This is a genomic window from Enterovibrio coralii (genome assembly GCF_001559595.1).
Taxonomy (GTDB): Bacteria; Pseudomonadota; Gammaproteobacteria; order Enterobacterales; family Vibrionaceae; genus Enterovibrio; species Enterovibrio coralii.
In genome coordinates this window covers 57,672-115,342 of the sequence record NZ_LNTY01000004.1, presented here as the reverse complement: position 1 = coordinate 115,342, position 57,671 = coordinate 57,672, and the positions used below count along the sequence as shown (strand labels likewise).

Sequence of the window (57,671 nt, the reverse complement as noted above, 5' to 3'; positions counted from 1 at the left end):
TCATGACTTTCAGGTAAATATCCATCGCGCTTTCACCCTGATAATCCACCACTTGTTGATAATTATCCGCAAAGTACGCGCCATCTACATAATCGTGTAATTCCGTGAAGTCTGGGATCCCTTGCATCATATTTCCCTCCTCGATGAGTCTTTGATTCGTCGTCTTCAAACACCCTAGCTAACCTCGCCACCCCAAACAATGACGATTCGTCATATTTAACATTTTGCGAACAGATTCATTCGAAAACGTTGCCAATATCTCAAACATCGCTCGCGAAAACTCTGACAAATTGGACAGCATATTGGGTGTTATTTAGACATGGGGAATTAATTTCAAAAGAGGTCAAATTAATGTTTGACTGGGTTTCACAATCCCTTTAATATCCGCGCCCAGCAAAAACGGTCACCCACACAGGCCGTGTTTTCAAAGGGTTAACACCCTTATGCCAGCTGATCCCGGTCAGTTGCTTTTCCTTTTTTTAATAAATAGGGAAACAACAAAAATTCTGGAATCGGCATGACCACGCAAACACACGCATCAAATTCTACGACCTGGCAAACCAAGGCAATTCTTAGCGTCGCATTTCTAATGGCGACCACGTCTGTAGGCCCTGGCTTCCTAACGCAAACCGCAGTATTTACCAATATCTACAAAGTCGACATGGCGTTTCCTGTATTCGCTTCCATGTTCATTACGTTCGGTATCGTAATGAACCTTTGGCGCATCGTCGGCGTGTCAGGCCTTCGCATTCAGGACATCGCAAACAAAATTGCACCGGGCGCGGGTTACTTCATTGGTGTTCTGTTGGCACTCGGTGCGGTTGCATTCAACTTCGGTAACGTAAGTGGCGCGGCACTGGGTATCAACGTACTGACGGGCGTAGACACTACCTGGGGCGCATTGTTCACGGGTGTGGTGGGCTGTTTGCTGTTTGTGGTACACAACGCGTCTAAGCGTATGGACCAAATGGCGCGCTACCTTGGCCTGTTCATGATTGTGCTTATTGCCTATGTTGCTATGACCAGCCTACCTCCAATGGGCGAAACGCTCGCCGCTGCTGTCATGCCAAGCGACATGGGCAGCCTACTTCTACCAACACTAACTATCGTTGGTGGTGCGGTTGGCGGTTACTACACTGGCGCACAGCGTCTGGTTGATATCGGTCTGCAAGGCAAAGAAAACGTTGGTTCCATTAAAACTGCTGCATGGGCAGGTATCTCAATCGCCGTTGTTATCCGTATTCTTCTGTTCTTGGCTGTATTCGGTGTAATCGCATCTGGCGCAGTACTGGATACGTCAAACCCAGCAGCAGATGCCTTCCGCCAAGGCGCAGGTGATGTTGGTTACTTCATCTTCGGTCTGGTGCTATTCGTTGCCTCAATCACGTCAGTGGTCGGTAACTCATACATGGCTATTTCTCTGATTAAAACCCTGTTCCCAGTTGTTGCACGCAATGAGAAAGCGTGGTGCTGCGGCTTCATCATCGTGACCAGCGTGGGTACCGTGATGATGAACATGCCTATTCTGCTTCTGATGCTAGCAGGTCTGGTAAACAGCATCATTCTTCCGGTTGTTCTGGCCTTCGTACTGGCAGCAACGCGTCGCAAAGACATCGTGGGTGATTACAAACACCCTGTGTACTTATCAGTAATTGGTGCACTGATTGTTGTGGTGATGGCGGCAGCAAGCCTGAGCAACGTTAACGGCTTCATTGCGAAATTTATTGGCTAATCTCTTTGGCTAAGCTTAATTGCTAATTCCTCAACGCCACAGCGTCACGCGCTGTGGCTTTTTTACATTTACCCTTTCCCACCTCTTCCCTTTCTAACTTGGCAAGCAATATGCAACCTCATTCCCTAGCTGCTGATTGAACGCTCAACAGCCGAAAATCAGGGAAAAGTCTCCATTTTGACTCTCAATTTGGGGGCGAAATGCAGAATGAGAAAACAGGACGTATTTCGGGAGTGGGTTATATGATGCGTTTACCGTTGTGGTTTAAGTACACATTTTCCGTGTTGGCGATAACCGTTGCACTCAGTTATCTCGCAGGAGAGCTGGTGCGAAGCTACGAAACAAAATACCTACAAGAGCGCATGGACTCACAAATTCGCGCCAATTTCTCCGCATTGACTGAAGCCCTTTCCGACGACGTACTTACCCAGCAAAGTGGTGCGCTCAATGCAAAGCTCGACCGGATGGCGAAGCACTACCCTGACCTTTGCTATATCTCTATCGTTTCCCAGAACGACACCGAAATTGGTCAATGGGGCGACCGCCCGCATGATGACAACCCCATGGCGTTAAACTTCAGCAACCTCGTTGAATACCAAGGCAGTGCCATCGGCACGATGCGTATATCGATGAGCAAAAAACAAATGATGGCGGACATAGCAACGCACGTAGAAGAAGTGCGCTTTTATACTGCTTGTTTGCTGTTAACGCTCGCCACATTAACCATGTTGGTTTCGCACTACCTTGTGCTCATGCCGATATCTCGCATCAACAAACGTTTGATGAATATGTCCTATACCGACGAGGTTTTGGACACCAAAAGTGACGAGCTTGTTAGGCTGAACAACGGCGTCAACATTTTAGAGAAGTACCTCAACCAACACCTCAAGCGCGAAGCCGAGCTTTTGGAAGCAAAGAAAAATGCAGAATCTGCAAACATTGCGAAGTCTCAGTTTATCGCGACGATGAGCCATGAAATTCGTACACCGATGAACGCTATCATGGGTGCACTCGACATATTGCAAGAGTCCGAAATCCCTGAGCATTGCCAACCTCTGGTCAACATGCTGATGATGCCGCTAACCTTTTACTCAGCCAGCTCAACGATGTGTTGGATTACTCCAAAATAGACATAGGCGCGTTAGATCTTCACGAAACAGAATTCGATGTCAGTGAGATGAGTAAAAACGTGCTGGCGTTGTTTGAAAGTTCAGCCAAGGAAAAAGGCATTACCTTGCTGTTTGATGACGAACTTAACCATCGATTCTACGCCACTTGCGACAAAGGCAAGCTTTCCCAGATCCTCACCAATCTGGTGTCCAACGCCATGAAATTCACTGAAGAAGGTGAAGTCGAAATTGTGTTGAGCCATGGATTCCCGAAAGGACTGAAGATTCAGGTCAGAGACTCGGGAGTCGGGATTGCGCCCGAGCACCGCAAAGTTATCTTTGAGCCCTTCACTCAAAAAGACAGCACCTTCTCTCGCATACACGGCGGCACCGGTATGGGGCTTGCCATTTCCCAGCGGCTGGTCGAACTGATGGGCGGTGAGTTAACTCTCAGCAGCCAAGTGGGCGATGGTAGCGAATTCACCGTCCTTCTGCCCTGTTGTATGCGTTTTCCCGAAGAGGTGGAATCCAAACCTGAGACCAAAAAGGCATATCGAACTGAATCCCCTATTGAGATCCTTATCGTGGAAGACAATCCTGCCAACCAACTTGTCGCTCGTACCATCCTGGAGTTATCTGGCTTCAAAGTCACCACTGCAAGTAACGGCAAAGAAGCCCTAGATTTGGTCCAGCAAAAACAATTTGCCTTGGTACTGATGGATCTTCAAATGCCGGAGATGGACGGATTTGAAGCCTGCAAAGAAATTCGAGAATTGAACGATCAGAGTAACGCGCTACCGATCCTCGCGATGACTGCAAACGTGAGCCAGCAGGACAGAGATCGTTGTAAACGCGTAGGCATGGACGACTTTATCGCTAAGCCTGTAAACCGCAGAACCATGCTCGACATGATTGATAATTGGATGGGAAAAAAACACGAAGTTTTTGACGCGTAATCGCAACTTGATTTGTGCGGCGACTATCTCGAGGTGCCGCACAAATCCTTTTTCCACTCTATAAGCAAGCACTTATACACCCTTTCATCACCTCTCGCTTTTCACGCTTTTATCCTTCGAAAAGTTGACCGTTCGGCCAGATATTACTAGGTTGAGTCTATACAGTATGCACGCCGCTCATCGACAAATTGCTGTTTTCTCGCCCCACTATTTGTCATGAAAAACGCATGTGATTGACATGCTTTCTACCTAACGTAGTTGTTAATTTTCGAGGGAGGTTGCCATGGAAGTATTCGTTCGTCGATTACCCAAAGTTGAACTACATCTGCACATTGAAGGCTCGCTAGAGCCAGAACTAATGTTTGAGATGGCTGCGCGCAACAACATCACCTTGCCCTACCAAACGGTGCAAGAAGCCAGAGACGCCTATCAGTTTGATGACCTTCAATCGTTTCTAGATATCTACTATCAAGGAGCAAACGTCCTTATCACCGAGCGTGATTTCTTCGATCTCACTTGGGCGTACTTGCTGCGCTGTAAAGCGGATAACGTTATTCACACTGAGATTTTCTTTGACCCACAAACGCACACAGCACGCGGCATCGCGTTCGATACCGTCATCAATGGCATTTATCACGCATTGCGTCAGGGCGAGAAAGAACTCGGCATTACCAGCAAGCTCATCATGTGTTTCTTAAGACATTTATCTGAAGAAGAAGCGTTCGAAACGCTGGCGCAAGCAGAACCTCATCTCAATCGGATTGTTGGCGTGGGCTTGGACTCGTCGGAAGTCGGGCATCCACCAGAGAAATTTCAGCGCGTATTCACCAAAGCACTGTCCATGGGACTCAAAACCGTGGCGCATGCTGGGGAAGAAGGTCCCGCGGAAAACATTTGGAATTCCATCTCTTTGTTGAACGTCAGCCGTATCGACCATGGTGTGCAATGTACACAAGATCCAGCATTGGTCGCTGAGTTAGCAAAAAACCGCATGCCACTGACCGTCTGTCCGCTTTCCAACATCAAATTGCGCGTATTCGACAGCATGGAAAATCACAATATTCTTAAGCTGTTAGATCAAGGGCTCTGTGTCACCGTAAACTCTGATGATCCTGCCTTTTTTGGTGGATACATGACCGATAATTTCCTTGCGCTGACCAGAGCACTTAATCCATCTAAAAAACAGTTGGTTATGCTCACGCGGAATGCGATAGAAGCCTCTTTCATCAGCGATGAAGAAGCACTTAACCTAAACAGTCAGCTTGACGAGTTTTGGCTACATCATGGTGACGACAGCTAGGACTACGTCGATCACCAAAACCTATTAGAAATGGCGCGCACGGCCTCAAATCGAGACTAAGCTTACAAAAGGGGAAAGTAGTCGAGCCTTTTGTACGTCAAAAGACGTTCCCGTAGTCAGGGGGCCGCTGTGCGTGTAGTAGATCTTCAACGAAAACTCGAAATACAGAGCTTCGCTTTTGATTGGCTAAAAAGCGCTGTATCCATGTTTGTGTGTCTTATATCCATCATCTGTATTTACCGACTTTTCCAGAATTACGACTGGGGACATCCCCTCACCAAGTTTTTGTGTTTCTCCGGTTTATTCGCATTGGTTTTGCTCCTCTACAAACACAGAGATCAAGAAGATCATGTTGGCCTTATAACGTTGAAGCTCGAGACTATTTTTGCGTTAGCTCTGCTGAGCCTCTTTTTATTCAAAATGCTCTCGACCTATCTTCCTTTCGCCACCTCCGCGCCGACCGTCGACATTGGTTACACCACCCAACACGCGGTGGAGTTATTGTTTCAACAAGGGCAAAACCCATATTTGGATCAAACCATAAATGTCAGACATGAACTGGCACCAGAACATCGCGGTTTTCACTACGGCCCCGGAATGCTTCTTGGTTATGCGCTGTCAGCTGCCATGCCTGATGGCGGATACAAGCTAACCAGCATTTTCTTCCTATCCGTCACGGCGGTTTCACTTTGCATGTTGTTAGCCCATAGCCTGAGAGACAAAGGAGAGTGGGAGTTCTACAGTGCATGTGCCATCGCAATGCTTTTGTTCTTCATGCCAGAAAGGCTGTGGCTTGAAGTCCTCAAAGTGGGTGCGAACGATATTTACCCTGTGGCACTTTTGCTTGCGGGGCTTGTTCTTGTTCAGCGAGAGCAATGGTTTTTGGCTGGAATCTTGATGGGTTTGTCCTTTGCGACAAAGTTTTCACCCGCAGCGTTTTTACTGGCGATGTTTTTGAGAAAAGATATCCGTCTGCACTTTCTCATTGGCTGCGCGCTTGGCACTGTGCCGCTGCTTGCGATGCTGGTCTGGGACTATCAAGGGCTGATTGAAAACGTGTTTATCTTAAGGTTTACCCTTAATTATGACGCCACGAGTTTGTATTCCATTACGCCGGACGTTTTGCATGTTCTCTTCCCTCTCGCCCAGCTCTCAGCATTGGGTTATTTGCTTGTCCGCAATTGGGATAAAAACTTGCCTGTTGAAGACGTTATCGTCTGCTTTACGCTGTTACTCATCATCATTGAAGTAACATTTAAAGAGATCCACGCCAATCACCTCATTTGGTTCTATCCCCTGATTGCATACATCGTCGCAGTGTATCGTCACAAGCTGTTCCCGAAAATATCACAATGACAGAGCGACCACCCGACGGACAAGGTTCTCTCGGGTGGCATTCGCACTTTTAACACCGAATCTTCCGCCTTTTCATCTAGTATCTTTATATGCGTTTAGTCCCCAACAAAGCGCGTAACATCCCTGTTGCAAATGAATATTTTTGCAGTGAGACTTGTGCTCTGGGTCAACATTATGAGATAACGTCGCCTCAATTTTTCGCGCTAAAGGAATTTTGTTTGGCAATGAATGCCGGCAAAGGCGCAAATTTCGCTCTTGGAAGAATATTAAAAATAAGGATCTCGCACATTAAGGAGGATGTGGAGATAGAAGAGGGTTTATGAATCAACTAATTTCTGTCGGCGCACTAGAATCCTTCCTCATCGCCATTTTTGTACTTTTTCTCGGCCATTTCATTAATGCCAGAGTTTCGATTCTAAAGAAATTTAACATCCCAGAACCTATCGTCGGTGGTTTGGTTGTTGCCAGTGGTATCACTGTTCTTCACTTAAACGGCATCGAACTGGAATTCCACTTACCGCTGCAACACACCTTTATGTTGATGTTTTTTGCAACGGTAGGCTTGGCTGCTAACTACACCCAGCTCATCAAAGGCGGGGCGAAGGTTTTCGTCTTTTTGGCGATTGCATCTGTCTACATCGTGCTGCAAAACGGTGTGGGTATTACGTTAGCCACGGCACTTGGCTTGGATCCATTGATGGGCTTGATTGCTGGCTCGATCACCTTGTCTGGCGGTCACGGTACAGGTGCGGCTTGGGCGCAAACGTTCCAAGATGTATACGGCATGCAGAATGTGCTGGAAATCGCCATGGCGTCTGCGACCTTCGGTTTAATCATGGGCGGCATCATTGGTAGCCCAGTTGCTCAACGTCTGGTTCAGCGATTCAACCTGAAATCGCAGTACGGGAATACCAATAACACGCACGAACAGTTCCCTGAGCTGGTTACCTACAACGAGAACGAGCAAGACAAAGTCACAGCAAAAAAAGTCATCGAAACGCTGTTTGTTCTGCTGATCTGTGTGACTGGTGCAAAGTACTTAGAACTGTGGGTTCGTAGCTTTGAAATCTCATGGCTCATGATCCCAGATTTCGTTTATGCACTGTTCATTGGTGTGGTGATCACCAACGCTTTAGAAGTGTCGAAAGTGAAGAAAATGGATGTCGAGACAGTCGATATCTTGGGTACGGTTTCGTTGGCCTTGTTCCTTGCAATGGCTTTGATGAGCCTGAAGCTTTGGAATATTCTGGATTTGGCGGTACCTTTCCTGATCATTCTAATGGTGCAATCGGTCATGCTGGCATTGTTCACCTACTTCGTGACATTCCGTGTCATGGGTAAAAACTACGATGCCGCGGTTATCGCAAGTGGTCACTGTGGATTCGGCTTAGGTGCAACACCTACTGCCGTGATGAACATGGGGTCGGTAGTGAACCGATTTGGCCCTTCTCCACAGGCCTTTATGGTCGTACCTATCGTTGGCGCGTTTTTCATTGATATCGTCAACTTGATTATCCTGCAAACCACGCTCACCATTATCGGCTAATCTAGCCGAATGACTCTGCGAGCAGACGCGAACGCGTCTGCTCTGCACTTCTCTTTGGTAGTTCCTGTCGCAATCTTTGGCATGTTTTTATTAAGGTTAAGAATATGCTTAAGGCAGAACGTAACACTCGACTGTGAATTAACATGCGCTCTTACGATATTTTTGCTCTAAAACACACTCGCTTGCTGTACATGCTGCGAGTTTCATTTGTTCTTGGCGTTATCCTTTTGGTAACGCGAATGTTCACCATTCCTTATGGTTATTGGGCTCTAATCACCGCCGTGACAATTCTGGGGGCCATACCCTTTGTTGGCGGTGTGCTCTCCAAGGCCAAGCAACGTGTCACAGGCACTGTTGTTGGAGCGGTGTTGGGCCTAGCCCTTTTCCTGATCCCGCCTGAATACCACTGGACGCACCATTTCGCCTTCTTCGGCATACTTATTGCTGCCATGTATTACACGCAAGAGAAATACGCGTACGCATCACTGATGGCAGCGATAACCATCGTTATCGTGGCAGGTGGCGGCCCAGCAGATTTCGCCGCGGCAGGATGGCGTATCTTCAACGTGCTGTGGGCGGCGATCCTGACCATCTTAGCGAGTATTTTCATCTTCCCGGCAAAAGCCACGGAGCGATTTATTTACCTGCTTGAGCAGTACCTCGTTGAATGCAGTCACTACTACGCCAAACACATTCAACACGCGCAGCAAGGCAAGTTTCCGCCCTCTCATGCAGAACGCCTCAACACCATTATTGAAACGCAGCAATCTCTCATTCCGCACATGATGGTGGAATCAGGCGTCAACAAAGCGGTACTTAAAGATATCCTTCTGATTGAAAAGCGGCTGTTTGCAGAACTGGAAGCCCTGCTGAGCACGCAATGGGAAACACAACAAGGTCAGGATGAAATCATGAGTATGGAAGGTCTGACGAAAGCGCAGAGCCAGCTTTCTGACAATTTTCAGGTGCTCGCACAGCAAGTATCTGAAAAGCGCGTGACGGAAGTCGACAGTATTGATGTAAAGCTTTTAAATTTAACCAAAGCACAATTGGCGCAGACCTCCAACGACATCAGTGATATCAGTTATTACGGTTACCTTTGGCTAAACCGCGAAATGGCGAGGCAGTTCATCGAACTGAGTAAAGTCAGTGCCGCGATGTTCAAACCCAGCTGAAACGCCGTAATCTCTTGCCCTGGCTCTAATTTCAATGCATTTGTGTTACCCAGGGCAAGCTACGATACGTAAGATGACAGAGCTTCTATTAGCTTTATCAGCAAAGGATCGTATTGTGGACAGCATTTATATCTCTTTTTCCCACTTAGAGTTTAAGCCAGTAGTAGAAAGGCTTATCACTGCACTAAATCAATCAACGCTTCTTCAACGCTGCCAGATCCGACCCTTTCATATCGCTGAGTTTGAGGCGTTTCGAAAAGCACCCATTGAGAACAGCCTTCATAGCGTGTCTCAGTCGAGCTATCTCCTAAATCTCCTAGGCAAAGATTTGGGTGAAACCGCATCAAACGGAAAAACACATCTCGAAAACGAGCTGCATACCGCGCTTGAACACGATCTTGAAACACTAACCTTTCTGATTGGTGATCATTTCGACTCGCCGCTCAGTGAAAGTATGTCGGGCTTTCTCGATAAGCTCCCAAAACAAGCTTTTATCCAGCGTATTCACGAATCCGAACCTGCTGACGCAGTCACTGCCATGGCGAAAGCGGTCGAGAAACACATCTTAGCTATGTTGTGTGATGATGATGTTTTGCCTACCTCTGCTGACGCATTATTTGAAGTTGCAGGTTACTCGCCATCAAGCCGCACAGAAGCAGATTCTGAGCAAACAGAACAACTCGCGAAAGTGTTCGACAAACCGAACCCATCCAACACGCAGAGCCCCATTGCCGCCTCTTTTGAACAACGTAAACGTTGGGCATTTGAAAGCTTGGCATTGAACCATGTTGAGGAAGCGACAAAGAACTTGGTGTTAGCAACAGAAGAGTTTGGTTCGGACTTCTTCAGTTGTTTCTGGCTTGGACGCATCTATGCGTTTCAATCAGACAATGCTGCATTGTGGGAAAATGCGACGACCCTTTCTAAACGTGCCTTGTCGACCTTAAAAGACGATGAGCATTTACTTAAAGCGTCATGTTTGACCCATATCGCCATTGCCCAATCCAAACAAGGTCTGTTCAATGAAGCCGCTAAACACTTCGACCAAGCCTACGGATACTGTGAATTCACTGAAATATTAGAACGTAAAGCCGAAATGCTGATAAACCAGCACGCAAAGGACAACCGCGAAGACACCAAACGTATCGCGCTAGAAGGCATTGCCGCGTTGCTTTCCACCAATATCAGTTACTACCAACAATTGGCTCGCCAATACGGAAACACAAACGCATCCGTGTTTAAAGATATCGAAAGCACGCTTCGTACTGAGCTTGATGATGTCATCCATTCTCTCACTCAAAATTACGATGACATTCAAGATTGGTCGGAAAACGTGCTCAACGTGAGCATTGATGAAAAGACGGCGGTTAATGATCAGCAAGACATCTTGCGTTCTCTCTACTTGGCGAATCAGCATGTTTGGCACAACTTCTTAGCACTTCGCCATGCTGGTTTTACCCTGCTTCAGTTCTACGATAGCCACACAAAACAGCGCGAAGATCTCGAAAAACACAGAGACAATCTAGAAAATGACTTGAAACTTGCCGGTGAGCTTACCGATGCACTTTCGTCTGCCATTGAGGAACGAAAAGCGGCCAATTCAAAAGAAAGCGGGCTGCAAACACGCGTCAACAAAGAGAAACGCAAAGTCATTTTCTTCGATATCTGTTTGCTTATCGCTCTCGTGGCGACGGCGTGGTGCTTTTATGCAAAACCTGAGTTTATTTGGTTCGCGGGTGGTGCAGCGATTGCTTTGCTCGTGCTTCGACTCTACGTTAAATCGCGCCACTCCTCAGCAAATGTTCGTCTGAAGGATTGCAAAGCAAGACGCCGAAACCTCAATGAAACCGTTGTCGAACTGGTTGAGCAAGCCTCTCACAAAATGGTTCTACCGCACATGCAGTCCATTATTGAGCGCTTGAAGTCAGCACCCAATTACGTCAACCAAGACGACCTCACTGCGACTAAGTCCGCATTGAAAGACTTCGTTGAAAACCAGAACAAAGCTGTCGATAGCAACTTGTCCGTTTGGCATATCAAATCCAAATCTCTCGCAACACTGATTAAAGATTGGGTGTTCAAGATCCGTGCTTTTGAGCGAATCGCTGCGGAATCAAAAACACTCGACCTCAATCGAAAGATCCACCAGCGATGGAGTACCCAATTTGACGAGCTGGCGGAAACAGAAGAGAGAGACCCAATGCGAGCCATCGCGCCTGTCGCACAGGATGCGCATACCTACCACGTGGAAGGGTCAGAGTTGAAAGCGTGGTTTGATGAAGAAGCACAAGGCAAAGAAATGTTAGGCTTCTGCGCGGAAGTCACGACTAAAAAACGTGAACTTACTGAGTCGGCACCAGTATAGGTTTGGCTCTAAAAAAGCCCGATTAATAACGGGCTTTTTCTTAAATGTACCGACACTCAATCCATGGTTGGCATCGTAAAGTGGCTGCTGTGGGTTTCCAGTCGCACACTTGCTGGCCATCGGCTAGTCACGGTTTTCATTCGAGTGTAGAAACGTACGCCATCGTTGCCGTGAACATTCAACGGCCCGAAGATCGAACGTTTCCAACCACCAAAACTATGAAATGCCATTGGCACCGGGATAGGCACATTTACCCCCACCATGCCTGCCAACACGTCTTCACTAAATTGTCGGGCGGTTTCACCATCACGGGTGAAAATGGCCGAACCATTGCCGTATTGGTGGTCGTTAATCAGCGTTAACGCACTCTCGTAATCAGGTACTCGCACGACAGACAAAACTGGGCCAAAGATTTCTTCCTGATAGATCGTCATGTCTGGCGTCACGTCATCAAACAATGTTGGCCCAACGAAGTAGCCGTTTTCATGGCCCGCTACCTGATAATCCCGACCATCCACGGCCAGTTTCGCGCCCTGTTCAACACCGGCGTTGATATACCCCAGAATTTTGTCTCTGTGCGCGGCAGTAATAACCGGTCCCATGTCGTTTTCTTTACCATCAACAATACCCGGCCCAACTCGCATTTCATGGATGCTTTTTGACAATGATGCCACCAGCTTGTCGGCAATTTCATCGCCAACTGCAACAACCACAGAAAGTGCCATACAGCGCTCACCCGCTGCACCAAATCCCGCACCTACGATGGCATCACTTGCCATATCTAAGTCCGCATCTGGCATCAAAATACAATGGTTTTTCGCACCGCCCAGTGCTTGGCAACGCTTACCATGCGCTGAGGCCGTGGTGTAAATGTACTCTGCAATAGGCGTTGAACCGACAAAACTCACCGCCTGAACTCTCGGGTCAGTAAGCAGGACATCGACTGCTTCTTTGTCGCCATTTACCACATTGAACACGCCATCTGGCAGCCCTGCTTCTTTTAGTAATTCAGCCATCATCAGCGCAAGCGACGGATCTTTTTCCGAGGGTTTCAGCACAAACGTATTGCCCGTTGCCAGTGCGATAGGGAACATCCACATCGGCACCATAGCTGGGAAGTTAAACGGCGTGATGCCTACACACACGCCCAAGGGCTGCATAATCGAATGACTGTCGACACCGGACCCTACATTAGCTGAACTCTCCCCTTTTTGAAGATGAGGAATACCACACGCGAATTCAACCACTTCCAAGCCTCGGGTCAATTCGCCGACCGCATCAGAATAAACTTTGCCGTGTTCATTACTGATCATTTTGGCCAGTTTGTCTTGGTTCTCCTCTAACAAGCTTTTGAATTTGAACATCACGCGGGCGCGTCTTAGTGGCGGCGTTTTCGCCCACGCTCGAAAAGCATTTTGCGCAGCTGAAATCGCGTGTTTTGCATCTTCGGGACTGCTCATTACAACTTGGCGCGTTTGCTCACCGGTTGCAGGGTTGTAGACGGGCGAGAAGCGTTCGCTGTTGCTTGACGTCACTTGCCCGTTGATAAAGTTTTGAATCGTTTCCATGGCTAGTTTTCCCTGTTCAGAACCCTTAGTTAGATCGCCAAAGCGTAATCAGCGAGAGAAAGTTCTCTTTCACCGCATTCACAAATTGGTCGTTATCCATTTGTCCTTGCATCCACTGTCTGCTTGGGTCACCAAAGATGGTTCTGCCCACGGCAAACCCTTTCACACGCTCGCTATCTTTCGCAGACGCAAATCCAGTTTGAAGCTCGCTGACAGGCGCATCCAATCCCAAGAGAACAACGCCTCGACAATGAGGGTCTTGAGCGTCAATAAGAGCATCCACCTGCTTCCACTCAAATTTGCTAAGTGGCGGCAACTTCCACCAATCAGGTTTGATGCCGATATCGTAAAGTCGCGCAATGCTCTGGATGTAATAGCTCTTTTCATCGTCTGTCGATGTCTGCGGCATCTCTTTCGGCAAAATCACTTCCACCAGCAGTTCGTTACCCGTTGCGCAGCATGCGTCATAAACTTCTCGCAGCAATGCTTCCTGACGCGCTCTCAGTTCGGTTTCGTCATCTGGGTGATAGAACATTAAACATTTGACGACTTGCTCTCTCGGCCAACTGGCGAGTTGAGTGCCAATGTTGCCATGCTCTAATTGCAGAGGACGTGAACCCGGTAGCTCAATTGGTCGACCTACCCAATAACGATTAGTGACAGTGTCACCAAATCCTGTGGCATCGTTTAGAATATCCATACCGAATGTCGAGTCACAGAGAATGCCAGCTTTCCCGGAAATCTCATTCTCTTGCACGACGTCTTGAACCGCTTGCCAGATGAGTTTCTTGAGATAAGGAATATGAGCGACATCGATACCCGCGTCGTTCGCCATTTCAACAAACTGAGCACGGTGGTCAAACGCTAAGACACACAGTTCAGGCCATTCCCTTTCTCGGGTCGTGACTCGATGAAGGTGGTTAAGCATGGTGTTCTGATCAGGTCGAGGGATTTCACTTTCATGCGCGAGATAATAGTCCAGCTCTTCTTTCGTGGGCATTGCAGGTGAGCAACCATGACGAGACACAACCAATGCCCCGCAAGCATTGGCATAGCGACAGCTTTTCTCCCAAGCTCGTCATTGATGTATCCGCGAAGCAGACCTGACATGAATGCATCACCCGCCCCTAGAACGTTCAACACTTCTACGCGAACACCGTGAACCGTAATGCCATCGTCGAGCGAGTCGCCAATTTCATGCTCAAACACGCTACAACCCAACGGCCCGCGCTTGCACACCAACGTCGCTTGGGTAAATTCACGCACTTTTCTGAGTGCCGAAACGGAGTCTTCTGAGCCACCCGCGATGTGAAATTCTTCTTCAGTGCCAACAATCAAATCAAACAAGCCAAGCACGTCCTGCAGGCTTTGCGTTACCGCAGCGGATTCGATATAACGCGTTTCTCCGTCACCAAGTGACGTAAGCCCCCACAGCACGGGACGATAGTCCACATCCAGTGCCGTTCTTACACCGTGCTTACGGGCGTATCTTAATGCTGTCAGCACCGCTTCTCGTGAGTTGGGGTTGGAAAGGTGTGTGCCTGTAATCGCAAGACACTTGGCAGAGGCGATATAAGATTCATCGATGTCTTCTGGAACAATGGCCTGATCGGCGCAGTTATCACGGTAGAAGATAAGCGGAAAGGTTTCTGAGTCTTTAATCCCTAACACAACCAGTGCGGTAAGACGATCTTTGTCAGTGATGATATTGCTGGTATCAACACCTACCCGTTCCAGTTCTTCGCGAACGAAACGCCCCATGTGCTCATCACCTACGCGTGCCAGCATGCCTGACTTCAATCCTTGACGCGCAGTTCCATGCGCGACATTGCCTGAGGAACCACCGAGATATTTGGCAAAAGTACGCATGTCTTCCAGGCGTGAGCCCACTTGCTCGCCATAAAAATCCACCGCGACACGCCCAAGGCAAATCACATCCAATGTCTTTTCCACGTTTCGCTCCCTGCTAGTGCTAACCGATGAAATGACCAAGTAGATGATTTAGTCATTCCAAACCTCGAACATAATGAAATATACGTTTCATTTAAGCCTAATCAAACCCTGCTCATTTCGCAACCAGTGAAATAAACATTTCATCACGGACGTAAGTTTGTGAAGAGTACTGACGCCCATCCAAAATAAAAAATGCAGCCCATTGGCTGCATCTTTCATTCGTCGTATTTCTCACTATTTCAGCTCGACGGTTTTGTGTTGCTGGAGTGATTCCAACGCCGCATCTGCCAACTCCAAGGCAAGCTCTCCATCAATCCCAGAGCATTGCGGTTCCGCTTTACCTTCAAGCACATCAACGAAATGCTGCCATTCATCGATGTAGGCCTCTTTGTAGCGTTCCAGAAAGAAGTTCTGAGGCTTGGCGCTGGAACAATGCTCATCTCCCCAATGCTCCACCAAGTGCTCGCGTACATTGCCTGCTTTGAGCATGCCTTTGCTGCCATGAAGCTCAATACGCTGATCATAACCATAACCAGAGCGACGACTGTTGATGATGTTCGCCATTGCGCCTGACGGGAAACGAAGAATCACGACAGCACTGTCGATGTCTCCCGCCTCGCCTATCGCCGGATCCACCAAACACGAACCATGTGCAGACACCGAAATTGGGTCTTCACCGAGGATGAAACGAGCCATGTCCAAATCGTGAATGGACATGTCTCTGAATATGCCGCCTGAAACACGGACATACTCTGCTGGCGGTGGTGACGGGTCACGCGAAGTAATAACAAGCGTCTCTGCCTTACCCACTGCACCGCTGTCAAAAAGCTCTCGTAGCGTGCGAAATTGAGGATCGTAGCGGCGATTAAAGCCAACCAGTAGTTTCACACCGGCGTTGTCGACCACCTCTAAACAGGCTGCAACGCGCGACAAGCTGAGGTCGATAGGCTTTTCACAAAATATGGCTTTACCCGCTAATGCCGCTTGCTCAATAAGGTCAGCATGAGTATCCGTGGCAGAGCAAATACAAACCGCGTGGATATCCTTATCGGCCATTGCCTCATCCACACTCATCACCGTTGCGCCGTACTGATTGGCCAACTGCACAGCACCTTCGTGATAAGGGTCGATGACCGCTTTAATCTGGGTATTTGGATGAGCGGCAATATTCACGGCGTGGACTTTTCCTATGCGTCCACAACCGAACAACGCGATATTAAACATGGCTTCTCCTTTGCTGATTTTTAGAATGCTTTTAAGAACAAACGTTATCCATTGTGTTTGTCTGCGTAGATTGAGCTGTTGACCCATTCATGGCCGCTTTCCCACGTAAATAGCCATTTACGAATTGGCCCAGCCATGACATTGAGGTAATAGCTGTCGTAACCCGCGATCGTTGCGACGGGGTGATAGCCTTCTGGCACCATCACAACGTCCCCATCGTAAACGGCCATACATTCATCGAGCTCTCGGTTATCGGTATAAACCCGTTGAATACAAAAGCCCTGAGACGGATTCAATCGGTGATAATAGGTTTCTTCTAAATGTGTTTCTGTCGGCGGCGCGTTTGTATCGTGCTTGTGGCTGGGATAGGAGCTGGTACACCCCTCATCGGTATAGACTTCAACAACCAAAAGGCTGTCAGCGTCTGCGGTATCAGGCAAAATGTTGTGAACGTAACGTTTGTTATTTCCTACTCCCCTCGCTTCGGCACCAACGTCCTCGGGTGAGATAACGCGGGATGGAAATGTTCCTTTGCCCGGTGCGCGACAAACGGCCAACTCTAATGGAGACGTTGTGGTCAGTGATGCAATGTCGCCTGCAGTTATATAAAGAGAGTACGGTTTCTTTTTCTCAAAAGGCTCAGCTCTATCTCCCAGTTTTCCAAGAGATTTTCCATTTAGTGTCACCTCGGCATGCCCACCGACGAGCACCAGACAGATCTCTTCTTCTGCACCCGCGATAAACGACAAAGACTGTCCTTCATCCAACGAGTAGGCTTCAAACCCAACATATTCCCACCCAGCAGATTCAGGTGTTATGCATTGAAATCGTCCTTGCGCATCCAAGGCAGTGCGCTTACTCAATAGCGTTGACATCTCACCTCCCTGTCATCCAATGACAAACTCATCAACATCAATCAGGCAATAATAGAACATTTTTTTCAGTTCTCACTATTTTGAAATTAATATTTCATTTTGGTGTTAGAGTGAAATAAGGGATCTGAAAAACAGGCAGGATGGAGAGGGCTGATGAGAAAGTCACTGGAACCAAAGGCGTTTTACCAAACAACCGATTGCGACCTCGATGCGTTTAGCCTTTACTGTTCTCGAACCACATCATCAAATGATTATCCACTGGCATTTGATGTAATAAAAAATGTGCCTGTTTATCAAGGACAAGACATCATTCAAGCTTGCATGCCACCAGAGCGTATCAAGAAGAAATGGCAAGTGTGCTTCTTACTGGGCCCGGCGTTGTCGCCATCAAACAATTTTACAAAGATACGTCTGTCATCGACCGCATGAGCGAAGTATTTGAGAAGATTCTTGAGGCTGAAAGCGGCTATGGTGCGGGTGACCATTTCGGCGCAGAAGGCGCACAAGCGAATGGTCGGATTTGGAATGTGTTTCAGAAAAGCGCAGACGTGGACCCTGAAATTTTTATTCAGTATTACAAAAATCCGCTTTTGGCTGTTGTCAGTGAAGCTTGGTTAGGCCCCCACTTTCAGGTGACTGCACAGGTCAATATTGTGCGCCCGGGAGGAAAGGCCCAAGTCTCTCATCGCGACTATCACTTGGGGTTCCAACAACCGGATGAAACGGTTCGATACCCTCTCCATACACAGCAAATGTCCGCCATGTTGACCTTACAAGGTGCTGTCGCACACACAGATATGCCTTTGGAAAGCGGCCCCACAAAGCTTCTCCCTTATTCTCACCTCTACCCTCAAGGTTACGTGGCTTACCATCAGAAAGCATTTCAGGATTACTTTGAACAGCATTGCGTTCAGCTCCCTCTTGAAAAGGGAGATGCGGTTTTCTTCAATCCGGCGTTGTTCCATGCAGCTGGCGAAAACCTAACGACAGACTTTCACCGGTGCGCCAATCTTCTTCAGGTTTCTTCCGCGTTTGGCAAACCGATGGAAACCGTTGATAGCGCGCATATCTGCAGAAAGATATACCCCTCACTTTCCACACAATGGCACTGTGCCGCGCTCACTGATGACGAAAAAGCGACTATCGCGTGTGTCGCCGCGGACGGGTATGCCTTTCCAACCAATTTGGACACCGACCCACCCATTGGCGGCTTAGCCCCGGAAAGTATGGAAGCCCTGCTGGTGCGGGCACTCAATGAGAAAATGGACAGCGAGACCTTTGAAATAGCCCTTGCGCAGCTTCGCGAGAAACAGCGGGCATAAGTCTGGGCAAAAACGGTTATCCCGCGGTCTTTGCATCCTCTTTGCGGCTCAAACGAAACGCAAGAGAGACGACCAAGCTTTGCGCTAAGCACAGACTTGCCGTTTGAGAGCGGAAAGACTCGACCTCGGCTTCATTAATCAGGAAGCAAACATCGCTGTTCATTGCCAAAGGACTAAGTTGGCTGTCAGTGAATACGATTTGCTTGGCGTTCGAGTGACTTGCTCGTTCGCAAAGCTTCACGGTTTCTGGTGAATACGGGGAAAAGCTTGCCGACACCAAAAGGTCTTTGTCACTGATACGGGAAAGCTGCTCAGCCCCCATACAACCAATGCTGTCGACAAGGATGACTCGTCGCTCAAGGTGCTCAGCGCATACGCCAAATAAGAGGCAATGCTGAACGCTCGACGCATTGCAACGATGTAAATCGTATCGGCATTTTCAAGTAGATCGACGGCATCATTGAGCTGACTTTCGGGTATTGAAGACGCTAGCTCTTGCAACGCCATAGAATTGGCATGAACAAACTGATTGAGAACATCGGACGGCGTTTCGCCCCAATTACTCCCCTCTTGGTCACGTTGGATGAGTTGAGCGCGCTTGGTGTAGCTAGAAGTTTCTTCAACCAGCTTCTTGCGAAACAATTGTTTCATTTCATTGAAGCCGCTGAAATCAAATGCATTTGCAAAACGGATCAGGGTCGATGGCGGCACATCCGCATGACTGGCAATCACAGCGACGGTATCAAACGCGATGCTGTTGGGGTTATCCAGCACATATTGGGCAACTTGTTGTAATCGCTTACTTAAGGTTGGATAACGTTGACGAATTTGTAGCTGTAATTCAGCGAGATGATTAGCGGTTGCCATGAGATTCCCTGCAAAAAGCATTCAAGGGAAGTGTAAACCGTCGTTATGGCTTTTGAAATAAACATTTTGCTTTTGAACAGACGGTTATCACACAGCAATTAAGAGCTAGATGGATATTTCTGCGTGGAGCCGCGCACAACAGGCTCACAAGGAAGCGTAATCGAACGAGCTGGAATATCTGAATCGGCAATGTGCTCAAACAAGGCATCAATGGTGCTTTGGATCATCTGTTCATTGGGCTGTCGAATCGTAGAGAGATTGTACGAACGGCTTTTTGCCAACCGAATGTCATCCACGCCCACCACTCCGATTTGTTCAGGAACACTGAAACCGAGTTCGTAGCGAAGCGCATCCATTCCGCCACAAGCCATAATGTCATCGGCGTAGAAAAGCGCGTCGGGTTTTTCCGTGTGCTGGAAAATGCGCAATGTCGCATCATACCCTGCGTCATAACTGAACTCGCCGCCTTCCACGACTTGCCACTGATGACACCCCCTTTCCATCAACCTTGCGATAAATCCGCGTTGACGGTCAATGGTGGCAGAAGTGCCAATCGGCCCCGCCACAAACGCCGGCTTGGTATACCCCGCATCCAATAACATGTCAGCAGCCATATTCCCTGCCAACACGTTGTCACAACTCACCACAGTGACACTGTTTTCGCTTGAATCACGGCCAAAAATCACCACGGGTGTATTTTGCGAATGACATGCCTCTACGAGTTCTTGCGGCAAGGTCGCGGACGTGATGATTAACCCATCGACGTTGTATTCCATCACCAGCTCTACCGCTTCTTGAATGTCCATGTCGCCATCGACATGGATCAGCAAGCTATGGCAATTCCGCTTCTGAATTTCAGTGGTGAACCGCGAAAGAATGGGTAAGTAAAAGGGGTTATTAAAGTCGGTCATCAGAATCCCAACCAAGCTTGAACGGGACTTTATTCCCCTCGCCAAGCGGTTAGGCTTGTAGTTTAGTGATGCCGCGGCTTTGAAGACTTTTTCGCGAAGTGGGCGGGAAATGCTTGCTTCAGGGTTAAATGCGCGCGATACCGCAGACACTGACACGCCAGCCGCCTCAGCGACTTCCACAACCGTCACTTTTCGCTTTTTCTGAATAGGTGGCGTGGCAGCTACCTGAGCTTCTTTTGTCATAACGCATTCCCGCTTAAAAAGTTTTCCTTTGCCAACATGGCACTGCATTATCTTAATGAAATTGTTTGCAGCTGCACACCGCCCAATTACGGTGTATTAGGCAAATGTGATATTTCGTGAGGTACAAAAGAAATAACACTGCAGCCATAAGAGGGATAAATATGACCGCAGTGTTAGCTTTACTGATTAACGGTATTCACCCGCCAATTTCTCTACCAACTCAACGTTGTCTTTGGTCACGAAGCCAGGACCAGAGTTAATGTTGTTCGAAGGAGAGATACCGTAACGGTTGTAAAGAGTCAGCACCATCACAGGCACATAGCCTTGTAGGAACGGTTGCTGATCGATACCCCATTGGATGTTGCCATCTTTGATGCCCTGAGCGATCTCGCCACTAAGGTCAAAGGTACCGAAGTAGATTTTGCCAAGTTGACGGCTCTTATCCAGTGCGCGAATAGTTGGGTGCGCAGACGTTGGACCCAGTGTAAGAACCGCGTCTGTATCTGGGTTTGCACGCAGGTACGCCGACACTTTCTTCTCGATGCCTGTTGGATCCTGACCCACATCGATCATTTGGCTACCCAACTCAACACCCAGTGCGTCTGCAAAGCCCTGACAACGCTCAACTGATGCAGGGTTTGTGATGTAGTGGTTTACACACACAAAGCTTTTTACACCATCTTTCTTCGCGCGCTTACCTGCACCAAAGCCTGCATCATATTCTGGTTGTCCTACGTGGAGGATTGCGCCCACGTCCTCACTTTGCTGATGCGTACCAGAGTTGATGGTCACTACTGGGATGCCTTTCTTGTTCGCTTTTTCCAGTGGGCCTTTCAGCACTTCGTAGTCCGCAATGGTGGTAATGATACCGTCAGGGTTTGATGCAACGGCCTGCTCGATAATACGTGCCATATCGGCCAAGTCGCCCGTAGTAGGGTTACGGTATTCCACTTCCACATTGAGTTGTTCACCCGCTGTACCAATCGCATTCTTGATGGTGTTCCACCAAGAATCTGAATCCGGTGCGTGGCTAATCAAAACAAATCGTTCGCCATCAGCAAGTGCTGTGCCCGGCAGCATTGCGGCCAAACTGGCAGCCATTGCTAACACAAGGACGGACGCTCTCTTTGCTACAGATTTAAGTAGGGTATTCATCCGGTGTTCTCCAAATTACTTATTGTTGGATCCTTTACAGACTTCATTCCTGTTCAGTTAAGGTCTGCTCGGTTACGGCGATACTTTTATGGGTTGCCAATTGCCCATTTACTCTTCTCTCTTTAAAAGCCTAACTCGCAGAGGCAGCATCTGCCCGCTGGAATTCAGCCAATTCTGCTTCGAGTGACTCAAGCTCTTGTCCACCCGCCATCATCTCGAGGATTTCTTCACGACTAACGTCTTTCTTCAGCCATGTTCCCAAGCTCTTACCACGATTAAGTAGCGTAAATCTATCTGCTATCGGATACGCATGGTGAACGTTGTGGGTGATCAGTATCACCGCAAGGCCTTTACCTCGCGCTCTTGCGACCACTTTCAGCACATTGGCAGACTGCTTCACACCCAACGCTGCGGTGGGTTCATCAAGGATCAGCACTTTTGCGCCGAAATGGATTGCACGTGCAATCGCCAAACACTGGCGTTCACCGCCCGACATGGTGCCGATTGGGTGCTCAGGATCTCGTACATCTATCCCCATGTCTTTCATGCCCGCTTTGGCAATTTCGTTAGCATTTTTAGTATCAAACACTTCAAAGGGACCGATTTTTTTGGTGAGTTCGCGTCCCATAAAGAAGTTGCGAGTCACACTCATCAAAGGCACCAATGCGAGGTCTTGATAAACCGTTGCGATACCAGCATCTAGCGCATCACGTGGAGAGGCAAACACTGTCGGTTTACCGTTCATGAGGAACTCACCTTCCGAAGGTTTGTGCACTCCTGCAAGCGTTTTGATCAAGGTGGATTTACCTGCCCCGTTATCGCCAAGCAGACAGTGGACTTCGCCCATCTTTACTTGCATATCAATGTCTTTGAGCGCGATAACTGAGCCGAAATACCGACTGACCTTCTTCAGTTCTAAAATGTAATCTGCCATGGCTTTTCTCCCTTATTCCTATCAATACGCTATCGCGCGCTCGTCACTTTCTTGCGGATGAAATTGTTAAACAGCACCGCAATCAACAACATGACGCCAAGGAACACGCGGAACCAATCTGAGTCCACGCCCGTAAAGAAGATACCCATTTGAACCACACCGAAAATCAGTGCGCCAAAGAATGCGCCGATGACCGAACCATAACCGCCCGTCAGCAAAGCACCGCCGATTACCGCTGCGATAATGGCTTCAAACTCTTTGAGCAAACCGCGGTCTGCCGCCGCTGACCCAAATTCCAACACCTGACAAGCTGCAAATACTGTTGCGCAGAATGCGGTAAACATGAACAGCATGATTTTCACGCGATCCGTTGGTACACCCACGTTTTTCGCGGCATTTGCATCACCGCCTGAGGCGAAAATCCAGTTACCAAAACGGGTACGAAGCAGCACAAATGAACACACAGCTGTCAGCAAGAACCACCAAACAACAACCATCGGCAGACCTGTTACTACTGGTGTACCGTCGGAATAGGTTTCAATCCAACCCATGTTGCCGAGCCAGGTGAAGAATCCTGTTCCAATCTGACCGCCGAACATCGCCGCAAGCCAATCGCCTTCCGCAATGTTACCTACGCCTGAAATGATGGTTTTGTTAGTGAGTGCAATAGAAAGGGCAATGGTGAGACCACGAAGGATGAACAGGAAAGCAAGAGAAACAATAAAAGAAGGAAGTCCTGTTCGAACCACGATGTACCCGTTTAAAAAGCCCACGGCCATCGCGCCAACAAAAGCAAAGATAATGGCCGCCCACACTGGCCAACCCCAATAAACGGCGGGTATGGCTATCATCATCCCGGCAAAACCAATCATGGAGCCAATGGAAAGATCAAACTCCCCCGCAATCATCAGAAGACATGCGCCAACAGCGATTATCCCAAGTTGTGCTGAAACTACCGTCCAGTTCACAATGCCGTCTGCATTGAACATGCCTGAGTCCCAAGCAACCAATGCAAAGAACGCAAACACCAGAATTGCCCCAGACACTGACCCAAGTTCAGGTCTCGATAACAATCGGTTTAATGTCGAAACTTTCCTAACCCGCTCATCACCCGGCGCGAGTGGTTTTGAATCTGTCCCCGATTCGGCTTCTTTAACCGCCATACTGCCTCCGCTGTCCTTCTCTGATTTGAGCCTAAGCTTGGGCTCAACGTCCTGCCACTTTCTTGCGGCAAATCCTTTATGCAATCACTGTTTTTTCAATAAATACCCTGCTCTTTTCTGCATCCGTCTTTGCGTCACTTTTCGCGGCAGGATCGGTGTCCTGCTCCACGGTGACCCAACCATTGAAATCAATATCGATAAGCGTTTGTCTGACTTCTTCGAAGTTCACACACCCTTGTCCAAGCGGACAAAAAATGTTGTCACCAATTGCCGCATAGAAATCTTTCCCTGCCGCCACCGACGCCGCCAAAACCTCTGCATTGATGTCTTTGAAGTGAAGGTATTTCACTCTGTCTTTGTAGGTCCGAATCACCTCGCTAGGGTCCATACCTGCGTAGACGCAATGGCCTGTATCGACGCACAGCGACATCAACTCTGGTGGTAGATCGCGCATCGCTTTGTCTAATTCATCGCGGTACTCAATAAACGTTCCCGCATGCGCATGTAGCGTGGGTGTGACGCCGTATTGCGCGCATATTTCACCGACGCCACGTAACGTTGTCATCATCTCCGACCACTGCTCATCGGTAAGGCGCGTTGCCGTTTCGATCTGCCCTGCTTCATCCGTTCGAGGCGAGGACACATGTCGATAACGACGAGATAATCCGCACCCTGCTCCTTCAATATTTGGCACGTGGTGTGTGTTTTCTCGAATATCGCTTCACGCTCTTCTGGCCTGTGTAGGTAAACAAAAAGTGTTCCAGCGATAAGCCCCAAAGAGCGCGAGCTTAACGCATCATTCAACGCATCTTTATCTGTGGGGAGATAACCGAGAGGGCCCAATTCAGTCGCCCCGTATCCCGCACCAGAAATTTCGTTTAACACTGTCTGCCAAGTCGGGTTAGCGGGATTGTCCGCAAACTCAATACCCCAAGAGCAAGGCGCATTCGCAATTTTCAGTTCCAAAGAAAACCTCCTGACCACCTTCAAGAACCATCTTGATTTAATATCTCGTTAACACTTTTTAAACATTTATGGTAATGATTTCATTTTGTCAAACGACCAACCGTCTCAAAAATGCACAATTTGGCCATGAGCAGCCATGTAAAATGAAAAACGAGGGCTAAATCTAGTTTTTCAACCTTCACGATTTGAAAACATTTTCATTACATGGCTACTATTATTGCAAACAAGGAAAACTAGCGGAGATTCCAGGATGGGTACGGTAAGACTGACAACAGCACAAGCGTTGGTGCGGTATTTAGCCGCTCAACAGATTGAAATAGATGGAGAAATCACATCGCTGTTTGGGTGTGCATTTGCCATTTTCGGTCACGGGAATGTGACCTGTTTGGGACAGCAGTTGTATGAGAACCAGTCCGTTTTCCCGACATGGCGTGGCCAAAATGAGCAATCGATGGCACACGCAGCCATTGCTTATGCGAGAGCAAACAAACGCCAACGCATTGGTATTGCAACCTCTTCTGTCGGTCCGGGGGCAGCAAATATGGTGACAGCGGCGGGCGTTGCACATACCAATCGCTTACCGCTTCTGCTGCTATGCGGTGATACCTTTCAGTCGCGCTTGCCCGATCCTGTGCTGCAGCAAACCGAGCACTTTGCTAATCCTTCTCTCACAGTGAATGATGCTTTTAAATCCGTCACCCGCTTTTGGGATCGCATCAATGCGCCCTCCCAGTTGACCGTTGCGTTGCCACAAGCCATTGCAACCATGTTAGACCCTGCGGATTGCGGGCCAGCTTTGATTGCGTTGCCACAAGATGTTCAAGGCGAGGCATGGGATTTTCCTGAAAGTTTCTTTGCGCCAAAAGTGCACCGCATTCGTCGCCCGCAGCCAGAATCGGTCGATATCGCATTAGCAGCAGAAGCGCTCAAAACCGCAAAGCGTCCGCTTATCGTCGCTGGCGGCGGTGTGTTTTACTCCGGTGCGCGCGAGTCTCTCATTGCATTTGCAGAACAGCATCAAATACCCGTGGTGGAAACCATCGCAGGGAGAACACTGCTGCCTGATGACCATCCTTTAAATTGCGGTCCGATCGGAACCACAGGTTCAAACAGTGCAAACCACATGTGCCACGACACCGACCTTGTTCTGGCGATTGGCACTCGATTACAAGATTTCACCACGGGTTCGTGGACAGTATTCCGCGACCCCGATATGAAGCTGATTAGCATCAACGCCGGACGTTTTGATGCCACCAAACATATGGCGCAATCCATTATTTCTGACGCAAAAGCCGCGATTGAACAACTCACTGTCGCTCTCGGTGACTTCAGCACTGATTCAACATGGACGCAAAAAGGACGCGCTGAAAAAGCGGCTTGGACAGAGATTGTCGAGAATCGCACTGTGGCAAGCAACACCGCACTTCCCTCCTACGCGCAAATCGTGGGTAAGGTGAACCAATCACTTGGAGAAGGTGATCGCGTCATCACCGCAGCAGGCGGCTTGCCCGCTGAAATCAATATGAACTGGCAAGCGACCTACCCGTATTCACTTGATGTGGAGTTTGGTTTCTCTTGCATGGGTTATGAGCTTGCCGCCGGATGGGGTAACAAAATCGCACGACCGGACAAGGAATCTATCGTCATGGTGGGTGATGGTTCTTACCTGATGATGAATTCAGATATCTACAGCTCTGTGTTGACGGGACACAAGATGATTGTGGTGGTATGTGACAACGGTGGCTTTGCCGTTATTCGCAAGCTTCAAACCAATACAGGAAATACAGCCTTTAATAACCAACTTGAAGATTGCACCACAGAGCGCGACTACGATTTGCCACGTGTGGATTTTGTCAGCCATGCGCGTGGACTCGGGGCACATGCAGAGAAAGTCACCCACTTAAACGATTTCGACGCTGCGTTCGAACGTGCGAAAGCCGCCGACCGGACTTATGTGTTGGTTGTCGATATCGACGATACCGTGTGGTCATCTTGTGATGCATGGTGGGAAGTGGGTCTATCAGAAGTTTCTGACAATCCAAGTGTAAATGAAGCCCGCGATAACTGGGAAGCGGGTCGCCAACACCAACGCCGCGGCGTTTAGATTCAGCGAAAGGAGTGCGTGAAAATGTTTAATGAAGAAACACAACTCACCCCCATCCGCTGGGGCATGGTCGGCGGCGGCAGAGGCAGTGAAATTGGCTATTCTCACCGTGCGGCCGCACAGCGCGATCGCTTGTTCTCTTTTGTGGCTGGCGCATTAGATATCGACCCTGAGCGTGGCCGTGACTTTGGCACCAAATTGGGACTTTCACCCGAGCGGTGCTATCCCGACTACCAAACCATGTTTGCTGAAGAAGCCAAACGTGAAGACGGCATTCAAGCGGTGTCCATTGCCACACCCAACGCCACCCACCATCAAATTGCAAAAGCGGCGTTGGAAGCGGGGCTTCACGTCGTATGCGAAAAGCCCGTGACTATTCATGCCGCTGATGCCATTGAGCTTAAAGCCTTGGCTGAAAAGCAAAACAAAATGCTGGCAGTAATGTACGGCTACACGGGTTTCCCTATGGTTCAGCAAGCGAGAGAAATGGTGCGTCGTGGCGACATTGGTGACGTGCGCGTTATCCAAATGTCCTTTGCGCATGGCTTTCACAACACTGAAGTGGAAAAAGACAGCCCTGGTGCGAAATGGCGAATGAACCCTGAAGTGTCTGGCCCAAGCTTTATCATCGGCGATTGCGGTACACATCCCTTCTATATGGCAGGAATGATCACAGGCTTAAAAGTGAAGTCTTTGATGTGTTCGCGTCAGAGCTTTATCGAATCACGGGCGCCGCTTGAAGATAACGCACATATCGTTTTCCAATTTGAAAACGGTGCCGTCGGCACGCTGTGGGCGAGTGCTATCAATTCAGGTTCGATGCACCAACAAAAGGTGCGCATTGTTGGCGAGAAAGCGAGCCTCGAATGGTGGGATGAATACCCAAACCAGCTTAGGTATGAAATTCAGGGAGAGCCTGTTCGCATCCTCGAACGCGGGATGGGTTACCTCTACAACGATGATCCTGGTGTGGCTGCCAATCGCCAAGCGGCGGGCATGCGGAAGGTTTCTTCGAATCGTGGGCAAACTTATATCACCGCTATGCCTTAGCCATCGACGCTCACGAACGCAACGACACAGAATTTTTGGCAAACCATTGGTACCCGAATATCGACGGCGGTATTGATGGCGTCAAATTGGTGGATGCGTGTGTCAGATCGGCCGATAACGGGGCCGTTTGGGTGGACTATGACTGATTCTATTCACCTTTCTGATTGGGATTCCAATGCTTCGCGTCCACTCGACGTGATATGCCTTGGACGCGCGGGTGTGGATCTATACGGCAACACCGACGGGGCAAATTTCGCTGCTGAGTCCAGCTTCAAGAAATGCGTCGGCGGTTCATCCGGCAATGTGGCTGTGGGTCTTGCCACCTTAGGTGCAAAAGTGGGCTTTATCTCTTGCGTCTCTGACGATACGCAAGGCCGATATGTGAAAGACTATCTGTCGGAAAAAGGCATTAATCTGGATGGCATGACCACGCTCAAGGGCGAATACCGCACCAGTCTTGCCATTGCCGAGCTTCGACCAGAGCCAGAAGTCGTGATTTACCGCAACAACGCAGCGGATCTGGCACTGTCTACCGAGCAGATAAACGGTGACTACTTGGCATCCTCTCGATGTTTGTTTGTCACCGGCACGGCACTTTCAAAAAGCCCTTCTCGCGAAGCCACATTGCATGCCATGCAAACCGCACAACTTGCAGGGACGTTGGTCATCCTAGATCTCGATTATCGCCCCTACTCGTGGGTATCTTCCGACGATCCTCCGCACTTTTATCGTCTCGCCGCATCCTTTAGCGACGTGGTGATTGGGAATCGCGAAGAGTTTGAAGTGATGGGTATGCCCTTTGATGTGGAAGACAACCACATTAATGCGGCGTCAGAGCTGTTAAGCCATAACACTGAGTTGGTCATCGTCAAGGCGGGGTCTGAGGGCTGCGACGTTTTTGGCCTTGATATGAACCACAACTTGGTCAGCCTTTCCCAATCCGTCTTTCCGGTAGAAGCTCGCAAGCCCTATGGTGCCGGTGATGCCTTTGCTGCGGCACTTCTGTTTGGTCTGCTCAACCACGTTTGCTTAAAAGACGCGATTGCCATGGGGGCGGCTAATGCGGCCATCAATGTGATGGGAGACACCTGTGCAGATGCGATGTCTGCACTTCTCCCATTGAAAGATTTCATGCTTCAAAGAGGTTATCAATTCAGCGAACGGACAATCTCGCACTCACCTCTTTCAGGGACAGAATAAGGAGTTAATCATGGGAAAACATATCCCGCCGTTTGATAACAGAAACGAACCTGTCATTGGCATCAATGATGACACAACCCCTCTCTGTTACTTCAATCCGGTCAAGCTCGCCAAAGGCGAACAATTCGTTCATCAGATTGATGGCTACGAGTCTGCCATCGTGTTAGCTGGCGGTACCTGTGATATTTCCGTCGATGGTGAAGACTTTGACAACGTCGGCGAGCGCGCTCATGTTTGGGATGGCGACCCTTCTGGTGTTTATGTACCTCAAGGGAGCACAGCCACCATTACTTGCGTTTCAGATAATGCAGATGTCTTAATCGCAGGTGGTCGCTATGACGCAGAACCTGAGGCTGCAAAGCTCGAACCTTTCGTGATTCGCCCAGACGACACCGACAAAGTGCAATACGGCAGCGACGACACAAAAACGCACCGCAAAATTAAGCACATTCTTGGCCAGAAAAACGCAGACAAACGCGGCCGTTTGCTTGTCAGCGAGCTGTTTACGGTCGGCGCAGGCGGTTGGTCTGGGTTCCCGCCACACAAGCATGATGAAGAGCGTCCGCCTAACGAGACCCGCTATGAAGAAGTCTACCAATTCAGATTTAACCCTGACTTTGGCTTCGGCGCACAGTTCCTTTATGAACATGAAGATGATTTTGGCCCCGTCTACCATGTGCGCACAGGCAGCGTGATTGCGATTGATAAAGGTTACCACCCTTCTGTGGCTGCACCCGGCTACGAGATGTATTACTTCACCATCATCGTGGGTGAGAAAAGTAAGTCGCTGGTGCAGTACTTCGACCCTCATCATGAGTATCAAGTACATACCATTCCCGGCATTAAAGACATGGTCGCCAAATTTAAGTAAGGAGTGCGTTGTGCTGGTTACACTCAATGATCTCCTCCCAAACGAAGCGGCATCAAACGGTGCCGTGGCTTGCTGCAATGTCTTCGGCATAGAAGAAGCCAAAGCCATTATCGGTGCGGCGGAAGCACTGGATCGCCCTGTCATACTGGCCGTAAACAAAGACATGGTGGATTTAGCAGGCGTGGAAGCCATGGCGGGTTTGCTGCTACCTCTGGCAAAAGCCAGTACTGCTAAGGTCTGTGTTCATCTCGACCACTGCTATGAAGAAGCCATCGTCTTTCGCGCCATTCATTGTGGTTTTACTTCCGTGATGTTCGACGGTTCTCAGCTTCCCTTAGAAGAAAATATTCGCCGCACCAAGAACGTGGTCGAGGTTGCCCATGCAGTCGGTGTGAGCGTGGAAGGCGAATTAGGCTCTGTTCCCTATCAGGAGGGTCGAGATCATATTAAATCTGCCTTCACGGTTCCCGAAGAGGCGACCATTTACGCAAAGGAATCCGGTATTGATGCGCTGGCCGTTTCTGTCGGCAATGTGCACCGAATGACAGAAGCAGGCAGCCCAATCGACTTCCCGTTGCTCGCGAAGCTTCAAGCCGCCACAACACTGCCTTTGGTCATCCACGGTACTACGGGTATTTCAGAAACCGATCTGCTGAAACTCAAAACACAGCGCATCGCGAAATTCAACGTGGGCACCACACTCAGAATGGCTTTCGGCAATGCCATTCGCGAAGCAATGACGAACGAGCCCAAAAAGTTTGATAAGCAATATTTCGCGGCCAAAGCGATGCCGGCATTGCAACAAGAAGCCATGCGCGTGCTAGCGCTTCTGTCTTGAGCTGTTTTTCCCGACACAATTCGGCCGCACAGAATGAATAAGGAAAGGTTATGAGCAAAGCATACAAAACGTTAGGAAGACGACTTCGCTTGGGTGTGATTGGTGGTGGACCAGATTCTTTCATCGGTGCAATACACCGCTCTGGTGCAACCATGCATGAAGAGTTTGATGTCGTCGCTGGCGTGTTTTCCTCGAACCCTGAACGTTCTGTTGCCGCAGGAAAATCAATGGGTATTGCCCGCCCCTACGCTACGCCAGACGCCTTGTTTGAAGGTGAAGCGGTAAACAACGAACCCATTGATGCACTCGCCATCATGACTCCCAATAACAGCCACTATGAGCTATCCGTTAAGGCGTTAGAGGCAGGCTTCAATGTGTTTTGTGAAAAGCCTTTGACCATGACTGAAGACGAAGCGGCCTCTCTCGTGCAACTCGTGAAATCGTCGGGGAAACGCTACTGCGTCGCTTATGGCTACAGCGGCTATGCCATGGTGCGAGAAGCGCGCGAGTTGGTTGCTTCTGGTGTTATTGGCGACATCACCATGGTGCAAAGTAATTATGTACAAGGGCACTTAGCCACTCTGACGGAATCTGAGAAATCGGGCACCAACTGGCACATGAAACCTGAACTTTCCGGGCCTTCATTGATTTTGGGTGACATTGCCACGCACAGCTATCACCTCACCAGCTATGTCATCGGTATGGAAGCCAGCAGTTTGAGTGCCGATGTCACCGCACTTGTCGAAGGCCGAACCGCCGACGATTATTGCGGGATCTTGCTGAAATATCCCAACAATGCACGTGGTGTGTTTTGGGTTACCCAAGCTGCCGCAGGTGCTGTTCACGGTTTAAGCTTCACGATTTACGGCACCAAGGGCGGCTTAGAGTGGCATCAAGAACAGCCTAACGAATTGCTTGTCCGCCCTATCGATAAACCTGCCTACATCCTGACAAAAGGCGGTGTCGGACTAACACCTGCGGGCAAGCGAGTTTCACACATTGCTATCGGCCACCCCGAAGGTTATCGCGAAGCATTCGCCAACCTCTACTATGACTTTGCCTCAAACATCGTTGATGACATTGCTGGCAACACGCCAGACTCGCTTTCTCTCACCAACCCAACCGTCGAAGAGGCGCACAAGGCATGGCGTTTGTGTTTGCAGCAGTGAGATCGAGAGATAACGAGGGGAAATGGGAACCAGTGAGGGATTTGCGGTAATTCAACGGGCTTGAAAGCAAAAAGGCCGCTGATTTCTCAGCGACCTTTTCTAATTTGGCGGGAGGAAGCAGACAGATATGGGAACTGGAAATATGTAACAAAAACAGAAGGTTGACCAATGGCAAAATTAGGCTTTTTTAGACGAGCTTTTCTCGAAGAGGAGTCTCTGCATCTAGCGTTCGATTCCGCGAATAGGTGTTTAACCTTTTAAGAGTGTATTCCAACGCACGTTTAGTGGAAAAGTTACCACGAAAAAAAATATTCTTATAAAAGGGAACAACACCTCACATATAAGACACTTTGTTTTCCTTTTATCTTAAATAACTTATTGTTTTATATGGAATATATTCATATTGCTGACAGCAAAAAAAATATTGACCAAGCAAGTTAAGGTGCTGCATCATATAGAAGAGTTAAATAGACACTCGTATTCATAAGTCTTGAAATATAGCAGTTTACAGCCTTTGGTCTGATCCTTCGGGAATGGTAAGTCTTTTTTCACTTCAATTTTATGTTTCAACTTGCTCGTCAACGTTGGACACAGACCAGTCCTCAAAATCGACGATGAGGAGTTAACATGTCTTTCAAGAAATCTTGTGTATCCAAAGAGATTACAGATCTGAATATCATTACAGTAGAATCTGATAGAAAAAAACGATCTATCGATGTCCTAAATTGTATGATTTTTCAATTTAAGAAGGCTAACATCACTTTTAAGCACGAAAAATTTGTAAACGCATATAATCAGTCTCTTAAACAGATTGAGAGAGGTTCTAAATACCCATATTTATGTTTTGATCATAGTTTTGATTTAACATACAATTTTGTCGAAAGACTTCGTGCTAATCTAGCTAAATCAGGTTGGAACTATAGCTTTTCAAAGTTAGCTAACATACTCGCAAAAGCTACTGGTTTTAATGACTTCCACTCTCTATTCTTATTTCTAAAAATCTACCAAAACTTCACAAAATACCCATGGAAGCTAGATGGAAAGAATATTGTAAAGCCGGATTTATATAGAAATAACACCGAAATCCATATTCCACTTAGAGATGTTAATGATAATTCGAATAGTGAAAATTATCGAGAACATCATATTTCTGTTGCTAAAATCAGAACAAACAGTGAACTAAATGGTAAATATTTTATCTACATTCCCTATACTCGTGCCGATGAAGGCGAAGCACTTAGATGTTACTCTTTTGATAAATATGACGCTTTGGCTTGGCTAATATCACATGCCATAATATATGTCGGAGGGGTTAGGAAATGGAATAATGAGATTAAAGGTCAAAGAATGTTAAATAAAGCTTTATACGATCCTGACCCAAGCTTGGAAAACATTAAGAAACGTATTTTCAATAAAATTAACATAACGTGACTTTTTGATAGTTGATCGCACAATTATGCCTATATTCCACTCTACAAGGGATTTCAAATCCTTGTATATGGAGTATAGGCAAGTCATGGGAAACATTAGAGCAATAAATAGCATTATGTAAAGAAAGTTTCATGTACTTAGCAGTATATAAGTTTATTTCCCATAATTTTTACAACAGTGATTATATACTATTTCTCCTTATTATTTTCTTAGTATAATTAGTTAAAGAATTTTAAGTCAATATGTTGATCTAGAAAGGAAAAAAGACTGAGGCAGTATCAAGACATAAAATAGGCTTCACAAAAGTGGTGGGATATGTCCCGATCAAATCATTTTGGATAAGTTATGTATAGGAAAATACTAAATTTCATCTGCAAATAAACTTTAATTCATACCTGAAAAGTAGGTCTAAACCAACAAAAATAGGGAGAATAGTTGTGAACGTTTCAATTTGCACTTATACATTAAATCTTCGCCGCCCCAAAAATATTTGTAAATTGGGTGGAATTGAAATCAAATAATATCCGAAACCGCAAACAGAAACTGATATCATTAAAATTAAGTTAACTAACACTTGAGTGAAGAGGATGTGAGATCACAGTTTATTTTGGCCAAAACCGTGATAGAGCAGATCACGCCGACGAGATATTGGACATAAACAAGTTATATACTTATCAAAATACAGATTAGTAGAAATAAGTCTATCTCTACTAATCATTGCATTTCAGTTATGCAAAGAGATCCCAAAATCCTTTGACTTTACTATTTACTCAGATTCATTGAAAAAAACCTCGAGATAATGAAAAGGAACTGGATATCGGTAGCAGCGACAAGCTGTTAGTACCAAAGGAGCCTTACCTTTAGTAACAGCTGACATACTCTTAAACGAATCACTATTGACACACTCTTGCTTTATGTGTTCTAGCACCGCGTTTGCATTCATTGGAAAGTCTGTTGATGCTGAACCATGCGTGCTTGAGTTAGAGTACATGTCTTGTTCACTACTTTGGTTTGGATACCAATACTGTAGCGTGCTATGTGTAAGTCTATCTTTAGCAAACCTCTCCAAATCTTGGCTTGCTGAATCTAGTTTATACAGCGAGCAAAAAACAGCTAGCAGCGGGTACAAGATACTAGCCTCCGTAACTTTATTCTTATAGTTATCGTTGGTCTTATCTTTATTTCTATGCTCAAGCAACTTTTCATAAGAGTTGTGGACAGTTGGATACATGCTATTACACTCGAAAGTAAAAATACACCTATCGACCACTGCTGACAGCCAACTCTGTACAAAATCATCAAGTTCTGAATTATTTGAAAGCAAAGTTAAAGCTAAACCAAGATCAATCGCCTGTGAGTCTTTGTACGGAGACAACAACATAGGATTATTAACTGTCATGAGATTAATTGCACTAGTTAAGTCTCTGAGACGAAGCCGTAATTTTTCCTGCTCTTCGCTTTCCCTTTCTGTTGGTGGTTTTTCAGCATAACTCTTACAGAGTGAATCTAAAATCCAATGACCTTTGACAGCCAAGCGTCCAAGCACATCAAACAACTTAATGTTTACATCAATAGAACATGGTGAATGAACCGCATGAGAGAGCGCGTATTTCAGGTCAACATATGGAATTAAGCATCGGTCCACATAGCAGTCCGTAATTTTCTGATATGTATCCAAAATACTATCGAATGATTTTGAGGGTTTATTCCTTCCTGTGTAGTGCTCTTTAACTTTGTCCCAAGCCAGCAGTAAGGCTCGCTCCGATGAAAGATAGGCAGCTTCTAAATTCTCTCCGTCACGACACCATGAAAATAAAACCCATAAGCAAACATTAATCCGAGTTATGGACGATGCAATAGAATCGGCATCAGTGGCATTTGACAAAACTTCATCAATCAATAATGAAAAGTGTTTGCTTGAACTCTCAGGTTCTTCAAGTAAAGCTAAGGACTTTCTTAATAAAGACTGGCTGGAGCTAGGCAGCAGCTCCTCCTTAAGCAAGTACTGTTGAATAAGCTCTGAAAGCTTATCGCCATTCCATTCTTCAAAAGAAATATTGTCTCGCGTATTCCGCTGTTCATAGCCAGATACCTCCTGCCTAATCCCAGAGTTAACATCCCCACCAAAACATAAGCAAATGACTATTTTTTTTTCTCTATGTTCAGGAGGTAGGCGGCTAGGTATAAATGAGTCTTGAATCTCATCTAGTGATGGTCTAAGGGCTTGATCTGTATTCCCATTCCAAGTCTCACGTGTAAGGTTTCCAGACTTGACAGAGAACAAATATACTTTTTCTTCCTGAGTATTTACTCGCCCCACTGCCGCTATATCAACACCGTATTCTTTGACTCCACGAGTAGGTGAAATGAACACATTCATCCCCATATTACTCAATAGATCAGGTAATACCGCATCCAATTCCTGACGTTCCCTTAAAGAGGCTAAATACTGCTTAAGAATTAGCTTCATTTTTCATCCTCTCACAACGGTAAACTCGTAAAATGTAATCTAGAGACTCAGGATCTAAAATATTTAACCTTGGGATTTCAGTCGAATGGGAAAAAGATTGCATTGGCATCTCTTGTCGCACTTGCTCTCCATCCCCCCGATGCATGTAGTAAATTGAGCTATTACCGTATAATAGCGTCTTCTTCGCTACTATTAGATCTATAATCGATCCTCTTGATGCATCTTCGTATGCGGCCTGCATACTCTTGTTGGACTCTTTCCAATAAACGCTTATATTTTCTCTGGGAGCCATCAATTCTTTTAGACCAGAGACTTTCTCAATATCAGAATGATAAGCCTGAAGCTTGTCAAGCAACCGCTTACATAGGTGTATTTGAAAGTCTTTATTAATGCGTGATTTGAAGAATCGCTTTAGTTCCCCCGGGTAACTTAAAAGCAAGGGGTCATACAAAACCTGCTCAAGCTCTTTACGTGTAGTTGCTGAAGCAGTTTTGTAAATAGATAAAATGAAGCTTGCTGCCGATACAGGGCGCGTATACAACCAACCAACAGCCTTATGGCCAACAAATATTTGCTTCACTTCATCATCTAGCAATGCCATTTTTGCCTCTATCTCGACATCCTCATCCATAACGTCGTGAAGTAGATCTGTAACACTATGACAAAGTGAGGAATCACCAGACAAAAACCACTTTGTGACAATATGATTAATTAACTCGCGATGCTTGCTCAGTAATACACTGGAAAAGTAATCCAATTGAGGGAACTTCACGCCCACGGTCAAAATAGATTCCAATAACTTTAAGGCAATGGAAAAGGATCCCTTTGCTACTAAATTGACCAATAAATGATCTATATTATCTATGATACCTTTATGTTCATGGGAGACATTGGCAAACTGTTTTAGCAGAAGCTCTAAAACATCATCGGGTAAATCAACTTCCTGAAAGGCAAAAATATCGGATATTTCATAGAGAACCTCTGGAGAGGCTCCCTCAACAAACATAAGTAGAAACTCCTCAATCTGCGGCCAGTAAGAGGGGAATGCTTCACCAAAACAAATTATTGACCGCAGTACCGCAGCACAACAGCTATTTTCACGTTCATCACTTCCACTAAGTAGTTCCCAAATAGTACTAGCCTGAGCTTCACCTACATCAAGCCTGCCCAAAATAAAATATGCTTGGCTTCTTACAGTCTCATTTCTGCTAGCGATCAGTTTTTCTGTTACTTGGATAGCTTCGGTCACGCAGTCTGAGTCGTATGAGAGGATTGAGCTGGAAAGAAAAGGGGCATATGCACTCAGCTCAGTTTGTGCAAGGATGAATTCAACACTATTTCTGGGACGTTGAGCTTCCATGGTACAGAAAAGTTGAAAAGCTCTATAAATTCCCCTGCCAACCTGTTGTTTGAGGTGTACTAGGCATCGGAGGACATCTTCAATACTCGCATCTAATGAAGGTAATGCATTTTCAAAGGCATGCAGAATTGTGAAAAAATCGTAAACGCTTGTACTTTTGTCAACTCCTCTTACTAGCTCTACAAGATCAATATCTCCTGCGTTGTGCAACTGAGACAACGCATCTTTCAAGACCTTCTCATCAGATCGTATTTCCTCTATATACAGAATATTAACCTGAGAAAGCAACTCTTCTGCCGTTTCACTTGCTGCTAGTAACCGAGTTTTTGTTTCTTCTAATGACATTCTACGTCCCTTACTCAATAATCATTAAGAACTTTGCTGCATATGAATAACTAGGTCAAATTGAAAGGTGCTTAAGCGGAGAGATTGATATGTTCTGAAACGTTTTGAGGCAGAACGTGCTAGAGCAGATCGGCCTAGCACGAGTAGGAAAAAAGAGCGTTTAGGCACCCCCGCTAGTCTACCAAACAACTCATTAGTTAAAATACGACAGAACAGAGAACCACAGCGTCTCTGAAGACTGCATTGTTTTTGCAAGTCACAACCTCAAAGCAAACTCATTTAGATGTTAAGCAACTAATTGCTTAACAAGCAAAGTAACTGAGTTAAAATGATTTTAATATACGCCATTGAAGATAAAGAGCATGGAACATCTAGAAGAAATAAAAATTAATGATATTTGGCAAAACAATGTCAATCTGTTGATTGGCTCAGGCGCATCATTTGGGCTTTTCCCTACCCTTGCAACCCAAATGGAAAATGAGTCCATCGAAACACTAGGTAAGTACTTCGAAGATGAAAACAAGTCCCAGCTTAAGTCGCTACTTTTCATGTACTACTACGTCAACTGCATTGAACCCGTTATATCCTTTGATATTGAATATACAAAATTAGGTGCAGACCTAGAATTAGAAGAAGACATCAACAAGTTATCGGTCATCAAGAACTATCAAATATTACTTAAAACGCTTAAGACAATTGCCTCCAAGAACAAATCTCAGAAAAAAGCTAATATTTTCACCACAAATTATGACTCGTGTTTTGCCGATGCATACGAAGAACTTCTTCTTGAGGAATCAAATTTAGAATTTGTACTGAATGATGGTTCTAAAGGTTTTCGCAGAAAATTCGTTGAAGCTCGACACTTTGACACATCCGAAATCAAACATAGTATATTTGGCAAAAACTGTTTCAGTATCCCACAAGCCAATCTAGTTCACTTACATGGTTCTGCATTCTGGACAGTCAGTGACAACCGAATAGCGGTTAACTACGCTGATAAACATTGCAAATTCCAAGATAAATTTTTTGATAGCATCAAAAGTGAATTGGAAGACTTAGAAGCAATTCTTAACAATAAGGAATCCAAACGTAATTCTTTTGACACAATAACCTTTAATGGAGCCTTTTCAGAGATCGAAAGTATATTTTGGTCCACTTACAAAAAACTTCCAATTGTTAACCCTACCAAATGGAAGTTTCACGAAACCGTTTTTGACGAACATTATTACCAAATGCTTCGCCTTATGAGTTATGAATTGGAAAAACAAGACTCCACCCTTATTGTATTTGGTTTTTCATTTGCGGATGAACACATAACCAACCTAATAAAACGCTCTCTTGGAAATAAATCTCTCACTATGTACCTGTGTTGTTTTGATACTCTCGCTATAGCCGCAATGGAAGCTCTATTCGGTAGTTTCAATAATGTTAAGCTCATAAAGCTAGATGGTTTTCTAGACTTTAATGCATTCAATAACAAAGTGTTCAAACTTCCAATTTAAGGGAATAACGTGACTATTTTAGTGGGTGAAGTTATTGCCGTAAAAGGCGTCAAGGTATCAGTCAAAGTTTTTGAAGAGTCGAACAAAGACACGCTATTCTACGACGGTACAAAGTACAAAGGCGTTTCAATACGCGAGTATGTGCAGATAGAACGCGGTTTTAAGAAGATAATCTGCGTAGTGGAGGGAGAGTACTTAGATGAAAAATGGATTGATGACGAGTTCCAATATATTCGGACTGTAGACCTCAAACCCATTGGTTACTTTGAGTCTGGTCGTTTTTTCGAAGGCATCAAGCACCTCCCGTTAATTAAAGATCCAGTTTTCTTACTCGAAGAAGATAGGCTCGCTGACATCTATGGCAAATCAGGTAGTGATTTTGTAATCGGAAGTCTTTTAAAGGAAGATTTTCCTGTTTCTCTGCCATGGCACAAGTTGTTCAACTCTCATATCGGTATTTTTGGAAATACGGGGAGTGGTAAGTCAAACACGCTAACCAGCTTATACACCACTCTTTTTGATAAGAAAATTGAAAAGATAAATGGTAAAAGCCAATTTATCATTATCGATTTCAATGGCGAATACACAAACGGGCAGCTTACTACTGACCAATATAAAAACGTATACAACCTTAACTCTCGCAACGCTGAGCAAAAGTTTCCACTCGCCAAATCAGAGTTTTGGGACACTGATACTTTGAGTGTGCTCTTTCAGGCTACACAAAACACACAAAAACCATTTATTAATAGAATCGTAAAAGGTAAGCTAAAATTTGATACCGAAGCTAATTTCTTAAGCTACATTAAAAAAACCTATGAAAAAGTATTTACTGCAGCTGCGCCTCATCCAGAACTACTTGATCTCATCCGTGAAATCACAAATACTCTAGACAATGCAGCAATCAAGGAAAGATTGAAAACTATATCTTCTAATGGAACCACCAAAGGCTTCTATGTGGCTCCTAACTCGTATTTTCGTGCCGATGGGGCTTATTACAGAAACATACTAAAAGATGATGTCGATGCTATAACTATCCCTCAAGGACTAAGTGACTTAGACCAATTCAGCATTCGCTGCCACATACAGCTAATAAGAGACCTGATAAGCGGATATGTTCAGTTTGATTTTATTCAACCACTGTTGAAGCGCATAGACTCATCACTATCTAACCTATCCAAAGTCATTCAAGTTAATGACGCTCCAGTGGCGAATAAAGCTGTTACGATTATCTCTCTAAGAAAATGTAATCAAGATATTAAAAAAGTACTTCCTTTATTGATAGCCAAGCACTACTACAACCCACATAAAGTAGCTGTGGCCAATCCGCCAGATAAGACTATACATCTTATAATTGATGAAGCCCACAACATACTGTCACAGCAATCCACCCGTGAGAGTGAAAGCTGGAAGGACTATAGACTTGAAACCTTTGAAGAAATAATTAAAGAGGGGCGTAAATTTGGCATGTATCTGACTCTTTCTAGCCAAAGACCAGCAGATATATCACCAACTATCGTGTCCCAGATACACAATTTCTTCATTCATCGCTTGGTCAATGATAGAGATTTATTCTTGATTGATAATACGATTAGCACATTGGATAACATGTCTAGAGGCATGATTCCCAACTTATCTCGTGGTAGCTGTGTTATTACCGGAACCGCGTTTGATTTACCTATGGTTCTACAGGTGAAGGAATTAGAGAAAGAGAAGCAACCAGATAGTGAAGATGTCGATTTAGAAGCACTATGGGTCTGATAGCTACCAAGATTGAATTTGTCTAGCATTGGAACAAAGAGGCAGGTGCCAATCCATTACAATATGTACGCAAAATGAGATTGGTTACCGCTAGCCTTAACTCACTTTGGGGCAACGTGAGTTAGGGATACCCGTTTAAAATGTCCCTAAGTACTTTAATTTAGATTGATGTGCCGAGATTTACCGCCGAACTATTGCGTCTAAGTGCTCGGCAACGCTTCTCATTGACTCTATGTTTCCAGAAACCAGAATTGATAATGGCGTTCGGCCACAAAAAAAGCATCATTGTTTACCATAGACATAAATCCAGACTGGTTTGCTGGATTATCGAACATTGTGCGCAAAGAGGCGTGGATGTTTAGGATATAGCTGATGCACTCAAGACGCGTTATAAATGTTTGATTTAACATTAAAATAAGCTCAATGTCTTCCGCCGAACAATACCAGTTAGAAAGTATGTTTCGTGCTACCTTTGTACCTATTTCGATCTTAACTGCCACATCGATATTATATAGTTCATAGTTATCAAAGTCTGGCAATTTAATAATCTTACCCTCGTATCTACGCGGCTTGAAAATATTCGATTCTGAGCAGTGTTTCAATTTTTCATATTCGGATGTGTTTTTTCCCAATTTAATCATCTGGTAAAAGTAGTTCTGTGAATCAGTTTTCTGCTTGCGCAAGCTATCATAGCTAAAATCTTCGCCTATATGTTGCTCGTGATAACCTTCAAAACGCTCTGACGGAAAATTCTTAGTCTTTCCATACTTCTTCGCCAGTTGGATTTTACGAGAGAGCTCTTCAGCTAGAGCAATAATTTTTTTGTCCTTTTCATTATCACCCCTCATATTTTCCTCTCAACATTCAATACACAACATAACCATACAATTTGAAGTCTAAAGACCATAATATTGCACGTCAGCGCCGAAATGAGCGCTAAAACTGTCTCGTTCGAAAGCATATCGTATAAGTTACGGTTAACTGTAGCTTAGAGACACAAATCAGTGAGATGCAACATCTCCACACTGTTACCTCCCAATTACATAAACTAATGAAAAGTATAGTTTTTTTAAGGCCATATATTCGCTGACTACCTACTAAAGCCCGTTCAATCATTAAATTTTATACTTTACTGATAGCGAGCGTAGCTTAACGAATTGCAACTCAAGCAGACCAACACTGACATCTTTACATATTAGAAGACCTTTTTCCGCACTCATCAAATATGATTTAAAGATGAGAAATTATAACTCGTTAACTTGTGTTTCATAACCACATCAACTTGCCAAGAAAAACCTCGAATTTTTAGATAATTAAGACCCTACTTCCAGTTTCATACCACTGTTAACACTCTACCATTATCTAGTAAAGGAAGCATAGCTCAGTAAGGAACTGATATAGCAATACTGTAAGTTGAGAACACAATCAATTAAATAACATATGAAGATTTAAAAGTTGCCTAAAAAACATCTAAAACATTGATTTTAAAGGTGGGGTTATTATACCACATAAATGATTGATAATTATCAACTTTTAACTTGCACTACGCACATCCTGTGCTAGTTTTCATTTAAGAGTAAAAACCAAAACAGCTACAGGGAGCAAAATTATGAAAGTTGCAATCATTTACAAAAGAAGGAAAAGCGAAATTGTAAAGCGATACTTATTGGAAATAAACGATGATGATTTCAGGAAAATCATTGAAAACACGCACCACAATTAAACACAGATAGTATGAGATTTATATTATGCGAAGTATAGCTTATATAAGAGTGTCTACTGAAGAACAAGCAGAGAAAGGCAACTCATTAGAGGGTCAAAGAGAGTCCATCATAAGATGGTGTACTGATAATGGCTCCTCTTTAGAAGAAGTTTTTATTGATAGCGGTTCATCTGCATATAAATCCTCAAAAGGGAAAACCACTAGGAAAGGTTTCAACTCGTTAGAAAACTATATAAAAAACATAAATATCAGTTCCATAAGGATCGATAATGTTCTCGTATATAACCTATCAAGACTATCCAGAAACTCCGCTGTGCAAGCTAACTTTTTAGAACTGTTAAGTGAATATGGAATTAATCTTATTTCGGTATCAGAAAACATTAATGGAAGCGACCCTAACAGTGCAATAATAGCAACTGTACTAGGTGCAATTAACCAACATCAAAGTGCAATGAATGCTCAAACTGTTAAAGATAGACTCACGGACACTGCCAACAAAGGGTATTTCACTGGAGGTCCAATTCCATATGGCTATATCTCTGTATCTATTAAAGATTTTGGAGCAAAAAATAGAAAGAAGCTAGTTATAAATGAAAGCGAAGCGGCATTAGTAGAAGAAATATTTGGAATGGCATCTGGTAATTATGTCACTCCGCCGATGGGCGTCAAAGCAATTGCTAATAAGCTAAATAGATCTCACCGATTAAATCGTGGTAAAAAATGGACAAAAAACTCCATAAGCAAACTTCTTAACAACACAGTATATATTGGAAAATTTTTATTCAGAAAAAACTCTACACACCCTGACAAACCGCCAATAGTTGTTCGCGTTGAACCTATAATAGAGCCAAGAAAATTCGAGGAAGTCGCTAAAGGACTGGAAAAGCGCGCCCTTATCAATCGTGAAGATAAATGTACTCACAAGAAACACATATTGACAGAAATTTTACGATGTCCTTCATGCGGTTCAGGAATGAAGGTAATATATGGGAAAGGAAATAAGTACGCTTATTACGACTGCTCTTCAAAAGTAAATAACGGCAAAGACTTTTGCGATTGCAAACCAGTAAGAAAGGATAAGATTGAAGATTTGGTTTTAAGTTCTTTATTCGAAAATGTAATTACTAAGGAATGTATTGCAGGTATTTATAAAGACATTAATGAAAGGTATAAGTCCGACGGTAAAGTTATCAATAACAAAATAAAAGAACTGAAAATACGAATCACAAATAATGAAAATAAAATCAACTCTTTATTGCAGAATACATTTGACAACTATGACGAAGTGTCAAAATCATTAATGTCATTCATCTCTGAAAAGGAAAGAGAAACAGACAGCCTAAAGGAGGAGTTAGAAAGCCTTAAAGCTGTAAAATCTTCACCTCCCATCAAAAAATTCGGAGATAGACAAGCAGAGGATTTCTGCCAAAAGTTTAGAAGATTCTTGCGTGCTTCCGATAAGGATGTTGTTAGGCGATTCTGTGAACTGATTCTAACAGAGGTAAGGTTGCTACCTGAAAAAAAGATCGCTCTTCAGGGGACGAAACTCAGCTTACTAGGGCTCGTGTCAGAAACAAAAATGGGAACTGAATTATCAGTTCCCATTCTCGTATCAATTTGGCGGAGGGATAGGGATTTGAACCCTAGATACGCTATTAACGTATGCCGGTTTTCAAGACCGGTGCTTTCAACCACTCAGCCATCCCTCCGTACGGACGCCATAATAATGATGTGCTAACCCTCTGTAAAGTCGAATTTGTTCAAGTGGCTAGATTGTCAGCATCATTCCAATCAACCGTTCAAAGTTCAATCAGAATGGCTAACTTTTTGTCTTTAGTTGCTTTAGTTACGAAAAAATACTCACTGCATTTCTTATCCTCTGAGGGTCAACATTCGCAGCAACGTTTAGACGAATGATCGGTCAAGGCTCATTTCACGCACAAAAAGCATCATAACCGCCCGCTTTTTCGTCAGTTTTCTCCTTCTGTGACTACACTGAAGCTGATGCCTTGCGTTATTGAGAAGTAAGCACTCGTCTTACTATTGAGGCAAGATCCAAAACCCAGCGAAACCTGTGGCTTTGTGAATCTGTTCTCTTTCTCGTTACGCATGGAGACCCTAGTCAAAAACGAGAGATGAGAGACAGCGATGAAAACATCAGATTTATTTGTCAAAGCACTCGAAAACGAAGGTGTCGAATACATTTACGGCATTCCAGGTGAAGAAAACCTCGATTTTCTTAACTCACTTAAAGACTCCCCGATCGAACTTGTTCTGACCCGACATGAACAAGCTGCAGGCTTTATGGCTGCTACCTATGGGCGTTTAACAGGAAAACCTGGCGTTTGTCTCTCTACATTAGGGCCTGGTGCTACTAACTTTGTCACCGCAGCGGCGTATGCTCAGTTGGGCGCAATGCCGATGGTTATGCTTGGTGGCCAAAAGCCGATTCGTAAAAGTAAGCAGGGTCGGTTCCAAATCGTCGATGTGGTTAACCTAATGAAACCCATCACTAAGTATTCCGAACAAGTCGTTGATGGCAACAATGTCCCAGCGATGGTGCGTGAAGCATTTCGAGTCTGTATGGAAGAAAGGCCGGGAGCGGGTTATCTCGAACTTCCGGAAGACATTGCAGAGGAAGACTCTGGTGCATCCATTTTTGACGTGGTGACACATCGTCGCCCAGATGCCAACGACCTATGCCTCGACCAAGCGGCAGAGATGATCAAAAACGCAAAAATGCCACTTCTGCTTATTGGTGCTGGCGCAAACCGCAAGCGCTCCAGTAAAGCTCTGCGTGAATTCATCGACAAAACCGGCATCTACTTCTTTAACACTCAGATGGGTAAAGGTGTGGTTGATGAGCGACATGAACGCTTCATCGGTACAGCAGCCCTCTCGAGCCACGATTTCCTCCACTGCGCCATTGAACGTGCAGACGTGATCATTAACGTTGGGCATGACGTGATCGAAAAACCGCCGTTCTTTATGGAAAAAGGCGGCACGAAAGTGATTCATGTGAACTTCTTCGCTGCGCGAACCGATGAAGTTTACTTCCCACAAATCAATGTGGTGGGTGACATCTGTTCATCAGTAAGCCGCTTAACAGAGAAAGTTGGCGAGCTTGAGCAAGACATGTCGTTCTTTGGCAAGGTCAAAGAAAACGTCGATGAACGCACGACCAAATACTTTGAAGATCGTCGCTTCCCTATCCTTCCGCAGCGTCTGGTGAAAATCCTACGTGACGAGTTGGATGATGAAGACATCGTGACGCTTGATAACGGCGTATACAAAATTTGGTTTGCACGAAACTACCAATGTCATGCCAACAACACGCTCCTGCTAGATAACGCGCTGGCAACCATGGGGGCTGGTTTGCCTTCTGCGATGGTGGCCAAACAGCTCAACCCTGACAAGAAAGTTGTTTCTGTGAATGGTGACGGTGGCTTCTTGATGAACTCTCAAGAGCTCGAGCTTGCCGTTCGCATGGGCCTAGATATGGTCGTGATCATCCTGAATGACAGTGCTTACGGCATGATCAAATGGAAGCAAGAAGGCATGGGCTTCGACAATTTTGGCTTGGATTTCAACAACCCAGATTTCGTGAAGTATGCCAACAGCTTCGGTGCAATTGGTCATCGCCCAGATAGCCATGACGAGTTCCAATCAATCTTGAAACACGCACTGAATTCGAAAGGCGTGCACTTGATTGACCTCCCCGTCGACTACTCGCTCAACCACTCAATCTTGAATGTGTTGATCAAAGAAAGTCGCTCTATTGGATGAGGCCAGATATGTCAGAGCTAAATGTATATCGCCCTTTTGATGGTGGTTTGATACGAAGTATCCCGCTACAAAGTGAAGTGGAAGTGGAAACGGCCATACACACCGCCCACCAGCTTTTCTTGGATCGCGGGGCTTGGATGCCACCTCACCAACGCATTGAGATCTTAGAGCGCACGATTGAAATTATGTCTTCCCAAGTCGAGGCGTTAACGCGCCTCGCTGCGGAAGAAGGCGGTAAGCCCTATATCGACTCAAAAGTGGAAGTGCTTCGTGCCATTAATGGCGTCAAGCTGGCGATTGAGCACATACCGCAAATCAAGGGCGAGCAGATCCCCATGGGTCAAACGCCAGCGTCGGTTAATCGCCTTGCTTTCACGATTCGAGAGCCAATTGGCGTTGTGTCATCCATCAGTGCGTTTAATCACCCTTTGAATCTCATTGTTCATCAAGTGATTCCTGCCCTTGCCGTGGGCTGTCCGGTTATCGTTAAACCTGCGCTAACAACACCGCTGTCTTGTCTTCGCCTCGTTGAAATACTCCACGAAGCGGGATTACCTCAAGGCTGGTGTCAGGCCGTTGTGTGTGAAAACGAGGCGGCAAGTAAGCTGGTTTCAGACGCCAGAATCAACTTCCTGTCATTTATCGGGTCTGCAAACGTGGGCTGGATGCTGCGTTCCAAACTCGCACCAGGCACCCGCTGCGCGTTAGAGCATGGCGGCGCGGCACCGGTTATCGTCGACAGCAGCGCGCATCTTGATGAAATCGTCCCTGTTCTTGCTAAAGGCGGGTTTTATCATGCTGGTCAGGTTTGTGTGTCCGTCCAACGTATTTACGCGCAGCAAGGATTTTGCCGAGAGCTTGCCATCAAACTCGCTGCGGAAGGTGAGAAAATGGTGGTCGGCGATCCACTCGATCCCAATACCGAAGTAGGTCCATTGATCTTACCAAGAGAAGTTGACCGCGTTGAAGAATGGGTCAATGAGGCAGTTGAAGCGGGCGCAGAAGTCTTGTGTGGCGGTAAAAAACTGTCCGACACTTGCTTTGCGCCAACAGTATTGCTCAATCCACCCGAAAATGTTCGCGTCTCTCAGAACGAGATCTTCGGTCCCGTGATCTGTGTTTATTCCTACTCAGATAAACAAGATGCCATCAACCGCGCAAATGGATTGCCCTATGCGTTTCAGGCATCTGTTTTCACCAATGATCTCGAAGACGCACTCAACGTTACCCAGCAGCTCAACGCCACAGCGGTTATGGTCAATGACCATACAGCATTTCGCGTAGACTGGATGCCATTTGGCGGTCGAGATGCATCCGGCATTGGCCTGGGTGGTATTCAATACTCAATGCACGAAATGACAAGGGATAAAATGCTCGTGTTCAAAAGCCCGAGCCTTTAACGAAAACGCTGCCAGTGCATCACGCATTGGCAGCGCGAAATGATAGTGTTCCGCTGTACGGTTTCATTTCTCAATTTCAAATTCAAAATGAGAAAACGACCCTGAACTCTGTCGCGGCAATAACATAAGTAGTTGTTAACGTTAACTTTAAACGAAATGGCACGCTTTTAGCATTATGTCGTGTATCTATACAGGGGGGAAGAAAACCATGCAAATTGAAACGATAAAACAAGACGATGGCTCCCAACTCATCCGTATCAACGGCGATATGGACTCTCAGGGTTGCAGCGAGCTTCAACCAGAATTCGATCAGCTAGTCAGTGGTGAGTCATTGTTCGACACCACCATCAGTCTTGCTGGCGTCGACTTCCTAGACAGCTCCGGTATCGGGGCAATCGTATTTCTCTTCAAGCGCCTCAAGGCGCAAGGAAAGTCGCTCTCATTGATTGATGTTCATGGGCAGCCGATGGAAATCATCAAGTTGCTCCGAATAGATAGCGCAATCTCTGTAGATGCCGCGCAATCTACCGGTTAAACGCAGACCCAATCAAGGGGGAAAGCATGAAAAAATTGCTCACGCTTATTCTTCCGATTGTTGTTTTATCGGGATGTTCAATGTTTCCTGACCATGGCCAAGGCGGCATGGGGGAACACCATTACTCTTCATTACCTCCTGTCCTACCCGATCAACCTTTGGGTCCAGAGCATGGCTTGCGCTTTGAGTGGGAGCTCGCTGCAAGACATCTCGACATTCTCGTCCTTGAAGGTGCTGAACTTTGCTTTCCTGCTTCCGTCGTCCAAGCCCGAAAAATGCAGGACCGCATTGTGCGCGAACTGCTTGGCGGCTTAGAGTTCGACGCTGCTAACGACATCATCATTCAACGAGAAGCACTCGAACGACTGGAAAAGCAGCTTGATGCGGTGAAAGACAGCCGTGCTTGTGTAATCCCAGGTCAAAATGAAAATGCAACGCGTGAGCTTGTCGCTAAGATTTATGGTCTGCTAAATGCCGACAACCAGTTTGCGTTCAACTCCCCAGAAGTGAACCCCAAGTACATGGGTCATCTTGCAGAAGCCTCACATTTGTTACGTGACTTGCCCCAGTACCACCTGAAAGTAACCGGTCATGCGGATTCTGTCGGAAATACCGCGGCCAATAAGACACTTTCACTCGCCCGAGCCAAACAAGTTAAACGTTACTTGCAAATATTTGGTGTCGTACCGTCACGCATCACTGTCGCTGCGGTTGGTTCAAGTGACCCTCTCTTTGAAGGCAATGAACCAGAAGTCCGTTTGGTGAACCGCCGAGTATCTGTAGAACTGGTTGAAGTGCCGGGATTAGGACAAACAGAGATATTGAAAGGAGGTCAATGATGCAGAAAGTCCTCATTGCTATCTTGCTCCTGCTGTTTGTCTCCGCATTTAGCCAAGCTGAAGAATACCGTGCGCAAGTTGGCGACCAAGTCGCCATCATGCTGCCGGGTGAAGTCACACTCAATAAAGAGTTTCAAATTGACCGTCAAGGTCGATTGACCCTGCCTGAAGTCGGCATGATTCAGGCAAATGGCATGACTGAAGCGGAACTTTCTGAAGCGGTAAGCGAAACACTCAGCTCTGTCATTCGCGATTTATCATCCCTTCAAGTGTTCGTCAGCAAACGACAATTGCTGGTGATGATCCAAGGCTACGTGAGTGAACCGGGAGAGTTCACACTACAACGTAACGCCTCCATTCAAATGGCCCTCTATGCGGCTGGCGGCCTTCGCTCTGGTGCTCAGCTCGATAAAGTTCAGCTTCGAAGAGACGGTGAAGTTATCACCTTCGATTACAAAAAGTTCTTGGATACGGGTGATGACAGCCTGCTTCCTACTCTTAAATCATTGGACACCCTTTTCGTTCCAGCATCACCCATGATTGGTAACGTTGAACAAAACTTTGACCCGTCAAAGCTTGCTGACTCTGGTGACGCAGCAGAAGACAGAAAAGCCATCAAAGTGTTTGGTGAGGTAATAAGGCCCGGCAGTTTCTCTGCCAAAGATGAAAATAACCTCGTCGACCTTCTCATGCGCGCAGGTGGTGTCACCCGTTACGCTGCTGTCGAGCAAATCCGTGTGATTTCCGGTAACGAACCGAAACTCTTCAACCTAAAACGCTACCTTGATAGTGGTGACGAATCACTGTTACCCAACATCGTTGAAGGCTCAACCATTTTTGTGCCGAAACAAGAAGAAGAGATTAAAACTGGCTCTAATACCGTCTATGTCATGGGAGAAGTCGCGAAACCGGGCGCGTACGAGGGGAAAGAGAACGCATCCTTTATGGATATTCTTGCCAATGCCGGCGGTCCAACTCGCTTTGCAGAAAGCAGACAAATCCGCGTTATTAAAGCTGACGGTACTACCATTCCATTCGATCTGACCTTATTCTCTGAAGGCAAAATGGACGCACCAATGCCGACTGTACAGGCCGGTGACGCCATCTTTGTTCCAGAGAAACTCGACCTCAACGAGAAATCTTGGTTAAAAGTCTCGCCAGATCGCGCGGTGCGTGTACTCGGTGAAGTGGTGCGCCCAAGCCGCGTAGAATGGTCGAGTGAAATGTCGTTCCTTGACCTGCTCGCTCACGTTGGCGGCCCAACGTCGCGTGCAGACACCAGCAAAATTGAAGTCGTGACACCGATTAGCGCAAACAAGAGCAAGGTGCATGTATTCAATTTGGATAACCACATCAAAGAAGGACGATCTGACAACGAATTACCGCCTGTTACAGCGGGCACGACGATTCGCGTGCACGATTTGCCGGATGATCCAGTCGACAACAAAGCAAAATGGATTCGCCAAAGCTCAGACACCTCCATCTATGTGTTTGGTCAAGTCGGTGCGCCCGGTCGTTACAAATTCACTGACGAAATGCACTTTCTCGATATTCTGTCAGCGGCAGATGGCCCAACGGCCAATGCTGACTTACACAATATCCGCGTTACCCATTTAGACGGTAAGCACGCACGCGTGTCCAAACTCAATCTCGCATTGTTTTTTGAAACGGGTGATGCCTCGATCATCCCTCAGGTCAAAACGGGTGACACCATCTATGTTCCCGAAAAGAACCCAAATTGGTTAGACCGTCCAAAAGAGGTCACTGTTCGCGTCTTGGGTGCGATCAACAAGCCAGGTCGCTATACCTTTGACGATCATATGACCATTCTCGACCTGCTTGCCGAAGCTGGCGGGCCAAGCGCAAACGCCTACGTCGAAAAAATCACTGTGGTTAACTTGTCTTGTTGCCGTGATCAGGCACAGACCTTTAACCTTTCGGAGTTTAGCCGTACCGCGCGTTTCCAGGATCTTCCGGTTCTGCGTGCGGGCGATACGATATACATCCCCACCAAAGAAGAGAGCACCGCAGAGAAAATCAGACAAGGCATTACCGACATCTTCCAGATCGCAGGTATCGCCGCTTTGGTAGGGATACTCTAATGAATATTCCTCCGTCAAATCTCGAAGTCGAACGCATCTATTACCAGATAGTGCGTAACGACTATAAAACGCTCACGATTGCAGCCACCGAATCAGGCGAAGGTGTGACATCTTTGGCAACGGCGTTGGCACAGCGTTCGCTACTCGGTGGGCAATCTACGCTTGTCGTGGATTTAAACCTCTACCACCCGACGCTTGAAAGCCAAGGTATGACGGTGAGCACTTACGACAATCATTACTTACCTAGCCCAGAACTCGTTGGTGTGTCGGGTGAACGCGCCTACTTCACGGGGATCATTGCGCCTTCAAAACGCGAAACCATCATGGAATTGCGCAGACCTGGTTCCCTAGACCGATACATCGAGCAATGGCACAGAGATTACGATCTGGTGATTTTCGATACCTCGCCGATCTCGCGCATGAATGCAAACAACATTCCGCCAGAGCGTGTCGCCGCATCATCAGATGGTACAATACTCGTCGTGATGGCGGGGCAAACGACAGAAGCGCAAGCTTCTGAATCGGTAAAAAAACTAAGTGATGCAGGTGCCCATGTTCTTGGGTGCGTGCTCAATGACGTGGAAAACCCATCATTGAAAAATGAAATTCTACGTGAAGTGGGTCGACTCAATCGCTTCTTCCCTCACATTGCGAAGTGGCTCAGGTTGAAGATATTGAAAAGCCATCTGTTGTCGTTGGAGATCTAGTTATGGTGAGTATTGTTAAACACGAATGCAGACCCGCCACACTGAAAAATATCAGTACCGCTCGGACGACGGTGAAATCGATTTTGGAAAGTAAAAACGTCCCCGAAAGTCTGATTAACAAAATACAGCTTTGTTTCTCAGAGGCAGCAGCCAATCTTGTTGAACATGCAGACCCGCAACCCACATATATCTCTGTCAGCATCGAGTGTGTGAACGATAGCTGGAAACTTCACTTGGAGGACGATGGACAAAGCTGGAACCCTACCCTTCCCGACCGCGTGCAGTCTCTCGACACCTTTGAAGAAAAGGAAGGCGGCCGGGGGCTGGCGTTGATACAAAGCCTGACAGACGAAATGGAATATGTTGTTCGCTCCACCTTTGGGGCGAATCGATTAACCTTAAAATGGCAAATTCAGAAAGAGCATGAAAAGCCACGCATTTTGATTGTTGATGATGACGAGTGCCAACGTCGTTTGTATGGGGCGTATCTCAGAGAGCACTACAACATCACAGAAGCATCGAGCGGGGAGCAAGCACTGGAAATGCTTGAAAAGAACGATATCGACCTCGTCATTTCAGACATTCGTATGCCTGGCATGGACGGCTTGTCATTGAAAAAAGCCTTGCATAAACAAACCAACACACTGATAACGCCATTTATCTTTCTCACCTTTGCTGACAATGCAGAAACCCGTTCAAATGCAGCTGGTCTTGGCATTGATGACTATTTAGTCAAACCTATCTGTAAAGCCGATCTATTGAACAGTGCAAATCGTGTACTCCAACGCTCTAATCAAATTTATCAGCAGCTTACTGACAAGGTGAACAAACGTATTACCAGCGCGCTTTCTCCTTCTCTTCCTCATCAAGCTCATGGTTGGGAATTAGCCGTTGCTAATAGAAACACCGGTATTGGTGGTGGTGATGTCGTGCTTTTCAGGGAAGGTGCTGACCGCATCATGATCAATCTTGTAGATGTCATGGGGCATGATGTCGCGGCGAAATTCTTTTCCTACGCCTTTGGTGGTTATCTCCGTGGTTTGATGTACCACCTTGATGACGTTCCTTCTCCTTGCGCGACCTTGCTTAGCCGACTTTCGGACAGTGCACTTGAAGATGGCCTGCTTTCTCAAGTCATCTTGACCTGCTGCTCAACAGTTTTAAGGGATGATGGAAACATCGAGCTTGCATCGGCAGGCCACCCTGCGCCCTTTAAAGTCACCAAACAAGGTGCTGCATTGCTCGACCTTGGCGGCATTCTTCCCGGTGTAATCTATGGTGCTGAATATGACACCCTTTCCATGAAGTTGGATGTGGGCGAGCGAATCGTGATTTACACGGACGGCTTATTTGAAGCCGCGGAAGATGATCAAAGCCGGAAAGTTCTCGAAGCCAAAGTCATTGAAAACTTGCAAGCAACGCTTGATTTGCCACTACAAACTGCGGCCGAAGAGATCATGCACACCTTTGATTTGCATGGTGATCGCAACAGAGATGATGCAACCATCATATTAATTCAACGCGGACAGGCCGAAGACTAAAAACCTCCATTTCTGTACTAAACTCAACGCATAAGAGTGACTCAGAATCACTTCACTGCATCAGAAAAGCGACAGCATGGGGGATTTGCATTGAACATCAGGCTGAAAGCCGTTTTTGGCACAATGATCATTTTCACTGTCGTGCTGGCACTGTTTATCGCCTATGCCTTCCAGTTCTTGCAGCAGGCAAAAAATGAAGAACTTCAATACCGCTCAGGCGAGTTGGCAGAGCTTGTCGCCTTCTCATCTCGCGGGTACCTCCTTAACGAAAATTACACTGGCCTCAGAAATCTCACTAATTCACTTACCGAACACCATGATATCGCCTTCATCACCATTTCGATGAAAGGCCAGATCATCGCACATAGCCAAAATCACAGTTTAAGTGACGGAGTGACGGTGGCTAAATACGATATGTCCGGCGAAGATGGCCCTGTCGCTGAAGTGTCCGTCGGCTATCGAAACCATTTTTCTGATGCTGTTTCATCGCCCGTAGGCCGTTTGCTGATGTATGGTGCGGCTGCCATCGGCATTTTGGCCGTGGTCATGATGTACGTCGTCACCGTTGCAGTCACTCGACCGCTGAAAAAGGCCTACGAAATTAACGTCAATCGATTTGGCAATGCCGAGTTACTTTCAGATCATGATGAGATCAGTGCTACGGTTGCCCTGATCGAGCAAATGCAAACGAAGCTTGAGTCCAGCAACAATCAGCTTCAAGAGTCATTACGCGACCAAAAGTTTTCCTTTGCTGAAGCCCGTCAGATCGAAGAGAAAAACCTCGCCATCTACAACGCCTCGCATGATGCGATCGTCGTTGCCAACGACCAAGACATCATCATTGAATTCAGCCCCGTCGCTGAACAACTCTTTGGTTGGGAACGCCATGAAATCGTTGGCCGAGCGATGGCCGACACCTTAGTCCCAAAAGCGTTGCGTGAGGCTCACATAAAAGGGATGCAGCATTTCCTTAAAACAGGTGAAGGCCCAGTTCTCAATCAGCGAATTGAACTCACCGCCGTTAGACGCAGTGGCCGCGAGTTCCCTATCGAAATCTCTATTTCGGCAGCGAAAACCACACAAGGTTTTATCTTTGTCTCCTACATTCGAGACATCACACAGCGACTGAAAGACCAAACCGAATTAAAACTGGCCGCGCATGCATTCAACGTGTCTGACGCCATGTTTATTTCTGATAGTAAAGGCCACATCATCCGCACCAACCCCGCGTTTACCGCTGTTACGGGTTACAAGCGTGAAGAAGTGGAAGGTGCTAAACCGCGCACGCTATCGGCCAATCCTGAAGATTCTCAGTTCCACAAGTTGATTTGGAAAGAGTTGCTCGATAAAGGTGTCTGGAACGGCGAATTACCTTTGCGCCATAAAGAGGGCCATGAACTGCCCGTTCGAATGAGTATGACAGCCGTGACAGGTGAAGATGGCGTGCTCAGTCACTACGTCGCCCACTTCTTCGATTTGAGTGAGCAAAAGCATTATGAGTCTATTCTGCGTCAAGCCCACAAAGAAGCAGAGCAAGCCAGTGAGTCAAAAGGTCGTTTCTTGGCAGCAATGAGCCACGAGATACGCACACCAATGAACGGTGTATTGGGCGTACTAGGTCTCCTCAAGGAAACCCCGCTCACCAAAGATCAAGTCAACTTGGTTCAAACGGCGCGAGACTCTGGTGAATTGTTGCTTGCCATCATTAACGATGTGCTCGACTTTTCCAAGATGGAAGCAGGTAAACTTTCGTTAGAAAACACGCCTTTTGATATTTACGCGCTGGTCAATCAAACTGCAGAAATCCTTCGTCCGCAAGCTGAAGATAAAGGACTCCAACTCTCCTCAGACATCAAAGAAAGCGCGCCTCAATACTTAATTGGTGACGGCGACCGAATTCGCCAAATCATTCTGAACTTGGTGTCGAATGCCATCAAGTACACCAAGAGCGGTAACGTTTCTATTTCGCTCAATGGCGAGTCTCAAACGCATACAAGAGCCACGATAAGACTGGATGTTACCGACACGGGCATCGGTATCGATGAAGCACACCTAAAAACCTTATTCGACGAATTCACCATGGTCGAAAGTTCTTATAACCGTACGCACGAAGGCAGCGGCCTCGGTCTTGCCATTTGTAAGCAACTCGTCGATTTGATGGACGGTGACATTTCCGTCGAAAGTACCGTGGGTCAAGGGTCAACCTTCTCCTTACACCTTAGCTTGAAGCTTGCTGAGGCTGAGGATGTTCAAACAGCTCACTATGAAACGCCTAAATCACAAGACGACAATTCTGTTTCAACGGACCTGCGAATTTTGATGGCGGAAGATAACCCTGCAAACCAGATTGTTCTTCGCACCATGCTTGAAATGTCAGGCCTCTCCGTGGACATCGCCAGTAATGGTCGAGAGGCGGTAGAAGCCGTGAAGAAAATCCCTTACGACATCATCTTGATGGATATTTCAATGCCAGAAATGGACGGTCTTGCTGCGACACAAGCCATCAGGCAAATGGATTCTCCCGCCAAGGATGTCATTATCGTGGCCCTCACCGCTCACGCAATTCGCGGAGACAAGGAACATTTCCTCAACTCAGGCATGAACGACTTTGTGTCTAAGCCTTTTACTCGTGCCGCGATTATGGATTGCCTTACCCGATGGCAGGCCAAGCTCTCAACACCCACTAAGGCAATAGCACCGCCTGTTGAAGAGGTCGAGCCAATTGACTCAGATGACCCTGACAACAACCTGGTTGATGAAGCAACGCTAAACCAACTGGTTAAAGACACCTCCAGCGAAGTGGTGCCTGAATTGGTGGTTTTCTATATCGAAGATGCGCGCATGCGGGTTGAGAAAATCGCAAATGCGGCAGATGCAAAAGACTACTACGGCTTAGAGTTTGAAGCGCATACCCTTGGCAGTAGTGCCGCCGCACACGGTAATAAAGGGCTGTGTGAGCTTTGCAGAAAAATCGAACAACAGTGTTTAGAACAGCAATTCGACGCTGCATTAGCCACTGCAAAAGCACTAAAAATATTGGCTGAAGCCTCTTTCCGTGCACTTGAGTCACGATTACAAAGAGGATTTACAGCATGATCACACAATGTTGAATTTCAGACGCAAATTGCGAAATAGAACATATACTTAGAAGTAATTTACTCTGAATTAGAATATCCATGCTGCGACAGGTAGTAACGCGGAGCACGTAATAGATAGGGAAGTCACCTTATGAAATCTAAGTACCGCATCTTACTCATCGAGGACTCGCAGCCGCTGACAAATCTGTACAAACAGTATTTGTCTCAGGAGCCAGTTGAGCTCGTATGCATGGAAACTGGCCAAGCCGCGCTAGATTATCTTCAAAAAACCACCCCTCATATCGTTATTCTCGATCTGAAGCTTCCGGATATGCTCGGCCAAGACATTCTGCATTGGATAAAGAAAAACGGCCTGCCCTGCTCCATTATCATCGTCACGAGCCATGGCTCAGTGAACACTGCGGTGGAACTCATGCAGCAAGGTGCCGATGACTTTCTAGAAAAACCCGTCAGTGCTGAACGATTGAAAGCAACCGTCAAGAACCACCTGGAGCATGCAAGGCTGCTTAATTTGGTCGAAGACATGAAAAGCAGCTTTGAGCGAAACACCTACCAAGGATTTATTGGTTCAAGCCTTCCCATGCAAAACGTCTACCGAATCATAGATGCCGCTGCGCCAAGTAAAGCCACGGTATTCATTGCTGGTGAAAGTGGCACAGGTAAAGAAGTTTGTGCCGAAGCGATTCATCGTCAAAGTCCGCGCGCAAAAGAACCGTTTATTGCTATCAACTGTGGTGCCATTCCTCATGACCTCATGGAAAGCGAAATATTCGGGCACGTAAAAGGCGCATTTACGGGTGCAAGCAGCGAACGCAAAGGTGCCGCCGCACAGGCTGATGGTGGCACCCTATTCCTCGATGAAATCTGCGAAATGGATTTGGAGCTGCAAAAGAAACTGCTGAGGTTCATCCAAACAGGCCGCTACCAAAAGGTGGGCGGCAGCAAAGAGGAAAGTGTTGATATTCGCTTCCTGTGTGCCACCAACAAGGACCCACTGCAAGAAGTCGCGGCAGGGCGATTCAGAGAGGATCTGTACTACCGCTTACATGTGGTGCCCGTCGCTTTGCCTCCACTTAGAGAACGTGGTGATGACATCCTTGCGATCGCGACTAACTTTCTTAT

At 46.4% G+C, this 57,671-nt stretch carries 39 protein-coding genes, 1 tRNA gene and 5 pseudogenes (2 of these 45 cut by a window edge); 29 read left to right on the top strand and 16 right to left on the bottom strand.

Annotated features, from left to right (window positions below):
- Positions 1-127, bottom strand: a pseudogene (locus tag ATN88_RS00600) (DUF2867 domain-containing protein) (it extends 367 nt beyond the left edge of the window).
- 390 nt (positions 128-517) lie between these two features.
- Here ATN88_RS00600 and ATN88_RS00595 point away from each other — a divergent pair.
- The 8 genes from ATN88_RS00595 to ATN88_RS00565 all read left to right on the top strand — a co-directional run bounded on the left by ATN88_RS00595 (position 518) and on the right by ATN88_RS00565 (position 11,539).
- Positions 518-1,732, top strand: a complete 1,215-nt coding sequence (locus ATN88_RS00595) for an NRAMP family divalent metal transporter (RefSeq protein WP_067409874.1) — start codon at positions 518-520, stop codon at positions 1,730-1,732.
- A 242-nt stretch (positions 1,733-1,974) separates the two neighbouring features.
- Positions 1,975-2,862 (top strand): sensor histidine kinase, encoded by an 888-nt coding sequence (locus tag ATN88_RS26375; protein ID WP_232312651.1) that lies wholly within the window; start codon positions 1,975-1,977, stop codon positions 2,860-2,862.
- A complete protein-coding gene (locus tag ATN88_RS26370) occupies positions 2,778-3,797 on the top strand; it encodes a response regulator (protein WP_232312650.1) in 1,020 nt (339 codons plus the stop codon). The genes ATN88_RS26375 and ATN88_RS26370 overlap by 85 nt, the downstream gene beginning before the upstream one ends.
- 283 nt (positions 3,798-4,080) lie before the next feature.
- Complete coding sequence (locus tag ATN88_RS00585; protein ID WP_067409872.1) at positions 4,081-5,097, top strand: adenosine deaminase; 1,017 nt, start codon at positions 4,081-4,083, stop codon at positions 5,095-5,097.
- Positions 5,098-5,301: 204 nt separating this feature from the next.
- Positions 5,302-6,453, top strand: coding sequence for a glycosyltransferase family 87 protein (locus ATN88_RS00580; protein ID WP_067409869.1), 1,152 nt, complete (start codon positions 5,302-5,304; stop codon positions 6,451-6,453).
- 319 nt (positions 6,454-6,772) lie between these two features.
- On the top strand, positions 6,773-7,999 hold the full coding sequence (gene gltS, locus ATN88_RS00575; protein ID WP_067409867.1) for a sodium/glutamate symporter: 1,227 nt from the start codon (positions 6,773-6,775) through the stop codon (positions 7,997-7,999).
- A 143-nt stretch (positions 8,000-8,142) separates the two neighbouring features.
- The gene (locus tag ATN88_RS00570; RefSeq protein WP_067409864.1) at positions 8,143-9,174 is read left to right on the top strand and encodes an FUSC family protein; all 1,032 of its coding nucleotides are present in this window, start codon (positions 8,143-8,145) and stop codon (positions 9,172-9,174) included.
- Between the two features lie 115 nt (positions 9,175-9,289).
- Positions 9,290-11,539 (top strand): hypothetical protein, encoded by a 2,250-nt coding sequence (locus tag ATN88_RS00565; protein WP_067409862.1) that lies wholly within the window; start codon positions 9,290-9,292, stop codon positions 11,537-11,539.
- Between the two features lie 56 nt (positions 11,540-11,595).
- On the opposite strand, the gene ATN88_RS00560 is transcribed toward ATN88_RS00565, so the two are convergent.
- The 4 genes and pseudogenes from ATN88_RS00560 to iolB form a co-directional block, all read right to left on the bottom strand.
- Entirely contained in the window at positions 11,596-13,107 is a 1,512-nt protein-coding gene (locus ATN88_RS00560; protein WP_067409859.1) for a CoA-acylating methylmalonate-semialdehyde dehydrogenase, read from the bottom strand.
- A gap of 25 nt (positions 13,108-13,132) precedes the next feature.
- Positions 13,133-15,060, bottom strand: a pseudogene (locus ATN88_RS00555) (bifunctional 5-dehydro-2-deoxygluconokinase/5-dehydro-2-deoxyphosphogluconate aldolase).
- Between the two features lie 234 nt (positions 15,061-15,294).
- On the bottom strand, positions 15,295-16,284 hold the full coding sequence (iolG, locus tag ATN88_RS00550; protein WP_067409857.1) for an inositol 2-dehydrogenase: 990 nt from the start codon (positions 16,282-16,284) through the stop codon (positions 15,295-15,297).
- 44 nt (positions 16,285-16,328) lie between these two features.
- Positions 16,329-17,159: a 5-deoxy-glucuronate isomerase gene (gene iolB, locus ATN88_RS00545; RefSeq protein WP_067409856.1), complete on the bottom strand. Its 831-nt coding sequence runs from the start codon at positions 17,157-17,159 to the stop codon at positions 16,329-16,331.
- Between the two features lie 153 nt (positions 17,160-17,312).
- Here iolB and ATN88_RS26365 point away from each other — a divergent pair, with 153 nt between their 5' ends.
- Both ATN88_RS26365 and ATN88_RS00540 read left to right on the top strand, forming a co-directional pair.
- Positions 17,313-17,588 carry a hypothetical protein gene (locus ATN88_RS26365; RefSeq protein ID WP_232312649.1) on the top strand — a complete coding sequence of 92 codons (276 nt, stop codon included), beginning with the start codon at positions 17,313-17,315 and terminating at the stop codon, positions 17,586-17,588.
- Complete coding sequence (locus ATN88_RS00540) at positions 17,585-18,481, top strand: phytanoyl-CoA dioxygenase family protein (RefSeq protein ID WP_232312648.1); 897 nt, start codon at positions 17,585-17,587, stop codon at positions 18,479-18,481. Before ATN88_RS26365 ends, ATN88_RS00540 begins: the two co-directional genes overlap by 4 nt.
- 16 nt (positions 18,482-18,497) lie before the next feature.
- Here the strand turns inward: ATN88_RS00540 and ATN88_RS00535 are convergent.
- From ATN88_RS00535 to ATN88_RS26355, 7 genes and pseudogenes are all read right to left on the bottom strand, one after another.
- Positions 18,498-19,348, bottom strand: a pseudogene (locus tag ATN88_RS00535) (MurR/RpiR family transcriptional regulator).
- A gap of 98 nt (positions 19,349-19,446) precedes the next feature.
- Positions 19,447-20,502, bottom strand: coding sequence for a LacI family DNA-binding transcriptional regulator (locus tag ATN88_RS00530; protein WP_067409854.1), 1,056 nt, complete (start codon positions 20,500-20,502; stop codon positions 19,447-19,449).
- A gap of 186 nt (positions 20,503-20,688) precedes the next feature.
- Positions 20,689-21,657, bottom strand: coding sequence for a sugar ABC transporter substrate-binding protein (locus ATN88_RS00525; protein ID WP_232312647.1), 969 nt, complete (start codon positions 21,655-21,657; stop codon positions 20,689-20,691).
- 130 nt (positions 21,658-21,787) lie between these two features.
- A complete protein-coding gene (locus ATN88_RS00520; protein ID WP_067409849.1) occupies positions 21,788-22,591 on the bottom strand; it encodes an ATP-binding cassette domain-containing protein in 804 nt (267 codons plus the stop codon).
- 29 nt (positions 22,592-22,620) lie between these two features.
- Positions 22,621-23,754: an ABC transporter permease gene (locus tag ATN88_RS00515; RefSeq protein ID WP_067409847.1), complete on the bottom strand. Its 1,134-nt coding sequence runs from the start codon at positions 23,752-23,754 to the stop codon at positions 22,621-22,623.
- Between the two features lie 76 nt (positions 23,755-23,830).
- On the bottom strand, positions 23,831-24,319 hold the full coding sequence (locus ATN88_RS26360; protein ID WP_232312646.1) for a TIM barrel protein: 489 nt from the start codon (positions 24,317-24,319) through the stop codon (positions 23,831-23,833).
- Positions 24,319-24,720: a hypothetical protein gene (locus ATN88_RS26355; protein ID WP_232312645.1), complete on the bottom strand. Its 402-nt coding sequence runs from the start codon at positions 24,718-24,720 to the stop codon at positions 24,319-24,321. The genes ATN88_RS26360 and ATN88_RS26355 overlap by 1 nt, the downstream gene beginning before the upstream one ends.
- Positions 24,721-24,970: 250 nt before the next feature.
- On the opposite strand from ATN88_RS26355, the gene iolD reads away from it, so the two are divergent.
- From iolD to ATN88_RS00475, 7 genes and pseudogenes are all read left to right on the top strand, one after another.
- Positions 24,971-26,824, top strand: a complete 1,854-nt coding sequence (iolD, locus tag ATN88_RS00505; protein ID WP_067409845.1) for a 3D-(3,5/4)-trihydroxycyclohexane-1,2-dione acylhydrolase (decyclizing) — start codon at positions 24,971-24,973, stop codon at positions 26,822-26,824.
- Between the two features lie 24 nt (positions 26,825-26,848).
- Positions 26,849-28,020 (top strand): annotated as a pseudogene (locus ATN88_RS00500) (Gfo/Idh/MocA family protein).
- A complete protein-coding gene (iolC, locus tag ATN88_RS00495) occupies positions 28,013-29,074 on the top strand; it encodes a 5-dehydro-2-deoxygluconokinase (protein WP_067409842.1) in 1,062 nt (353 codons plus the stop codon). The pseudogene ATN88_RS00500 and the gene iolC overlap by 8 nt, the downstream one beginning before the upstream one ends.
- A 10-nt stretch (positions 29,075-29,084) precedes the next feature.
- Complete coding sequence (locus tag ATN88_RS00490; RefSeq protein WP_067409840.1) at positions 29,085-29,945, top strand: 5-deoxy-glucuronate isomerase; 861 nt, start codon at positions 29,085-29,087, stop codon at positions 29,943-29,945.
- 10 nt (positions 29,946-29,955) lie between these two features.
- A complete protein-coding gene (locus ATN88_RS00485; protein WP_067409837.1) occupies positions 29,956-30,783 on the top strand; it encodes a class II fructose-bisphosphate aldolase in 828 nt (275 codons plus the stop codon).
- Positions 30,784-30,833: 50 nt separating this feature from the next.
- Positions 30,834-31,952, top strand: coding sequence for a Gfo/Idh/MocA family protein (locus ATN88_RS00480; RefSeq protein WP_232312644.1), 1,119 nt, complete (start codon positions 30,834-30,836; stop codon positions 31,950-31,952).
- Positions 31,953-32,579: 627 nt separating this feature from the next.
- A complete protein-coding gene (locus ATN88_RS00475) occupies positions 32,580-33,383 on the top strand; it encodes a hypothetical protein (protein WP_067409835.1) in 804 nt (267 codons plus the stop codon).
- A 766-nt stretch (positions 33,384-34,149) separates the two neighbouring features.
- On the opposite strand, the gene ATN88_RS00470 is transcribed toward ATN88_RS00475, so the two are convergent.
- Both ATN88_RS00470 and ATN88_RS00465 read right to left on the bottom strand, forming a co-directional pair.
- Entirely contained in the window at positions 34,150-35,853 is a 1,704-nt protein-coding gene (locus ATN88_RS00470) for a hypothetical protein (RefSeq protein ID WP_067409833.1), read from the bottom strand.
- Positions 35,837-37,558, bottom strand: coding sequence for a hypothetical protein (locus tag ATN88_RS00465; protein ID WP_067409830.1), 1,722 nt, complete (start codon positions 37,556-37,558; stop codon positions 35,837-35,839). The genes ATN88_RS00470 and ATN88_RS00465 overlap by 17 nt, the downstream gene beginning before the upstream one ends.
- 362 nt (positions 37,559-37,920) lie before the next feature.
- On the opposite strand from ATN88_RS00465, the gene ATN88_RS00460 reads away from it, so the two are divergent.
- Positions 37,921-39,060, top strand: coding sequence for an SIR2 family protein (locus tag ATN88_RS00460; RefSeq protein WP_067409827.1), 1,140 nt, complete (start codon positions 37,921-37,923; stop codon positions 39,058-39,060).
- 9 nt (positions 39,061-39,069) lie between these two features.
- The gene (locus ATN88_RS00455) at positions 39,070-40,818 is read left to right on the top strand and encodes an ATP-binding protein (RefSeq protein WP_067409824.1); all 1,749 of its coding nucleotides are present in this window, start codon (positions 39,070-39,072) and stop codon (positions 40,816-40,818) included.
- 230 nt (positions 40,819-41,048) lie between these two features.
- Here the strand turns inward: ATN88_RS00455 and ATN88_RS00450 are convergent, their stop codons facing one another.
- Complete coding sequence (locus ATN88_RS00450; protein ID WP_067409822.1) at positions 41,049-41,666, bottom strand: hypothetical protein; 618 nt, start codon at positions 41,664-41,666, stop codon at positions 41,049-41,051.
- A 900-nt stretch (positions 41,667-42,566) separates the two neighbouring features.
- Here ATN88_RS00450 and ATN88_RS28725 point away from each other — a divergent pair.
- Positions 42,567-43,634: pseudogene (locus ATN88_RS28725) on the top strand (recombinase family protein); the annotation flags it as partial.
- A 525-nt stretch (positions 43,635-44,159) separates the two neighbouring features.
- Here ATN88_RS28725 and ATN88_RS00445 read toward each other — a convergent pair.
- Positions 44,160-44,250: transfer RNA gene (locus ATN88_RS00445), tRNA-Ser, on the bottom strand.
- A 439-nt stretch (positions 44,251-44,689) separates the two neighbouring features.
- Here ATN88_RS00445 and ATN88_RS00440 point away from each other — a divergent pair.
- The 9 genes from ATN88_RS00440 to ATN88_RS00400 form a co-directional block, all read left to right on the top strand.
- Positions 44,690-46,327 (top strand): acetolactate synthase large subunit, encoded by a 1,638-nt coding sequence (locus ATN88_RS00440; protein WP_067409820.1) that lies wholly within the window; start codon positions 44,690-44,692, stop codon positions 46,325-46,327.
- A gap of 8 nt (positions 46,328-46,335) precedes the next feature.
- Complete coding sequence (locus ATN88_RS00435) at positions 46,336-47,727, top strand: aldehyde dehydrogenase family protein (protein WP_067409932.1); 1,392 nt, start codon at positions 46,336-46,338, stop codon at positions 47,725-47,727.
- Positions 47,728-47,935: 208 nt separating this feature from the next.
- A complete protein-coding gene (locus ATN88_RS00430; protein ID WP_067409818.1) occupies positions 47,936-48,262 on the top strand; it encodes an STAS domain-containing protein in 327 nt (108 codons plus the stop codon).
- A 26-nt stretch (positions 48,263-48,288) separates the two neighbouring features.
- Positions 48,289-49,101, top strand: a complete 813-nt coding sequence (locus ATN88_RS00425) for an OmpA family protein (RefSeq protein WP_067409815.1) — start codon at positions 48,289-48,291, stop codon at positions 49,099-49,101.
- Complete coding sequence (locus ATN88_RS00420; RefSeq protein WP_067409813.1) at positions 49,101-51,203, top strand: SLBB domain-containing protein; 2,103 nt, start codon at positions 49,101-49,103, stop codon at positions 51,201-51,203. The genes ATN88_RS00425 and ATN88_RS00420 overlap by 1 nt, the downstream gene beginning before the upstream one ends.
- Positions 51,203-51,910 carry a P-loop NTPase family protein gene (locus ATN88_RS00415; protein ID WP_067409811.1) on the top strand — a complete coding sequence of 236 codons (708 nt, stop codon included), beginning with the start codon at positions 51,203-51,205 and terminating at the stop codon, positions 51,908-51,910. Before ATN88_RS00420 ends, ATN88_RS00415 begins: the two co-directional genes overlap by 1 nt.
- Before the next feature lie 2 nt (positions 51,911-51,912).
- Positions 51,913-53,451, top strand: coding sequence for a SpoIIE family protein phosphatase (locus ATN88_RS00410; protein ID WP_067409808.1), 1,539 nt, complete (start codon positions 51,913-51,915; stop codon positions 53,449-53,451).
- A 90-nt stretch (positions 53,452-53,541) separates the two neighbouring features.
- A complete protein-coding gene (locus tag ATN88_RS00405) occupies positions 53,542-56,547 on the top strand; it encodes a PAS domain S-box protein (protein ID WP_232312643.1) in 3,006 nt (1,001 codons plus the stop codon).
- Positions 56,548-56,679: 132 nt separating this feature from the next.
- Positions 56,680-57,671 carry the 5' portion of a sigma-54-dependent transcriptional regulator gene (locus tag ATN88_RS00400; protein ID WP_067409806.1) on the top strand. The gene runs 448 nt beyond the window's last position, so the window shows 992 of its 1,440 coding nt (coding positions 1-992); it begins with the start codon at positions 56,680-56,682; its stop codon lies beyond the right edge, outside the window.

Excerpts from the sequence above, each read along its gene's own strand:
- ATN88_RS00595 (WP_067409874.1), top strand. The coding sequence starts at position 518 with ATGACCACGCAAACACACGCATCAAATTCTACGACCTGGCAAACCAAG.
- ATN88_RS26375 (WP_232312651.1), top strand. The coding sequence starts at position 1,975 with ATGATGCGTTTACCGTTGTGGTTTAAGTACACATTTTCCGTGTTGGCG.
- ATN88_RS00585 (WP_067409872.1), top strand. The coding sequence starts at position 4,081 with ATGGAAGTATTCGTTCGTCGATTACCCAAAGTTGAACTACATCTGCAC.
- ATN88_RS00580 (WP_067409869.1), top strand. The coding sequence starts at position 5,302 with ATGTTTGTGTGTCTTATATCCATCATCTGTATTTACCGACTTTTCCAG.
- gltS (WP_067409867.1), top strand. The coding sequence starts at position 6,773 with ATGAATCAACTAATTTCTGTCGGCGCACTAGAATCCTTCCTCATCGCC.
- ATN88_RS00570 (WP_067409864.1), top strand. The coding sequence starts at position 8,143 with ATGCGCTCTTACGATATTTTTGCTCTAAAACACACTCGCTTGCTGTAC.
- ATN88_RS00560 (WP_067409859.1), bottom strand. The coding sequence starts at position 13,107 with ATGGAAACGATTCAAAACTTTATCAACGGGCAAGTGACGTCAAGCAAC.
- iolG (WP_067409857.1), bottom strand. The coding sequence starts at position 16,284 with ATGTTTAATATCGCGTTGTTCGGTTGTGGACGCATAGGAAAAGTCCAC.
- iolB (WP_067409856.1), bottom strand. The coding sequence starts at position 17,159 with ATGTCAACGCTATTGAGTAAGCGCACTGCCTTGGATGCGCAAGGACGA.
- ATN88_RS26365 (WP_232312649.1), top strand. The coding sequence starts at position 17,313 with ATGAGAAAGTCACTGGAACCAAAGGCGTTTTACCAAACAACCGATTGC.
- ATN88_RS00540 (WP_232312648.1), top strand. The coding sequence starts at position 17,585 with ATGAGCGAAGTATTTGAGAAGATTCTTGAGGCTGAAAGCGGCTATGGT.
- ATN88_RS00530 (WP_067409854.1), bottom strand. The coding sequence starts at position 20,502 with ATGACAAAAGAAGCTCAGGTAGCTGCCACGCCACCTATTCAGAAAAAG.
- ATN88_RS00525 (WP_232312647.1), bottom strand. The coding sequence starts at position 21,657 with ATGAATACCCTACTTAAATCTGTAGCAAAGAGAGCGTCCGTCCTTGTG.
- ATN88_RS00520 (WP_067409849.1), bottom strand. The coding sequence starts at position 22,591 with ATGGCAGATTACATTTTAGAACTGAAGAAGGTCAGTCGGTATTTCGGC.
- ATN88_RS00515 (WP_067409847.1), bottom strand. The coding sequence starts at position 23,754 with ATGGCGGTTAAAGAAGCCGAATCGGGGACAGATTCAAAACCACTCGCG.
- ATN88_RS26360 (WP_232312646.1), bottom strand. The coding sequence starts at position 24,319 with ATGACAACGTTACGTGGCGTCGGTGAAATATGCGCGCAATACGGCGTC.
- iolD (WP_067409845.1), top strand. The coding sequence starts at position 24,971 with ATGGGTACGGTAAGACTGACAACAGCACAAGCGTTGGTGCGGTATTTA.
- iolC (WP_067409842.1), top strand. The coding sequence starts at position 28,013 with ATGACTGATTCTATTCACCTTTCTGATTGGGATTCCAATGCTTCGCGT.
- ATN88_RS00490 (WP_067409840.1), top strand. The coding sequence starts at position 29,085 with ATGGGAAAACATATCCCGCCGTTTGATAACAGAAACGAACCTGTCATT.
- ATN88_RS00480 (WP_232312644.1), top strand. The coding sequence starts at position 30,834 with ATGAGCAAAGCATACAAAACGTTAGGAAGACGACTTCGCTTGGGTGTG.
- ATN88_RS00475 (WP_067409835.1), top strand. The coding sequence starts at position 32,580 with ATGTCTTTCAAGAAATCTTGTGTATCCAAAGAGATTACAGATCTGAAT.
- ATN88_RS00470 (WP_067409833.1), bottom strand. The coding sequence starts at position 35,853 with ATGAAGCTAATTCTTAAGCAGTATTTAGCCTCTTTAAGGGAACGTCAG.
- ATN88_RS00465 (WP_067409830.1), bottom strand. The coding sequence starts at position 37,558 with ATGTCATTAGAAGAAACAAAAACTCGGTTACTAGCAGCAAGTGAAACG.
- ATN88_RS00460 (WP_067409827.1), top strand. The coding sequence starts at position 37,921 with ATGGAACATCTAGAAGAAATAAAAATTAATGATATTTGGCAAAACAAT.
- ATN88_RS00450 (WP_067409822.1), bottom strand. The coding sequence starts at position 41,666 with ATGAGGGGTGATAATGAAAAGGACAAAAAAATTATTGCTCTAGCTGAA.
- ATN88_RS00440 (WP_067409820.1), top strand. The coding sequence starts at position 44,690 with ATGAAAACATCAGATTTATTTGTCAAAGCACTCGAAAACGAAGGTGTC.
- ATN88_RS00435 (WP_067409932.1), top strand. The coding sequence starts at position 46,336 with ATGTCAGAGCTAAATGTATATCGCCCTTTTGATGGTGGTTTGATACGA.
- ATN88_RS00430 (WP_067409818.1), top strand. The coding sequence starts at position 47,936 with ATGCAAATTGAAACGATAAAACAAGACGATGGCTCCCAACTCATCCGT.
- ATN88_RS00425 (WP_067409815.1), top strand. The coding sequence starts at position 48,289 with ATGAAAAAATTGCTCACGCTTATTCTTCCGATTGTTGTTTTATCGGGA.
- ATN88_RS00420 (WP_067409813.1), top strand. The coding sequence starts at position 49,101 with ATGCAGAAAGTCCTCATTGCTATCTTGCTCCTGCTGTTTGTCTCCGCA.
- ATN88_RS00415 (WP_067409811.1), top strand. The coding sequence starts at position 51,203 with ATGAATATTCCTCCGTCAAATCTCGAAGTCGAACGCATCTATTACCAG.
- ATN88_RS00410 (WP_067409808.1), top strand. The coding sequence starts at position 51,913 with ATGGTGAGTATTGTTAAACACGAATGCAGACCCGCCACACTGAAAAAT.